Here is a 56506-nt window from a genome sequence, read left to right as displayed (position 1 = left end):
TTTAATATAGTCAGCAAAAAAATTATCGACCTGCCGGAGGGTGGGACTGACACGGACCCGGCTGGCAAATAAGACGTTTGGCAGGATTGTGACTTCATGAGGGTGCTGGACCGCAAACTCGTAAAGGCGGTGGTACTGCATCGCCGCCGGGTAAAAGAGGTCGGTGACGCCCGGCAGTGCCCGCTTGTCGGGGTGGTCCTGGTCCGGATAACCATGGTCAAGCACCAGGGAAACTGTAGTCGAAGCCCCGTTGACGATCATGGCGTTGACCACCTGCTGCTCACCGGGAGTGAACTGGGCAAAGCGGTCGATGAAGAAGTGCATGTGCTTACTTGCCGGCTCCTGCGCCAGGTACTGGGATAGCTGCTGGTACAGTTCATTATTTCCCAGGAAATGACCGACTACCCGCTCTTCATAGGCGTGGTAGATCAGCTCGACGTCGTGCATCTTGGCAAGCCAGGCTCGACTCCCCTGCTGGTCACGTTGGGCCTGCTGGAGAATTATGGTCAGGTCGTCCGCTGAAATGTTGGCATTGGCCAGTTCCGTCAACTGGTCCGTTAGTTTCTGAATGAAGCCGGGCTGCTGGGCCTCACTGGCGTACAGCTGGAGGTCGTTGGCATGCTCCTGGACGACCTTAGCAACGAGCATTGTCAGGCCAATATTGGACAGGCGAGCCCGCTTCAGCGCCGGGCTGTCCCGCAAAAGGAACCAGGCCAACCGGCTAAAGGAAAGAACCTGGACCCGGGAAGAAGCGAACCGGTCCGTGTTCCCCTTCCCTTGCCGGGCCCGCAGGCTGCTCAAAACGTCAATTTCCGTCTGAAACTTAATGTGGTTGGGGACAATGTAGAAAAAAGTGTCCTCCCGTGGTGCAGTTTTCAACTGGTCCGCAATCTGGTCGACTAAGACCTCCTGGTGGTCCTTAGCGGCCGTCCCTAAAACAAATCCAAGTTTACCCACAAGCACTCGTCCCTTCTTTTGAAATGCTAATCATATTTTATCATACTAGCGAACATATATTCTGGCTTTAGATCTAAAAAAGCGGGTGGGAAAAATGGTGATTCTCCCACCTGCTATTAAATTCTCAAATATTACACAAGACACCCATGCTATAAAATCGGTGATAGCAGCCGGGAGAAGCGTTGCTTGAACTTCAGCCAGTGGGACTGGTCAGCGAAACGCTCCGGGGTCATGACCCGACAGTTACGAATGTCATTGACATAAATCTGTTCCAGCTGGTCCGTCAGCTGGGAATCATACATGAAGGCGTTAATTTCAAAGTTGAGCTTGAAACTTCGGAAGTCAAGGTTGGCGGACCCGACCGACGCAATCCGGCCGTCCACCATCATCGTCTTGGCGTGCAAAAAGCCCTTCTGGTAAGTGTAAATCGTAACCCCCTGGTTGGCCAACGTCTGGGCATAGTACTGGGTGGCCCGGTAAACAAAAGGGTGGTCGGGCTTGCACGGAATCATGATTCGGACATCAATTCCGGCATGGGCAGCGACCTGGAGGGCATCCAGGATACTGTCGTCGGGAATCAGGTACGGGGTTTGGATCCAGATATGGTCCGTAGCCACGTTGATCAGGCGCAGGTAGCCCATCTTGATTTTTTCCAGCTCCCCTTCTGGGCCACTTGTCACCGTCTGTAGAGCTGTATTGCCGTTCTTGACTTTGATTGGCGGGAAGTAGGGGTGGTAGTGCTTGATAATTAACGCCTTCTTCTGGACGGAGGCGTTCCAGTCACCGATGAACTGCCGCTCCATCCCGTAGACCCCGCCGCCGACCACACGGAGGTGGGTGTCACGCCAGGGGCCGAACTTCGGCGACCGACCCAGGTACTGGTCCCCGATGTTAAAGCCACCAATGTAGGCCGTCTGCCCGTCGATGACGACGATCTTACGGTGGTCCCGGTAGTTGATCCGGAAGTCAAAGATGTTACTCCGGGCCAACAGAAAGGGCGTGGCGTACCCGCCCAGTTCGCGGAGGTTTGCGTAGAAGCTGGGTTTGACCCCCATGGACCCCCAGGAGTCATAGAGGACCCGGACCTCGACCCCCTCGGCCGCCTTTTGTTCCAGGAGGGTCCGCAAGTGGTTACCAATCTTGTCGTTGTAGATCGTGTAAAATTCAATGTGGATGCTCTTTTTAGCGTCCGCAATCTCATCAAACATCCGGGAGAAGAGCACGTTGCCATCGGTAAAGACGTCGACGTGGTTGTGGCGGCTCAAGAAGGATTCGTCGATACTCTGGAAGAGCATCACCGTCCGCCGGTACACCTGCATGATGGAGTGCTTGGGCTTGGGCATGTTCTTGAACTGCTTCTTCTGCCGCTCCACCGCTTCCTTTAGTTTGAGTCGGGTCTGCGACTTGATCCGGTTCAACTGCCCGTGGGTTGGCTTCCGGCCCAAGAAGGCGTAGATAATGAAGCCGATGACGGGGATAAGGGTCAGCACCAAAAGCCAGGCCCAGGTAGCGGCAATGTCGCGTTTTTCACGAAAGACGGTAAAAATCGCCGCCAGTTCGTTAATGAAGATGATGACCAATAGTATCCACCGAACAATTTCCCAAGTTAAAGCCAATTTGCATCCTCCTTTGCGTGTCACTTATTATTCTAACTCATCCCCGGCTGAACCAACAACCGCGCTTGCATATTAAGGAATGTTCGGTAATAATGATCAGCAAAAGCACAGAAAGGCGGCTAACTTTAATGAGTGCAATTTTTCTCCGGCCCACACATATGCATGACCTCCCCGCAATCAAGGGAGTGATTACCGAAGCCCGGCAGGCGTTGAAGGACTCTGGGAATCCGCAGTGGCAGGACGGGCAACCAACGACGGCCACCATTATCAACGACATCACCCACCACCTTTCCTGGGCCCTCATCGTTGACGGCCAGCTCGCTGGCATGGCTTCACTCCAGCCAGGGCCAGAAGAGAGTTTTGAAAACATCAGTCAGGGAAAGTGGGCCAACTCAACGGACCCCTACCTGGTAATTCACCGGCTGGCCATCGGCGACCAATACCGGGGCCACCAGCTAAGCAGCTTTTTACTGTCTAACTTGGTAACGGTCGGCCAGATGAAAGGTATCAGTAACTTCCGCCTGGGGACCCACCAGAAAAACACCGCAATGCAGACGGCGGCCAAGAAGTTCGGCTTTAAGTACCGGGGACGGGTTAAAGTCCACGATGATTGTGACCCGAACCGCTATGCCTTCGAGCTCAACTTGAAGAACCCCCATAAGTTCCCCATGAAGACCGGGGTCAAAAATGACTTCATGGGTCCCTTGGTTAGGTAGAAGGGAGCACGACAAATGCGGACCTTACGAAACATCATCCTGGTGCTAACGACAACGGTTGTTGGGGCCATCGTCAGCAGCCGGGCCAACGCGGCAACCTTTACCCCACCGAAGAACGAGGCTTACCAGGTCACCTACATCAATCCCGGGGCCTACCAGACAAAGCACCAGTTCGCAATCTTCAACGGTCGTGGGCACGTCATCTATGTCCCCGTTGAAGATTTCGCGGCGGGCGGTAAACCCATCGTGGATGACCAGGCAACGGTAGCGGAGCGGCAGGCGCCCCGCCTGGTCCACCGCTACCTAATCAACCGGCGGGCCCGCAACCAGGCGGCTAGCCAAACTGGTTTCCTCGCCCGGCCTAATCAGCGGGTCCAGATTCAAAGCCAAATTGTTCCCCGGCCGACAACGGGTAAGGTCAAGGCGGGGCCAGGCGGTGGCTTTACCATCACCATGCCGGCGAAGAGCAAGTATCAGACCATCCAGTTCAAACCGGCCCCAAGCAAATACCAAATCAAAAAATAACGTGAGCAACACAGCCATTAAATAGCTGTCACGCTCACGTTTTTTAAGTTATTGGTATTCCTAATTAATGGAGTTCAAACTTAGTCTTAATTTATATTGCCAAATCGTAAAAGAATAAAATTCATTTCATTCTTACCCCAAAAGTGCCAAAAGAATAAAATCTATTTCGTTCTTATTGCAAAATCACCAAAAAGATAAAATCTATTTCATTCTTATCGAAAAAACAACCCAAGATTAGCTCTTAGGTTGTTTTTTGTTAAAACTCAACTGGCGTTGCTGGCTGCTTTCCCATTACCATTGCCAGATTATTGTCAAGGGCCTTGTCAACCATGTTGCGGACCGCATGGGTGGTGTAAAAGGCGGTATGTGGTGTTACCAAGACATTTGGTCGGTGAATCAGGTCGTTCAAGCGGGCGTCGGGGAATTCCGCTCCCGTCCAGTCCTGGTTAAAGACACCCACCTCATCCTCGTAGGTATCCAAGACAAAGCCGTACAGCTTGCCACTATCAAGGGCCCGGATGACCGCATCGGTATCAACCAATGCTCCACGTGAAACATTTACTAAGACCGCATCGTCCTTCATCTTGGCAATGGTCTCATCGTTAATCATGTTGGTGGTTTCCTTGATGGCTGGAACGTGGAGCGAGATGACATCCGCCTGGGCGTAGAGGTCATCGAGGGAGTCCACGTAGTAACCCTGTTCTTCTAAGAACAGTTTCTTGCGGAGGTCGTAGGCAATCACCTTGGCGCCAAAGCCCTCCATGATTTTCATGTAAACCTGGCCGATGTGCCCGGCACCGATGATCCCCACCGTTTGGTCGCGGACTTCCCGACCGATTGTTGGGGCCCAGCGAAGGTCACCCTTAGCCACCTTTTCGTCCATTACCTTGGTCTGGCGGAGGATGCGGGCCGTCTGGATGGCGGCGTGTTCAGCGATTGCATTTGGCGAATAGACCGGAACGTTGGTGATGGTGAAGTCGAGTTTCTTCGCCTTGTCGAGGGCAATGTTGTCGATTCCAACATTCCGCAGAGACATCTTGGTAATTCCCAGGTTTGCTAATGCTTGTAAGACTTCTGGCGTGTAGTCCAACTGCTGGTAAACAACCACCCCATCGGCGCCTGCGGCAAGTTTGGCGGTTGCGGGGGTCAGTAATTGGTCAGTGTAGTCAAGGGTAACTTCCGGGTGCTGACCGGCCCACTTTTTCAAGAATGGTTCTTCATCCTGCCGAATACTATATGCAAAAATCTTACTCATTAACAATTTCTCCTTCTCTGGCTATAAAATAAGCGAGTTTAGCCATTTCATTTTAATAATTTATTATTATCCGGAAATTATGTCTTTAAATCAAGAGCAGGTCTCAATTCTGGCCTGTTGTAACTTAATTATTTAAAGTCTGTTGCTGGTATCGGTCTCTATTGATTGATATAATCGAATATGGAAGCGTTCACATTTATGAGGAGGAATTTTAAATGACAAAGATCAAGATGTTTGGCGCCCGCGCCGAGGAGCAACCAATCGCCCAACAGTGGGCCCGTACCCACCACGTTAGGGTTGATATGACGGACGAAATCATCGATGAACAGACCGTCGACGGAATCAAGGGCTACGACGGGGTCACAACCCTGCAAGTCGCGGACCTACCCGAAGACGCCTACGCAAAGTTAAAGTCATTTGGCATCAAACAAATTGCCCAACGGAGTGCCGGCTTTGATATGTACGACCTAGCAAAGGCCAAGAAGAATGGGATCATCATCACTAACATCCCGAGTTATTCACCCGAATCAATCGCCGAGTACGCGGTGACGACCGCCTTAGACCTGGTCCGGCGGGTACCGCGAATCCAGCAACGAGTCAGGGAACACAACTTCACCTGGCAGCCGCCAATTCAGGGCCGGGTTGTCGGTAACATGACCGTGGCCGTTATCGGAACCGGCCACATTGGGGCTTTGACCGCCAAGCTCTTCCACGGCTTTGGCGCTAAGGTCGTTGGCTACGACCTCTACCCAAACGTCCAACTCCGTTCCTTCATTGACTACCAGGATTCCGTCAACGCCGCGGTTAAGGACGCCGACATTGTCACCATCCACATGCCCGCCACCGCTGAGAACCACCACATGTTCAATTACGACCTATTCAAGCAGTTCAAACCGGGAGCTATCCTGGTTAATATGGCCCGCGGTGCCCTCGTCAATACTGCCGACCTCCTGCGAGCCTTGGATGAGGGGCTGCTTGATTCGGCTGGACTAGACGTCTACGAAAAAGAAGGCCCCTACGTTCCTAATGACATGCGGGGAAAGCAGCTTGACGACGACCTATTCCAAAAGGTCCTCGATAACGACAAGATCATCTACTCACCCCACATCGCCTACTACACCGACGAGGCCGTTAAGAACCTCGTCGAAGGCGGCCTAGACGCTACGATGGAAGTCCTTGAAACTGGTGATAGCAAGTTTCGGGTTGACTAGGGTGAAAGCACTGTTATTTGTGTTAATTAATAGTATGATGAGGGTGTGAGGTGATACTAATGAAACGTGCAATGTTGATTGGCCCCATCGGTTGTGGTAAGACCACATTAATGCAGCGACTCAAGAACCAGCAAATCAAGTATGATAAAACCCAAGCAATGGAGTTCTCGGCTAATTTTATCGATACTCCCGGCGAATACATGGAGCACCACAATATGATGCGCTACCTACGGACAACGTCAACTGATGCCGACATCGTAGTCCTCTTGCAAAGTGCGACGGACCGCCGCCTCATCTATCCAGCCGGCTTCTGTTCCGCCTTTCCTAAGCCAACCCTGGGACTTGTGACCAAGATTGACAAGGCCACGGCTGATGATATTGAGTACTCCCGCAAATTGCTGCTCAGCGCGGGCGTCAAAAAAGTCATCCCCATCTCATCAATGACGGGGCAAAACATCAACCAAGTACGGGAAGCACTAAAAAACGATTAGTGGCTGCCGGAGAAGGTCGCCCATCCTTACACAAATAGAAATAGACCGGGAAGACAGGCTATAATGCCCTAAGTATAAGATGAATTTTCTATTTCATCTGTATATTTAGTACATTATAGCCTTGTTGGCTACTTACTCTTTTCATCCTACCAATCGACGAAGAGCCTAAGAAAAAAGGCACACGTCCGAAGACATGAGCCCATTCGACACCCTACTTGGTATCTAGTCCCTTAATGAAATCATTCAGGGAGTTATCTAATTCTTTCATCACATCGTGGTTAATCAGCTGGTCGTTGGCGTCAAAGTCCTGTTGAACATTGCCAATCGTAATAAACGCGTTCATCACGTCCATCCCCATGTAGCGCAGCATCTGCTGGATATGGGCATTGGCGTTCGCCCCACCACGGCTCCCCGACGAGTCCGTCACCAGCAAGACCGGCTTGTGATAAATGTGGGGACGCGGTGAAGGTACCGAGACAACGTCAATCGCATTCTTTAACCCACCCGGGATTGAGAAATTGTATTCCTGGGTGACGATAAGGAGCGCATCCATCTTATCGATTACCTTCCGGAAAACTTGCCATTCCAGTGGCGGCTTCTTTTCCAGGTCGGGGTTATATAGCGGCAAAATATCATAGTTGACTTGCACAAATTTGACCGCCTGTGACCGCGTCATCAAATAATTAGCAATTTTTTGACTATAAGAATGTTTACTAAGGCTCCCAACCAGGACACCAATATTTACCATCTTATCACTTCCTTACTCACAACAGAGCGACAATGTGCTCCAGCACGCGGCTGTTAAAAATAATATAAAGGCCAGCGCAAAAATATATAATTCTTGTACAATAACTGCCGTACTTTTCCAAAACAAACGTCAATGGTCGCAAGTTTGATATCAACTTTATCAGGTAAATGGCAATGACCGAGCTCACCAAAAATACGGCCGTAATGAGCAGAATTGCTGACATATGCAAAGGCCCCGCCCATGGAATATAGATTGCCAGGTTATCGCCACCGAGGCTCAGGCAAAGGAAAAATATTTTAAAGATACCGTTCTTGGCCTCCTGAACCTCCTGATTGTCCGAACGAAAGGCGAGGTATAAGAGGACAAAGCCCATCAGGCCTGTGATCCAGTCGGGAAAGATGGTCGTGATGGTCTTGCCGAGCACCACCCCGATTATCCACAGAACCATTTCCGCCAAGATAAAGCCAACCATTGGCGTGAGGATGCGGTAACGACGAATGACAAACAGCAAGGCGATGAAGGTATCAATATTAATGCCCACATAGACCATAATAATTGCTAACATGCTCATTAACCGCATCATCCCCTGTCCTAAGAAACATTAATTACTTAAGCAATTACTGCGTAAAGTTTCAACCAGCCCATTGCTTACGTTTAGCTGCTTTTTAGCGTACGAATCAAAGTCACCATACAAGTACTTAATCGCCGCCGTAGCAAAGTCATAATAAAGTGGGCGAACCGTTGAAATGTCGAAAATTGATTTTAGGTATTCGGGAGCAATACTGACCTGGCGGGCCTCACTCATTCGCTGGTTGACCCGCATGGCCGATAATTCATTTGTCAATAAGTAATCCTGGAGAATTGCCTTTGGCGTGACCCCCAGAAGATGAAGGACAATCATTGCCGCAATTCCGGTACGGTCCTTACCCGTGGAGCAGTGAAAGAGGACCCCACCGTTGGGAAGGGCGGTGGCCAGGGCCATGAGGAAGCGATGGTAGGACTGCTGCGCTTTTGGTGATGCCACCAGCCGGAGATAGAGGCGGAGCATGTGCTGAAAGCCGGCCTTGGAATTGTTCACGGGGTCCTTAAAGACCCGCTTCCGCACGACCGCGTCCCCCATTCTTTCCTGGAGGATTGGAACCCAGATGGCCCTCATCGTGGGTAGGAGGCGGTCCGGATACTGGTGAACTTCTGCGGTGGTCCGCAGGTCAATAATCGTCCGTACACCGTAATCATAAAGGGCTCGCTGGTCCTTATAAGTAAGGTCCGACAGGTAACCACTCCGAATAAGTTGATGTTTCTTTACCATTGTCCCGTCGACAGTTGGGTAGCCACCAAGGTCACGAATATTGACGCCGTTAGCAATGTTAAGTTCTTTACTCATAATTATCCCTAATTTCTGTGAAAAATAAGGCTGGAAAATCGTAATTCTCCAGCCCCATTTTAATTTCAATCACTTTTTCGGTAACACATTAAGGCACCCTAAGATTAGTAGGAGGCTTCGCACATGATTGAAACACTATGTCCTTGTTATTTCAGGAATGTCGAATCCCAGTAAGTCATGCAACTTAGTGATGACATTCTTTAGAGCTGATTCGACTTCTGCAACCTCTCCAACGATTACTACTGAGCCGCTGAACCGATCTATAAACCCAAGCGTAACGCTGCTCGACTTCGTAGCAATATCGCCAGCAATGATTGACGCCTCGCTTGGCGTAATGGTCAAAATTCCTAACGCATTCTTTGGCGTTTGAATCCCCAGCTTCTCGTAAATGTCGGGAGTAGGATTGGCGACAATATGTGCCAACGTTACCTGTTTACCAGGAACATATTCCTGGATTGTACGCTCAATATTACGACTCATGAATATCCATCCCCATTACAGTATAGTATTAGCGAATAACAGCTTCATATACTTTCTTCAAATCTTCATCAGTTGGGTCAACTGGGTTTGTTGGGAATGTTGCATCCTTCTTAGCGTTAGCAACAACTGTGTCAGCAGCTGCATAAGCGTCCTTAGGGTCAACACCAAAGTCCTTCAAGGTCATTGGGCAATCCATATGACGAGCCATTTGACGAATCTTACCAATCATCCGTTGAACGGCCAACTTGTCACCGACACTTGGTGCAGCAATTCCTGCCTTCTTAGCAGCAACAGCGACCTTGTGCATTGCTGTCTTCGAATTGGAAGTGTTGTAAGCAACAACATATGGGAGAAGCATCGTGTTAGCCAAGCCATGAGGAACATGGAAGTTAGCACCGATTTGGTGAGCAATTGAGTGGCAAATCCCTAAGCCGGCGTTGTTAAAGGCAGTCCCAGCAATATTTGATGCTTCGTGGACGATCTTCCGTGCCTTGGTGTTGTCACCGTGTTGGTAACATTCTACCAAGCAGTGGGTAATAACATCAATTGCTTCTTCGGCTAAGGCGTCAGAGAACAGCGTTGCGTTAGTGGCAACCAATGCTTCCAGGGCATGGGTCAAAACGTCCATACCAGAGAATGCAGTAACGCTCTTTGGTGCCGTCATGACTAATTCTGGGTCCAGAAGAGCAATATCTGGAGTTAAGTAGTCTTCCAAAATTGGAATCTTCCGCTTTGCCTCAGTATCAGAAACAACGGCTGTGTTAGTAACTTCAGAACCAGTACCACTAGTTGTTGGAACAGCAATAAAGCACTTGATGTCTAACTTACCGATCTTCTCACCAAAGAACCGGATAGCCTTAGCAGTATCGATGGCGGAACCACCACCAATAGCAACCATAATTGTTGGCCGTAACTTCAGGAATTGTTGGATCCCTTCCATGATGTTGGTCAGCGGTGGATCTGGCTTAACGTCAGAGAATTCTTCACACTTGTTAGAAGGATCAATTTCGTCTTCAATCTTCTTTAGTGTTGGTGTACCTGGCAGAAAGGCATCACATACCATCAAAATACTTTCATTTTTAAATTCATTAAGCTTATCTAAGCTATCAGTACCCGAGTAAATCCGGGTTGGCATACTATATTTTTCCATAAGTTGCCTCCAAAATTAATTCAGCGATAAAGAGAATTTACGTTTGCTTTACTGTTACTTAGTTTCCTTAAGGAATGCAGCAACAGCGGCTTCACAAATGGCTTCGTCTTCTTCAACAAGACCACCGCTAACGCCAATTGAACCAATCATCTTGCCATCAATAACCAACGGAATCCCGCCAGCAAATGATGCCAGACGACCATCGAGCATGGTTTCCATTTGATACAGACCTGCACCTGGTTGGATATCGGGGCTAATATCCTTAGTTGGTTCCTTCATTGCTAAGGCCGACCATGCCTTCTTTGGAGCAAGCGTACAACTTACTAAGTTAGCATTTGGCATGTGGTAGCTCATTTGAAGAACTTGATTATTCTTCATGATGGCAATTGTTACACCAACGCCAATTTCATTGGCCTTGTCAACAGCTGCATCAATCACACGTTCCATCTTGTGACGATCAAACATTGCATCAAGTGAGCTTTCCTTAATTGTTCCAGATACGTTTGTTGAAGAACTGCTCTTACTTTGAGTTTCACTCATAATGTTACGAATAACTTTTTTAAGTTGATCTTCATCCATTGTTTAACGCACATCCTTTGAAGCCTGATAAAGTTGATAAATCTTGAGTACTTTATCAGTTAATTTATTTACATAATCCTCATAGTCTTCTTCACGAGCTATGACATAAAGAAAGTCAGATAGGCGGTTAATATAGCGTTCCAATTCTGGACGGAAACTTACTGTCCGTGACAGTTTTACAAAGTCCCGTTCAGCACGACGGCATACCGTCCGACAAATATGAAGCTGTGCCCCAGCAACACTAGCTCCCGGCAAAATGAAGCTGTGTACTTTAGGCAGTTTGGCTAAATACTCATCTATAACATGCTCTAATTGGTGAGTATCATTATCGGTAATCAGCTTGCTGTGTTTGGCAAAGGTCTCAACATTTTCTGTCGCAATCTCACCTTGCAAGAAGAACATCTTATATTCTATGGTTTGCAAAAGTTTCTTATTTTCTGGATTTTGGCAAAACTTATCTGCCAAACTAATATTGGCATTTAGTTCATCAAATGTCCCGTAAGTATCAACACGCAACGAGTCCTTTTCGACCCTTGCACCATCAAACAAGCTTGTCTTACCTTTGTCACCACCTTTTGTGTAAATAGCCATTATGATTCCTCCATTTTCTATTTATCAAAACGATCAATTATTCCGACAATTGCACAATCGGTGACGTCTTCTGGACTCTTATTAGCCCCTTTATCGGCGCGTCGAGCACCAGCACCTCTAACGACTAATACATATTCACCAATTCCGGAATTGACATAGTCAGCAGCCACTTCCTCATGACGAATATTCTTCCTGTCGGAATCAACTGGTTGCACAATCATCAACTTTTTTCCAATTAATGATGGATCTTTTTGTGTGGAAACAACGCTTCCCACTACTTTAGCCATATACAATCTTCTTCAGTCCTAACTTTAACTGTAATATTTTTATACCGACAAATATTCTTTGCTTCATCAGTAAGAAATTGTTTGTAGTACTTAACAAGAATTGAATTGTCTGGAAAAGCCGCAATTTCGCCTCTTGAAATGATTCGGCCACGACTTGCAATCAATGGTGACTTGTCACCAACAACAAATATGATTGGCCAGTCTAGAACCATCATTCTTGGGATAAAGCTAACCATCTGTTTATCAATCTTAATAAAGAAACGCACACCGTATTTAATCCCCTGTAGAATCCAAGCTACCCAAGGATTATCATTTTTCATTGAGTACAAATCAGCGATAAAGCTAATTGAAGTATCCTCAAGAATGACTTTCTCGTGATTAATAAAGGTTTGCTCATCGGGTGGGTTTATCTGCTGGTCAAAAGTGACGGTTGTTTCACTGTTCTGCCGTTCTTTCAACCGTTGTATAACCTCTTCTATTAGGTCATCCATCAACACACCCCCTAGAGTTTCTTTACAAGATTGGGAGTGGGAAGAAGCTATCACATATGATTTCATCTTCCCACCCCCGCATAGTAGGCAAGTATTCCGAATGTTAGCTTACTGGTGTTCAGAACCCTGCCAGCCAATGCACCTGTGATAATTCACTTAGAATTATTCAGCGTCGTCGTTAACCTTTGGCAAAATCTTTTCAACTTCATCGTGTGGACGTGGGATTACGTAAGATGATACAACTTCACCAACGTTTTCAGCTGCTTGAACACCAGCGTCAACGGCAGCCTTAACGGCACCAACATCACCACGGATCATAACAGTTACCAATCCACTACCAATCTTTTCTTGTCCAGTCATTTGAACGTTAGCAGCCTTTACCATTTGATCGGCAGCTTCGATTGATGCAACTAAGCCCCGAGTTTCGATCATTCCTAATGCGTTATTCATAATAAATTCCTCCTATTTTTTTAATTCCTTGTAGTGAATGCACTTCTTGTGTGGCTCGCCAAGTTTTCTTGGACACTTAGGATCACCACAAAGATTACAAGTTGCTTTTTGACTATCCTGATTCTTATCACTGCCATCGTCAGCATCAGCAGAGCTATCAGCTGAGTCCTTAGTTGATGTCTCCGTTGCTGACTCAGAAGGCGTTGAATCTGTTACTGGCTTTCCCGCTTCTTCTACCGGAGTGGTAGGTGAAGCAGGCTTTGCTTCCTTCACAGGTTCTTCCTTAATTGGCGGTTCCTTAGCACTGTCCTTTTTCTTTAGGAACAGGGCAATGTCGGTATTCCCTAACCTGTCAGTTCCCTTTGCTGGACTACCAAGAACCGTTGATGTGACATAGACCTTAGGCATTGTTTCCTTAATCGTTTCAACTGCAACTGACACAGCAGAAATATCACCAGAAACCTTTACGGTAACCCAGTCAATGCCCATGTTCTGGTGGATGCCTTCTAGCTTAACATTCGCTGTCTTGAGCATCCGGTCGGCAGCAACAAGCGCACCAGATAATCCATCACATTCTACAAATCCTAAAGATTGCATCATATAAAATCACCTGTTCATCTTGTTCCTTTGCCTTTATACGTAATTCCCTTAAATGGAATTCCCTTGACGAGACGGGCAGCATTTGAACCCAGATCACGTAACTGTTGACGATCAGTAATCACTTCATCAAACAATGGCTGGTCTTCCTTAAGGTTCTTATAGTGAACGATAAAACGATTGCCATCATTGGCAATTCCTACTGACAGCCGTGAACTCAAGGCCGATTGGTAAGCCCGCTGAACAACATCGGCAACATCAATTTCACGCGTTGCCGATGGAATCTGTTCTTCTTCGATTCCGTTAAAGAGCGGCTTCATATCGGAAGTAACACTGGCACCTGGTTGTAGGCCAAAAATAATTGCCGGACGATCAGTTGCATCAGTTCTCATGCTGCTTCCTTCTTTCCTCTCCATACCGTAGTACTAATCCAGTAGCAACAGCGTTCCGTGGACCTTCGACACCTCGAACGTTTCCTCGACCAGCAACAAGGTTATAGTGAGCAAGCTCATCCGTAACCAGTTGTGGAATTTCAAAGTCAAGGGCGGAACCACCAACGATAACAACATATGGGATATCCCGGATATTACCAGTTGGACTAACAATCCGTAAGGCCCGAATAGCATTTGTTACAAAGACACGTTTCTTAGCGGATTGTCGAATCATCTTAACCTTTTCAATGCTTGGATTTCCTGGAATTGGTTCGTATCCTTCCGGCTTAATAACAACAACTCGGGCAAATAGTCCTGAATCCAGTGGCTTATCAAAGAATTGAACTGAGCCATCCTCATGACGAATCTGGAACAGGTTCTCAACCTTTGCTAGTGGATAACGTTTAATGTCTTCAGCTAGGTATGGATCTTCAAGCCCTAACTCGGAGTTGATAATCATTGTTACCATGTCACCGGCACCAGCCAGGTGAATAGCAACCGTCTTGTTCTCCTTATTAATAATTGAAGCATCGGTCGAACCAGCACCGAGGTCAAGGATAGCAATTGGCTTTGTGGTCCCTGGAGTAGTCAGCGCCCCACGGATGGCAGATTCAACTTCTGCCCCACCAATTTCAACCTTTGTGTGGAATTCCTGTTCGATTAACTTGGCAATCATTTCCATTTGTAGGTGGTCTGACTTAACCATTGCCGCAATCCCAACCGCTGATTCGTTTGAGAATTCACCAGCAAGTCCACCCCGGACCTTAACAGGTACTTGGGTGTCAACCGCCAGCAAATCTTGAATTGCAATATCCTTGTTTTGCTTGCCAGTTAAGTCGGCCATTGTCTGACGGACTTTCTCAAGCATTCCGCCAACATTAGTACCCGACTCACCAGTGATATCCTGAATCGACCGGAAATCGGAAACAGTATCCATAATTTTGTCGGATCCGGCAGCAACATCAACGTCTTCATGCTCACCATTCGTGCCAGTGATGTTAATCTTACCTGCAGGAATTACCCGCGCTTTAACATCCCCAGCTGGGGTCTTAATAACCACTGCGGAACGGTTACCAATCAATGCCCGTGAAATAGGCACGATATTCTTCGTTTCCTCTGGCGTCAAGCTGAACAGCGTTGCAATACCATAAGGGTTAGACAGTTGTGAAATTACTTGTCCAGGCCCGGCAACCTCAACCGCTGCCAGCATGTTAAGAGGAACCTTGTCAATCATGGCAACTTCATCGACAATTGGAATCATCTTATTTAACCGATTATCAATTAAAACACCATCATCGTTTTGCAAGATTGCCGCTGTAATCTTATAACCAGCTGCAACGTAAGCATTAATTAACTTAGCAGCATCTTCAAAGTCGACCTGCTTTGGAACAACCACAATGTATGGCTTGCTCTTATCAGTCTTATTAGCTAGCTCAAGAAGGGGGACGGTGTACCCTGCTCCAGTTCCGCGTCCACCAGGCGTATCAGGATTATGGCCAATCATCGTTGATTCCGTAACGATAGTTTCCGTAATGGTTTCCATCGCCACGTCACCAATAACTGGTGTTGCTTCGTTAATTCGGATTAAATCAATGTCATCGATTGAAAGATTAGACTTTTTCAATACTTGATTAATTGAATTCCGAATGCCGACAAGGTTCTGTTTAGTTCCTTTAATACCAGTAGTGGCCGCTATTCCAGAATTAATAACATTCACGTCACCATTGTCAGCAACATCGGCTAAGGCAACTTCCGTTGAAGAATTTCCAATATCAACACCAATAACTTTTTCCGTTGCCATAACTAAAACTCCCTACTCTATTTCAATACTAGTTGTCGCCCTTAAGCTTCTTCCGGCTTTCGTAGTACTTAGCGGCTTCTTCAAACCAAGCAGCACAGATTGGAGCGTTGTACTTGTTACGGAGTTCATCAGCAATATCAAGAAGATCTTGCTTGCTGGAACGGTATGGCCGTAAAGCATTGTACATTTGCAGTAACCGAGCATCTGGAACCTTAGTTAATTCAGCAGCCCGTTGGAAGTTCTTTTGAATAGCAGGACGACCAGCTGAAGCAGCAATTTCACCTTGCATCTTCAATGCCTCAGGGGTAATCCGCATTTCGTCACCCTTGATTTGGTCATTCTTAATACTATTTAGATTAATGTCGTCAAGGTTCTTGCCTGTTGGTGTTTTTACCAGGTTACGGTGCTTGCCATAAAGTGGGTAATCATTTCTGCCCATGTTATCCGGAACAGAAGTGGTCCCTGTCTTTGAACTAGCAGCACTGGTGGATTGCTCTCCAAGTTGCTGAGTTATCTTTTTAACTAAATCGTCAATTTCGCTCATTGTTCTGCCTCCCGTTAAAATGTTACCTTAATTTCTTCTTCAGGCTTACCAACAACTACTTGGTGGGTTTCCCGAATGTGCATAATGGCAGCAATTGCTTGGTAGTGAGCACGTGCTAAGGCATCGTTAACTGCTGGAACTGGTTCAGGAGTCTCGCCCTTAGCGTACATTGCCGCATTCTTACCAATTGCCCGGAATGTTTCTGGAGTCAAAACTGGAGCTTGTGGGAACAATTCCAAGTTACTCAGTGGGTCTTCATCCTTTTGGTGAATGATTGCCGTACCCTTGGATTGGATACCGACAGCAATTCCTGATCCAGATAGGTGATCACCTTGGACAGCCATGAAACCAACATCTGAAGTCCGGTAGACTTTAACAACCCGTGCCTTAAGCCCTTCTTCTTCAATTCCGGCAATTACCTGACGAAGAACTTCCTTGTGGGGAACACCAGTCATCGTTTTATCAAGAACAGTTGCAAATGCTGGCCCAACAGCAATTACAACTTCATCCTTCGAGTAACCTGGCTTAGCCTCACCTACTGGTTGGAACCAGTCAACTTTCTTTTCAGGGACTGCTTTACTGTTAGCTTGTTGCTTAGTGGCAGTTGCTGTAGAACTATTTTTACCAAAATCAATTGGTGTATCGACATTCTTTGTTTGTGCTAGAACTTCTTGTACTATCTGTCGTACTAAGTTCTCATCAATATCAGCCATAAAAATACCTCCCACTTATTTCATTACAGTTTTAGATGTTCAGGATCAAGAGCCCATGGAAGAGCCTTAATCTTCTTCCATTCATCTTTATCTTCATATAGACGATAACCTGTACCTGGTCCTTGATAAGTGTTTGGATTGTTGACAGCTGAGTTAACGTTCCACTTGCTATCAAAGATTGATGAAGTTTGAAGGTAGTCACCGCAAACCTTTTGCTTTTGAAGGTCAAGGATAGCTTGAGCAACTTCAGGATAACCATTATCAGCTAATGCCTTGATAAGGTCAATCGCGGTAATGCCACGGTCCATCATGTTTTGAGCAGCCTTCATATCTGCAACCATGTCACGCTTTGGCATATCATCATGAGTATTTGCATAGGTAGCAGCTTCAACTTCTTCATCAGTAATCTTAGGAAGGCCAAGGGCATCAAAGACAGCTTGAAGAGCCTTAGCAGCCTTGTTCCGGATCTTAATAACATCTTCTTCACTTACTGGGTGAATACCATAGTTTTGACCAAGGTCACGTTCCATGACGTACATATCATCATAGTCATTGACATCGGTGTTTGATCCGGCAAAGGTGTTATCATAGTTATCTTCGGCAGCGTATCCAGAACAAATGTAGTCAGTACCACCGATGAATTGACCCATAAACCGTTCAGTCCGCCGCATGTCTGATGCTGAGAATGTCTGGTCACAACCAGAAGCACATTCGATATCGCACATCATGCAAAGAAGGTTTTCACCAAGGACTTCACGTAAACCATTAGGAACGGCACCCGGCATCGAAATACAACTTACAGCACCGTTTTGCAGGCCTTGAACACCGGAACCCTTGGTAAGTAAGATACAACGAGCTTCAAGGTAAAGCATTGACTTACCTTCTGGGTAACCCATCAAGACTTCTGAACCGGCACCTGAAGTAAACCGCATCTTCAAACCACGTGATGCATAGCATGATGCCAAGAATCCTTTAGACCATGGAGTATCGTCACCATCGGTAAATACACGGTCAGTACCATAAACAGAAATGGTTTCGGCATAAGCAGTGAACCCACGCATTCCTAGTTGAAGTTCAGTAGCTTCTTCGACTGAACATTGGGTAAGAACACCTGGACGTCCAGTTTGTGAACCAACCAGAATCGAAATGGCGTTGAACGGTGCGTAACGAGCAACCGCAGTAGTAGTTTCTTGCTCTGGGAAGCCACGAAGAGCAGCTTCGGCAGCATCAGCAGCAATTTCTACTGGGTTATCAACAGTGTTGGTAACGTGACACTGGTTTGCTGGCTTGTACCGTGGACGCATCTTCTTAACACCCATAATCATTTCACCGAAGTCAAGCTTACTGATAACTTCTTCGGCTTTAGCTGGGGTTAAAGCAGAAGTGTACTTCAAAACTTCATCCCGTGATACGTTCGGATCAACAAGCATCCGTGCAATCTTGGTTGAATCAGTTGCCATAACCTTTTCAACGTTGTCAATATTGATGGCGTACTTTGCAATGTATAAGTCAATCAAATCAAAGTCTTCACGCTTCTTGCCATCCATTTCAGTGATGACACCATTTTCAACTTTGATACTTGGCTTAGGGTCATTAGGACCCATCATTGCAACAAATCCTTCATCTGGCCATTCATCAACGAATGTATCTTTATGAATCGGCCGCTTTTTCAATGCTTCAAATCGTTTTTGACGTTTCATAAAGTAGTTCCTCCTCTTAGAACTTACTACTTAATATAAGATGGGAAATCATTCTTCGGTTCGCTACCTGCGAGTTCGCCTAATAGCTTCAAACCAATTTCACGACCAGCCATTACCGCTTGACGAACGGCACCCGAGTCACCAGTAATGGTTAAACTACCTTCGTTTGAGAAGCTAGTACCATGACTTGGTGTACTGAATGCAATTGGCTCAACGCCAGCTGTCTTCAAAGCTTTATCAGCCATTACAAGACCAATTCCCGATGGGCATCCACAAATCAAACCAAATGCTTTGCCCTCAACAGCACCTAAACCAACACGGGCACAGTTAGAAGCACGTGCGGTGAACTGCAATTCAAGGTGGCCAGCAGGTGAGTTGTAAACATCGCCCATTGTCCGGTGAATGTTATCAAGCGCAACTTGAACCGCTTGACGAGCATCAGCAGGGTCGTCCCCACCAACAATAATCAAAGAACCATGGCCACCGCCACCCTTAGTATCACGTGGCCATTCAACGTCAATGGTGTCCATATTAGTTGCCTTGACACCTTCATCCATCGCCATGATTTGTGGACCGGCACCTGTCCGGTCACTAATAATTCCAAGTGTCTTGTACTGCTTATTAACGTGCAGCTTGTCTAATAATGCTTGGTCAACACTTGGGATAACTAACCCAATCGTGTCTCCCGCTTTGCTAGCACCGACAAACTCTGGAACAGTACTAGTAGAATTCAGAAAGTCATTCATATAAAATTGCCTCCTGACTATAAACAACTATCTAATATCAGGCCCCAACTCTGGGGTTTTCAACTATTCCTTGTGTGGCAAAATCTTTTCGATGTCTGCTTGTGGACGAGGAATTACATAGCTTGAATGTACTTCACCAATATTTTCAGCAGCTTGTACACCAGCTTCGACGGCAGCTTTAACGGCACCAACATCCCCACGTACCATAACTGTAACTAATCCGCGACCAATCTTTTCTTGACCAACTAAAGTAACATTAGCAGCCTTTACCATTGAATCGGCAGCTTCGATTGAAGCAACTAATCCCTTGGTTTCAATCAGTCCAAGTGCTTCTTGATCCATAAGAAAGCCTCCTAGCATAAAATCTAATAAGCGAAAGCGCTTACCACTTGATACATGTTCATTTTATAACATATTGGTTGTCCTATATTGTTGTCCCTAAACAACTAAATAGTGCAAAATGACAAAATAGAGCTAAAAATTATTCAATTAATCATAATTTTGTAATAAAATAGCGATATAGGATGTTATATTTTTTATCATGATAGGGGTTACAAATAATGCAAGAGGCTACTTTTTTACCAAAGGACACCAATACCATTCAAAAGTTAATCATTACATTTTCAACCTTAACGAACGTTGAATTATTTTTTTATTCAACAAATAAAATGATAATTAGCGGCCACCAAATATTGAACACTTCACAAGACATCTATAATTACCTCACTCATGTCAATTTTAAAAAAGTAACAGCTTTCCCAGTTATTCTGGACAATGCACTGTCCGGTTTCTTCATCCTGAATGTAAGTAGTACTTTAAAGGAACAGGTAATGATGTACCGGAGTTACCTCGACAGTACAAGTGGGCGTCTGGACCAAGGGAATTTCCACCATCTGATGGTGCTCAATGCACTTGATCCGCGTGAACTTCAAAACTACATAGGTGGTCTTAGTTTAATTAGCGATTCAACCACTTCAAAAGATGCGCACCACAAGCTTCATATCATTAACAAGCACGATAAGGGCAAGGTTGTTAATGTTGATAAAAACTTTGTTAACGTGCTTAAGTACATCAACGCTAACATCAGTAAGCCCCTAACTCTTGAGGACATTGCCCAACATGCTTACCTCTCACCTTCATACCTCAGTCGGTTGTTTAAGAACTACTTCAACGTCAACTTCATTGACTACATTAATATCCGAAAAGTTGCCCTTGCCCAGGAGCGCCTGGCCTTATCTGTTGCACCGATTAATGAACTTTCTCACCGTCTCGGCTTTTCACAGGCGAGTTACTTCACTAAAATCTTCAAGCAAAAGTGTGGGATGACGCCTTCCAAATACCGGATGCGAAACAAAAAGATAAAGAAAATTTACACAATTTCCCGAGACCTCTCCTGGCTCAAGGATCCGTCAGTATATACCGTTTCGCAAAAATTCTTCGATGATAAGGGAATTGATTTTAAAACACAGGACCTCAGTGACTCCACATACGTTTACGCAATTGGCGATTTAAGTAGTGATGAGAATAATGGGTGGATTTATACCGTTAACTGTATACAACCCACCACGTCACCAGTAGACGTTTCAGTAGGTGATAAATCAGTTATTCAATGGATTTACACTGGGATAGAGAACTTCTAGCGTTCGTAAAACAATTTAAAAAATCAAAAGGTCAGGAAAACGCAAATTTTCCTGACCTTTTGTACTACTTAGCATGATCACATAAGGCAATTCCTAATGGCGTCACAAATTGCGGGTAAAGTGGTTTATACACTTTCCGCCCTAAAACTTTGGAAAAGGTTGTCGTAAATTCGGTAAAATTCGTTGCCCCACCTACAACTATTACTGGGTCCTCAACCTGGCTACCCAGCTTTTCAACAATAGTTGCCATTTTTTCAACAACCGGGCGAATAACTGTATAAACCTCCTCCTCACGGTCCTTATTCCGTTTCAATTTCTCTGCCTCTTCATTCTTAATTTTATAGCGACCACCGAGAACAAGTGTCATATGGAAACCACCGGTGGGCTCATCAATTACCGTCTGAATTTTTTTATTCTTGAAGATGGTAATTCCGGTTGTACCACCACCAATGTCAACAACCGTGCCATTTTTAATCTTTAAAAAGGTTGCTGCCGCAGTCGGTTCGTCAACAACGTTGGTGCAGGTAAATCCCGCTTCTTCAATAACGTTAGCAACAACCTTACTGCTCTTCTCACCTGTCTTGGGCGGAATTGCACCCGCGGCCGTTGTCAACTCAACTCCAATATTTTCCTCGGCCTTTTTCTTCAGGCGGCGCAAGATATTGACAGAATCCATGTAATTAACCACAATTCCGTCCTGCACAGCGTGATCATACTCAAAATCACCATAGATAATGTGGCTGTTTTTATCTAAAACTGTCAAAACAATTGAAGAGGTCCCGAGGTCGACCCCCACCTTTAGTTTTTGCGTTTTTAGACTCTTCTTTTGTTCATCCGTAAGTACATGGTCCTTATTTACTAGCTTTTCGAAGTGAGCAAGTTGCTTGTTGCTCTGCTCCAATAACTCTCCATTCTTCATTAGGAATAACCTCACTTACTAAAAAGAGACTAGGAACTGGCCAGTCTCTTTATTAACTCTTGAATATTCAAATGAATAGACGCTTTAAACTAACAGCGCTTGAATAGCACAGGCAATGCAGCCACCAATTAGTGGACCAAACATTGGAACCCATGAGTAGCCCCATTCACCTGATGCTTTATTAGGTACTGGCAAAATTGTGTAGGCAAAGCGCGGTCCCCAATCACGAGCGGGGTTCAAGGCGAACCCAGTAGTTGTCCCTAAACCAGTACCAACAATCATGATTACTAAACCAACAATGAATGGCTTTAATCCTTGGGTGAAATTACCAAGGTTTAAGAGCATGAATACAAAGGCAAAGGTGGCAATAACTTCTGAAAGGAAGTTGAAAAATGGGTTGTTAATTGCTGGACGGGTAGCAAAGTCACTAACGTTATTTCCGTCAGCATCCGTCTTTGTCGCCTTGAATTGTGGCCAGAAATGAAAAATAACTAGTGCTGCGCCAATAAATGCGCCCAGGAATTGTCCAAGGAGATAAGGAATAACATTACTCCATGGGAAGAGGCCAAAGATTGCAAATGGAATCGTAACGGCCGGGTTAAGGTGTCCCAAGGACCCCAAACTACCAGCCACGTAAACACCCATCGTAACAGCTAACCCCCATGATGTACAGATAAACAGCCAACCACTGCCCTTTCCATAGCTCTTATTGAGGTTATTACTGCAGCAAGTACCGGCACCAATTAGAATTAAAATCATGGTACCGAAAAATTCACCAATAAAGCCATGCATAAACTAACACCGTCTTTCTAAGTAAGACCCAGTAGCAAATTATAATAACATGTAATCAAGTGAATGCGCTTTCTTATAACTTACGATTTCATGTTAACATACACACAAAGCATTTTATTAATGCTAAATAACTTCCATAAAATTTGACAAATAATAAAATAATGTTATTATTTTTATTCTTTTTTGTATTAATTATCACTAATAATTCAATCATTATATAGATTTCACAAATTTAGAGATCAATACCCAACGATCTACAAACAAGAATGTTAATATTTTAACCAATTAATTTACAAATTGCCTGATTATGACCTTTGATAGCGCTTTACTTAAATCCCACGGTTGATATACAATAGATTTTGTAGGTAGTACTTTATATTACGAAGGGCTTAAAAGTCTTTCACATAAGAAATGAGGTAAGATGTATGGGTGATATTGATGTCAATAAGGATTTAGTAAAAAAGATTGTTCAACAAGTCCTTGCTGAACAATCCGGTTCATCTAATGGCAATGGTGGTAAAAAGATCTTTGCTTTCAGTATTCGGAAGGATGAAGAACCATATGTTAAGGAATGGGCAAGTAAGCATCCTAACATTGAAGTTGGATACACTGATGAATTACTTACTCCCAAGACGGCAAAGTACGCTAAAGGTGCTAATGGTGTAGTTGTTTACCAACAACTTGATTACACTGCTGATACTCTTCAGGCACTTGCTGACGAAGGTGTTACTAAGATGTCCCTTCGAAATGTCGGTGTTGATAACATTGACATGGCCAAGGCTAAGGAGCTTGGTTTTGAAATTACTAACGTTCCTGTTTACTCACCAAACGCCATTGCCGAACATGCGGCAATTCAAACTGCCCGGATTCTTCGGCAAACTAAGGTAATGGACGAAAAGGTTGCTAATGGTGACCTTCGTTGGGCCCCAACAATTGGTCGGGAAGTTCGTGACCAAACCGTTGGTGTAATTGGTACAGGTCACATTGGCCGGGTCTACATGCAAATTATGGAAGGCTTCGGTGCTAAGGTCATTGCCTATGACCCATTCGAAAATCCTGAATTGAAGAAGCAAGGCTACTACGTTGACAGTCTTGATGACCTCTATGCTCAAGCAGACGTTATCTCACTCCACGTTCCAGCTACTAAGGAAAACTTCCACATGATTAACCAGGACACCATTGCCAAGATGAAGGACAACGTGGTACTGGTTAACTGCTCACGTGGGGCCTTAGTCGATACGGATGCCGTTATTGCTGGCCTTGACAGTGGTAAAATCTTTGGCTTTGTTATGGATACTTATGAAGATGAAGTTGGCATCTTTAACGCTGATTGGCGGGGCAAGCAATTCCCTGACAGCCGGCTTGAAGACTTGATTCACCGTTCCAACGTCTTAGTAACTCCACACACTGCCTTCTACACTACCCATGCCGTCCGCAACATGGTTATTAAGGCCTTTGATAACAACTGTGAGTTAATTAATGGTAAACCAGCTGACACACCGGTTAAGGTTGGTTAATCATCAGCAAAGGTAGTGTAGTCAGAAAAAGTTTTTCCGAGACTTCACAAATTCTGGTATTGGTATGAGGTAATATCCCTATGTCAATACCATTTTTTAATTCAAAATAAACAAAACTTAGTAGTGGAAATTAAAAACGACGGTTTTGCTGTTTACTACTGTTTTAATCACTCACTGTTTATACTAATATAAAAAAAGCAATCAACGTGGATTATACGTTGGTTGCCTTTTCTCTTTGCTCTGATTTTATTAGATTATATCGATCATTCTCATCAGTATTTTTACGCCTTTTTTAGTGTACAAGCACTGCCACTAAACGATTTTAGCTTTAATCTTTTATTGCTCTCTCACTGCAATATGCCGTTAGGGGATAAAATTGAAATCCATTTCCTGCAACGTATTCATATTCATTAAAATTGCCTTTATTCCATCTAGCCACGGCAAGAGCATCATTGCACCGCTTCCTTCACCGACACACATATTGATATCAATGTAAGGATCAAGACCGAGCGCTGAGAGTACGATTTGTGAACCCTGCTCCTTGGACTTATGGCTAGGAATCATGTAATCCGTCAGGCCTGGTTGGATAGTGTTTGCTAGCAAAGCAGCTGAATATGATAAGAAGCCGTCAAGGAGCACCGGCCTGTGCATTACTCCAGCGGAAAGCATAGTTCCGGCCATTGCTCCGAGTTCAAGCGCCCCAACCTCACTTAATACCTTAAGTGGATCGGTACTCCTTTTTCCTGCTAGGCCGGCCCGGGCTAAGCTAGCATTTACAACATCGACCTTGTGAGCCAAACGTTCATCGGAAATATTCGATCCCCGTCCAACCACTTCCGCACCACTTTTGCCGAGAAGTGCAGCAATCATCGCTGAAGCCGCGGTAGTATTGCCCATCCCCAACTCACCAGCGATAATAACCTGGTTGCCCTCGTTAAAAGCTGTTATCCCTGCATCAAAGCCGTACTGAAGTGCTTCTTCTGCCTGTGCCACTGTCATTGCTGGTTCTACTAACATATCACCAGTTTCACGCCGAATTTTATGAACCTTGACTAAAGGTGAGTGGAGATCGCTTTTAATTCCCAGGTCATACACCTGCAACGCACAATTATAGGCCTTTGCTAATGCTGCTACCGTTGTGTGACCCTTCATCATGTTAACCGCTTGGATTGCGGTAATTTTCTGTGGACTAGCGGAAACCCCTTCGTGAACAACTCCATTATCCGCCGCAAAGACTAAGCACTTGCGCGGCTGAACATCAAAGTCCGTTGTTTGGTAAATCCCCGCTAGGTGGTCTGCCAATTCTTCCAACCGCCCCAGCCCTTTGATTGGCTTAGCTAAATTATCCATTCGCTTCTGCATTGCTGTCATCTGCCCCTTATCTAAAGACTGGGGCAAGCTCTCATTATATCTCATTTTAATGTTCCCTTTCATAGTGCCATAAGTTGTCTAATACATTTTCGAGAACCTTTTCCTTACAATTAGGAAAAATCACCTTTAACCCTTTTTCCTTCAGGTAGTTACCAGTACTCTTCCCGAGAACATAATAGTTGATTCGGCGATACTCAATACTATCAACCCGTGTCATAACCTTATACATCCGGTCAAAATTAGATGGACTCGTGACGAGGGCGCTTGTAATACGCTGCTTCATAAAAAGCTTGAGAGCCCTGCCTTCGTGAACCTGGTCCCAGCTATTACTGTAAATAACAACTTTTTCACCAATGAAGTCTCGGTAATACTTTTCTGCCTTATTACCAATCAGCCAGCAAACATCTGTAATCCCCCTGTCTTTCAGCATCGCCAAGAGGGCTGCTCGATTCTCACCAATAGCAACTTCAACTGGGTTATTAACCGTCACTAGCATATCCTTAATCTTTTCACTAAGCACATAAATCGGCGCCCTTGAATTTAGTTTTTTTAGGTGGTCGCAGAAAACTTGAGCACCAAAAAGGCTAGTGATCACTAGATTCCGGCTCCCTTTAATTTCCTTTTTTGCAGCTGTACTTAATTTAACCGCTTTCAAAACACGAAAAGGAAAATAAATTACATCATCTTTCTGCTCTAACTTGATTCGCCAATAAACTGGAACTTTATTCTTGGGGTACGTAATTAAAATTGCCATTACTTCTCATCTCCCTATTGGTTAAATTGTACTTGTCGTGTCTTGCCATCCTTTAACTCAATTAAACTGAAACAGGCTGCTTTAAAATCAAGTGAATAGAAATTTACTGATGAATCTACTAGGTCTTGGTAAATTAGCCGCAGTGTGCCAAGGTGAGCAACAATGAAGACCGTATCTTCCTCAGCTAAGTGTTGTAAAAGCCATTGCAAGCCCTGGTGGACCCGTTCTTCAAAATTTACAAAGGGCTCAATAGTCGGTGGGGTATAGGTCAATGGAGCCCGCAGCCACTTATTCCATTCTTCTGGATACTGAGCCTCAATTTCATCAGCATCCAGTCCTTCCCACTTGCCAAACCCCTTTTCCGCAAAGCTCGGCAAAGTAATAATTGGTATCGTTGGGAATTTTGCGCAGACGGGACGGATGGTCTGCTGGGTTCGCCGTAGGTTTGTCTGCACGAGCAAAGTTGGCCGCATGACAGCAATCTTTTCTGCCAACGCCTGGGCCTGCTGTCTTCCATGCTTATCTAAGCTAACATCGGCACTGCCATAAAATTTTCGCTGTCGATTGTAGTCTGTTTCCCCGTGCCGGGCTAATAATAATTTCATTAGCTAAACCTCGTTAAGATTGTCAACGTCATCAGAAAAATTAGCGGGGCCAAAGTAGCAAACGCCCCTAGCGTGTCTCCTGGTGTTCCACCCAACACCTGCATAATTTTCCGCCGATAAAAATAAGCTATCAAGGGAATCATCAGGTAGGCAACCAAACCTTGCCAGGCAAAACACAAAGTAGTCACCACCAGTGAAAAAACTTGGGCAACTGCAATTCGCCAGGGCTGAATCCCTAACCAAATATTCGAAAGCCCTTTTTTATTACCTGGGTATACCATTTTGTAAAAAAGCAATGACACTCCTGTCTTTGTCAACATCGTTAAGCAAACGGTCAAGAGAACAAGGTGGAGTCGGTCAAGGGATGGACTAATGATTATTCCTAAGCTAACTACTAGGGCGTAGTAGTAAATCAGTGCTAGACTTCCCATCGTCCCTAAACGACTATCCTTCATAATTTTAAATATTTTATCTGCTGTCCGTGACGAAAAGAAACCATCTGCCGTATCAGCCAGGGCATCTAGGTGAAAGCCCCCCGTTAAAAGGCCATCAGTGATCCAATAGAGTACCCAGGCAAACCAGATTGGAAAGAGATAACTAAATCCCCAGAAAATAAGGCCTTCAATGCAACCAAGAAGGAACCCAAACAGGGTAATATATTGAATACTGGTTTTAAACTTATTAGTTGCATCATCAATTGGAACTGGAATATTTAACTTAGTAAAAAATTGCGCAAATAAAATTAATGCTTTCCCCATTTTGCCACCTACTTTATCTTTTGTGGAATTCCACTGACTACAAAATAGACATTCTCTGCCTGCTTAGCAATTAGTTGGTTAACTTCACCATACAGATCGCGAAGAACCCGAGTCTGCTTTGTGGCGGGTACAACACCAAGACCAACCTCATCACTAACGATTACCATTGACTGACCTGTCGCTGCCTGAACCTGGAGTATTTTCCCCCACTCATGCAGAATCATATGACGAAGACGGGCAAATTCATCCATGGTGGCCGTCGACAAGTATTCATCAATTTTTTCGGCTGATGTCCTAGTCAAAACATCATCATAAAAGAGATTAGTCACAAGCATAATCGCATCGTCAAGAAGGTAGCCATCAAGCGGGTGCTTAATAATTAAGTCAGCAACTCCTCGGTATTGTTCAGCTGTTGTCCATTTACTTGAACGGCGGGCCTGGTGACGCTTAATTCGTAACTGCATCTCTCCGTCAGGATTTTTGACCACCCCGGTTGCAATATAGCAAACACGTTGGTCACGAGAGTACAAGCTCTCAGCAAACTCAGACTTTCCACTCTTCGCACCGCCAAGGACAAGTGTCAGATTATCATTTTCCATTACTTCACCTTCTAAAAAAGGCCGTGACAAGTTATTGCCCCAGCCTTTGTGAATTCTAATTATTGGTTGCTGCTTTAAATGCTGCATCAAATGCCGCGATTGTTTTTTCAATGTCCTCGTCTGTGTGCTTTGTTGAGATAAAGTTAGTCTCAAATTGCGATGGTGCAACATAAACGCCATTTTCAAGTAACTTCCAGAAGCACTTTTCAAAGAGCTGCTGGTCACATGCCTTAACATCATCAAAATTATTGATTGGGTTATCATTATAGAAGTAGCTCCACATTGTTCCAACGTGGTGGACAGTCATTGGTACCCCGTACTTATCTGCAGCGGCCTTGATACCATCAGTCAAAGCAGTTACTCGCTTATCCATCTTGCTATAGTCTTCAGATGTCAGCTGTTCTAAAGTACTAATACCACCAGTCATTGCTAATGGGTTACCAGAAAGCGTTCCAGCATGGTAAATATTACCGGCAGGGGTGATATTTTCCATAATGTCACGCCGGCCACCAAAGGCCCCAACTGGTAAGCCGCCACCGATAACCTTCCCAAGCGTTGTTAAGTCAGGTGTGATGTTAACCAAACTCTGGACACCATGGTATGCGGCCCGGAAACCAGACATAACTTCATCAAAGATTAGGAGAGCACCATGCCTCTTAGTAACATCACGAAGCGTTTGCAGGAATTCTTGGGTCCCAGGAATTACCCCCATGTTACCAGCAACAGGTTCAACAATGGCACAAGCAATTTCATCCCCATGCTCAGCGAAAAGTTTCTTAACCCCAGCCACGTCATTATAGGCTACCGTCAGTGTATCATAAGCAAGATCATCTGGGACACCTGGTGACGTATTAATACCAAATGTTGCAAGACCAGAGCCCGCATCAACCAATAGTGAATCACTGTGACCGTGGTAGTTACCGATAAACTTAACAATCTTTTCCCGGTGGGTGTAACCTCGGGCGAGCCGAATAGCGCTCATCGTTGCTTCGGTCCCTGAAGAAACCATTCGAATCATTTCAATTGATGGCATAATCTGATTAACAATCTTAGCTAATTTTGTCTCTTGGAGGGTTGGAGCACCATAACTCGTTCCCTTAGCAACGGCTTTATCCAGTTCAGCAACAACATGGTCATCAGCATGTCCAAGAATCAGCGGCCCCCATGATAAAACATAGTCAATGTACTTATTACCATCAATATCATAAATATATTCATTCTTGCCATGGTGAATGAATAATGGATCCCCGCCAACGTTCTTAAACGCCCGCACTGGACTATTAACACCACCTGGCATGTATTGCTGCGCTTCTTTAAACGCCGCCTTTGATTTTGCGTTATTTAAAGTCAAAAGTAAAACCACCTATCAATTAAAGCTTCTTTGCGACATCTTTTGCAAAGTAGGTAATGATCAGGTCAGCACCTGCCCGCTTCATTCCAACAAGGGTTTCATAAACAATCTGCTCTTCATTAATCCACCCATTTGCTGCAGCCGCCTTGATCATCGCATATTCACCAGATACATTATAAGCAACCAACGGTAAAAGCGTATGGTTACGAACTTCCCGCATCACGTCAAGGAAGGCCATCGCTGGCTTAACCATTACAAAGTCAGCACCCTCTTTTTCATCACTAGCAATTTCCCGCAAGGCCTCCAAGCGGTTAGCTGGATCCATTTGGTAGGTCTTCCGATCTTTAGGCCCCTCCTTTGGTGAGCCATCAGCGGCATCCCGGAACGGACCATAGAATGAAGAAGCAAACTTAACAGCATATGACATGATTGGAGTGTTTTTGTATCCCGCTTCGTCTAGACCGTGTCGGATAGCTGCAACATAACCATCCATTGCATTCGATGGTGCAATAATGTCCGCACCTGCCTTTACTTGACTGACCGCAGTCTTAGTAAGGTATTTTAAGGATTCATCATTCAACACAACACCGTCACGAAGAATCCCGCAGTGACCGGTACTTGTGTATTCACACAGACAAGTATCAGCAATTACGATTAAGTCAGGGTAAGTCTTCTTAATCAGGCGGATCGCTTGCTGGACGATTCCGTTGTCCTCCCAAGCACCAGTTCCGTATTTGTCCTTCTTATCAGGAACCCCAAAGATAATAATTGACTTAATTCCTAGGTTAACGATGTCCTTAATCTCATCAAGAATTGAATTAACACTGTAACGGTAAATCCCCGGCATCGAAGGAATTTCTTCCCGATCCTCAATCGTGGCATCGACAAAGACGGGCATAATTAAGTCATCCTTATTTAAATGTGTCTCCCTTACTAAATCACGCATAGCAGCGCTCGTTCTTAAACGACGGTGACGATCAAATTGCAACATATTCCTAATCTCCTTCAATAATTCCAAATTTATCTCTTGCCAATAACTGATCAGCAACCCGCTTGCCAACTCCAGGGTTATTGGCAGGAACTCTTTCCGCTTTAATTACGTGTTCCCCGCTTGGTGAAGCAATTAAACCATTAAAAAATAGCTTGCCCTCTTTGGCATAGGCATAACCACCAATTGGAAAATTACAGCTTCCACCGAGCTCACGCATAAATTCTCGTTCAATATGAATACATTGTTCAGACTGAGGATCATTAATTTGGTCAAGCATTTGGCAAATTTTTTGATCAGCCTTTCGGCATTCGATAGCAAGACATCCTTGACCAACCGCTGGCACAATTACGTCCTTCAAATCCAGAACATAATAACCACTAAGGTCAACTTTTAGCCGACTTAATCCAGCGTTAGCTAAAATTATACCCTCAAGGTTTTCACTGTCTATTTTCTTTAACCTAGTATCTATATTACCCCTAATTGGTATGATTTTTAAGTCGGGACGAATGCTCAGTAATTGTCCCTGCCGGCGCAAACTATTAGTTCCAATCCGGGCACCTTGGGGAAGGTCAGTAAGTTGGCTGAACTTAGCATGGCTAATTAAGCAATCAAATGGTGACTCCCGCTTAGGAAACGCTCCCAAGGTAAGGTCCGCTGGTAAAGTTGGCATAACGTCTTTTAAACTGTGAACTGCAAAATCAATCGTCTGGTTTTCAAGCTCATCTTCAATTTCCTTTACGAAGACACCCTTCCCACCAATTTTGGCAAGGCTAGCCTGACGGTTTCGGTCCCCCTCCGTAACGACATTTCTTATTTCAAAAATGGTAGTCGGAAAAAACTTTTCTAATGCTGCAATAACTAACTTTGTCTGAGCCATCGCAAGTTTACTTTTACGACTACCAACAATTACCTTACTTCTCATCTTTTTGATTCTCCACCTTTAAGTTGTCCATTCCAAAAATCTTACAGAAGAAGTCAATATCATCCGTTGCCCTCGGCGTCACCGAAAGCTCCTTAATCTCCTTAATCGGTCCCTTAATCATTTGGTTTATAATACTCTTCATGTGCTTACTGATAATTTTACGCTCATGAGCGTCCAATTCAGGTAGTTTACGTAACAGGCTATCATAAGCTTCCGCTTCAATCTTCAACGAATGCTCACGTAAGCCTCGGATCACCGGCACAATGTGAAGTTGTTTTTCCCAAATATAAAAATCATGAACTTCGGTGGGAACCTCCGCAGCTATTTTCGTTAGCATTTGTTTTTTCTTTTCGTTATTTGCATCCAGAATTGAATGTAGACTATCAATGTCATAGTATTTAGCTTCACTACCTGCGGAAACCGCCACGTTTCGTGGAACTCCTAAGTCGACAATGATTGCCCGTGTCTTTGCGTTAGCTCGGTACAGGGGGTGCTTCACCGCTGTAGCAAAAACTGCAGCATCAACACTTTCTACAACATCCGCAAGTTGGTTAAAGGGGCGCGACTCAACCACACCTTGTAATTTATCCGCAATCGTTGCGGCCCTTTCATCGGTCCGGTTCAAGAGGAGAACCTTACTAAAGCCCATGTTACTTGCATTATAAGCAGTGTGCTTGCCGATATGCCCCATCCCAATAACGGCTAAGGTTTTACCGTTTAAGGTCCCAAAAGCTGTCTTGATTTGGTGTAGTCCTGCCTGGCCTGACGACTGGGCAAGTTCACTTACGCGGTATTTTGTATGCATTCGTTTGGAAAACGTAATCGCCTGCTGGAACAAGTGATTAAGGATCACTCCCGTTGTTTTTTGATCGGTTGCAACTTGAAAGGCAACCTTCATTTGCCCAAGGATCTGCGGCTCACCCTTAATTAGTGAATCTAGACCGGTAATTACCCGAAAAAGATGTTCAACCGCTACTTCCTTAGTGCTAATTGAGACATACTGACTAAAATCATCAACTGTGTAGTGAAACCATTCCGCCAAAAATCGTTTGATATAGTAGCGGCCTGTATGAATTTGATCAACCACTGCGTATACTTCTGTTCGATTACAAGTTGAGATTAATAGGTTCTCTAGAATGCTTTTTTCACCATTTAAAAGTTTATCCGCCCGGGAAATTTCTGCAGCTGAGAACGAGAATTTTTCCCGTAATTCAATTGGTAGTTGATGATAATTCAAGCTTACACACATCAAGTACATTCCTAGTCAAACTCCTTATTAAACTTTTTGCTGACACATTCTTTAATCTCGTTTTTTACTTTTTTAGCAAAGCGTGGAGACCGCCCCACTGTTGAAACGCTGATAAACATGTCATCTGAACTAAGCGTCGCCAGGTTATAGAAATCGGAATTAGTCTTATCACTTGTATTATTTACTAGTTGAAAGTGAGTTGCTTCTGCCTTCACCTGGTTATTCACTGCTTTATCATTAGTGCAGGCAATAATAATATCCATTTTCTCCACATATTTACGGTGATAGCTATCTTTAACCCAGTCAATCTGTGAAGGGTCAATATCATCAATAATCATCGGACTGATAACGGTTGGTCTTACACCAGCCGCAACTATTTTTTTAATTTTACGACGAGCAACCTTACCGCCACCAATTACCGCTACCCTTTTACGGTCAAGGTTTAAGATAATCGGATATGGTGCCTTCATCATTTTAATCATCCCTTGTTGAATCCTGTAGAATCTGACTAAACTTCTTCATATCAACATTTTCTTCAAATAGTTTCGCAAGTTTTTCATACTGTTGATCTTTATACTCACTGATAGAAACCATGGTATTAACTAATGGTGCTAACCCCTTAGCAACCCGAAGCCGATTTAAGAGGTGGCGTGTCCAATAAGGATTATCAAAGATTCCGTGAAGGTAAGTTCCGATAACTGTTTCGTCAGCGTTAACTGCCCCGTCTTCCCGCTGCTCTGCTTCGCCATTAGTTTCTTGAATAATTGAAAATGGTGTTGTATTCGGACCGAGTTTCGTTGCTCCCATATGGATTTCATAGCCCTTAAGAACATAATTCTTGCGTTTAGCGGTTGCCTGGGTTGTAGTTTTTCGCTCGTTGAAAATGGTTTCTGTATCAAGGAGGCCCAGCCCTGTCTGCTCCTTGATTGGTGATTCAATTCCATTGGGATCACGAAGCGTCCGACCCAGAATTTGGTAACCACCGCAAATGCCGATCACTACACTCCCGTCAGCATGGGCATGTATAATCGCTTTAGCCAAACCGTTTCTTTTCAAAGAGGCGAGATCCTCGTTTGTATTTTTACTACCAGGGAGGATTAATAAGTCTGGGGTACCAAGTTCTTCTGCCTTGAGAACGTAGCGAACAGACACGTCCGGCTGAATTTTTAGACTATGGATATCAGTAAAATTCGAGATTTTGTTAAGGTCAACAACCGCAACATCAAGGGCCTTAGCCGGGTTCTTTTGCCGCGGCTTCCTTACTAGCGAAACACTATCTTCCTCATCAATATCGACGTCACTCATCGGTAACACCCCAATAACAGGAACACCGGTCAGCTTTTCAATCATCTTGTTCCCCGGCTCCAAGAGCGTCTTATCACCACGAAACTTGTTAATAATAATTCCCTTGATTCGTTGCTGGTCTTCCTTTGTCAGTAATTTGATGGTGCCATAAATGGATGCAAAGACACCTCCCTTGTCGATATCGGCAACAAGGATCACCGGCGCAGCAGCCATTCGCGCCATTCCCATATTTACAATATCATTTTCATTTAAGTTAATCTCCGCTGGGCTTCCTGCTCCCTCTAAAATAATGGCATCATTCTCAATGGCAAGTCCTTGGTAAGCTTTCTTTATATCTGGAATTAGTTGAGGCTTAAACTTATAATAACTAGCTGCGTCCATATCGGTTAGTACTTTCCCCATTACTATCACTTGCGAATCTTGATCAGTTGAGGGTTTTAGCAGGATTGGATTCATTCTAACGTCTGGTTTCACCCGGGCTGCCTCCGCCTGGTAAACCTGTGCCCGCCCCATCTCATCACCTTGATCCGTGATAAACGAGTTTAGGGCCATGTTTTGTGATTTAAACGGTGCAACCTTTTTCCCTTGATTTGTCAAAAGTCGGCAAACCGCTGCAGCCATCCAGCTTTTTCCAGAATCCGATGCGGTTCCTTGAAACATTACTGATTGCACTACCATGATTTATTCCTCCCCGGATATATATGTACGGGAGTTCCCACTCCCCCAATCTTCCTAATCAATATGTTTATTTACGGCATTTGCAAATAGTTCCTGCTCACTCCCATATAGGGGTAGGCCCAGCTTTTGATGAATCTTTACAAGCCATGGCTGAGCTAATTTATTTGCCTTTAACAAATGCTCATCGTTAAAGGCCTCTTGCTTCGTCCCCTCCGCTAAGATTTTTCCCTTGCCAAGAAGGTAAAGGTAGTCACAGACTTCATACATAAAATCCATATCGTGACTAGAAAGGATAATCCGTTGCCCGTTAGCGACCAACTTTTGAATAAGATCTTTCATCCGTTGCTGGCCATCCGGATCAAGACCGGAAGTCGGTTCATCAAGCAGAATCCACTCTGAGCCAATCACCATAATTCCAGCAAGGGCAACCCGTTTCTTCTGACCACCACTGAGGTATTGGATCGGCCGGTCTCTGAGTGGGAAAATATCTAATTCCTTTAGAACCCGGGTAACCCGTTCATTAATTTCACTTGTTGGAAGCTTTAAGTTATGGAGGGCAAAGGCGACGTCATCTTTAACTACCGAATAAAAGATCTGCTGATCAGAGTTTTGAAAAACAATTCCGACCTTTCGCCGAAGATTACGCAGACCCCGTTTAGAGTACTTTATAGGCTGACCATCGACTAGAATTTGGCCGGCAGTCGGTCTTAGTTCCCCAACAAGGTTTAAGAAGAGCGTTGACTTACCTGCACCGTTGTGTCCCATGATGCCGATCACTCGTCGGTCGTCACCACCAAGCTTTAATGAAATATCATCGAGGATCTTATGCTTGTCATCATAACTAAAACTAAGGTGTTTTAATTCAATCAACGCACTCCCTCCTAGATATAAAACTCGCCATTATATAGCTTGGCATCCAACGCCTTTGTCATCATTTCATAATTCACAATTACCTGTTCGAACAGCATCTTTGTAAGAATTCCAGATGAATGAATCATGAGGCCAAATGTATCATAACCAAAACGTAATTTCTGCGCCCGATGAATTTGTTCGAAGGCATCAATAAAAATAAATATGAACCGGTACATCAGCATCGTGACTTCAATCATTACCCGTGGCAAGTGGGTAGCTTTTAACACCTGCAAGATCTGAATGAAGGGCGTTGTTAGTGCAAACCAATAGGTACAAACAATCGCCGTCATACACTGTAGAGCCATTCGGCTAGCCTGTGGTATCATCACCCGTGCCATTCCTAAGTACACATTGCCAATTTTAATCGGCCAAATTATTGACCCCCTGTTTCCAGAAATAGTTACAACAATCCCAATAATACTCAACAAAACAAACGGAATAATAGCATAAAACCAACTGATATAACGTTTAAGTGAAACTTTCGTCAAATAAACTGTTGCTGCTGCTACCAGGACAAGGGTAGCTGCTTTTAACCACTGCAAAGGTTGAAAAGCCAGGGCAATCCCAAGTAGCCACAATAACGCTTTTAATTTTGGTGACCAGGTGACGATTCGGTTCTCATACGCGTATTTATCAATACTTAACACTAATTGTCACCTCTCTATTAAACCTATTTTGGTACTTTTTCCGTCTTTTCTTTCTCTTCAAGGGCCTTTTTCTTACCATGCGCAGCGCCAATGAAATAACAAATAATTCCCGTACCAAGTGACCCCTGGACGGTAAAAAGTAGGCTCTCGATTTCACCCGACGGCGGTGTCCAGATAGGCTTTGCCCATACCTTGTAGCTTGGGTCAAACTTTTTAATCTGTTCTGTCCCCTGGTCATCACTACCACCATACTGGCCTTTAACAAAAATAAACGGAATTAGAACAAGGAGGATTACACAAATTAGTAAAGTAATATTAGTCTTCGTCCGTTTCTTCATTGCAATGCTGACTCCTTCCAAAGATCATTACTAATTACTAAGTTATATACAATAACTGTTAGTAGCCCTTCAGCAATGGCTAATGGGATTTGAGTGACTGCATAGATTACTAAAAACTTAATCAGCGCTGCCCCAACGCCACCGTTAGGATCAGGAAAAACAACTGCTAATTGAAAAGCTGTTGTCACATAGGTTGACCAGTCAGCAAACATCGCGCAAAGGAAAAGGGATATCGACCGACTAATCTTCATTACCCGGCACAGTTTCCAAACTACAAAGCCAATAATTGGCCCAACAATTGTCATTGAGAATTCATTTGCTCCTAATGTCGTCAATCCACCATGAGCAAGAAGCAGTGCTTGGAACAAAAGAACAATTACCCCTAATACAGACATTACGCCTGGTCCAAACATAACAGTACCAAGGCCAACACCAGTAGGGTGAGAGCAGGAACCGGTGACTGAAGGGAGCTTTAGTGATGAAAGTACAAACACAAACGCCCCACATAGTGCCAGCATAACTTTGGCATTGGGCACATCAGAATTAACAATCTTGTACAGCCGGTAAAGCCCATAAATAAAAAACGGGGCCGAAACAGCGAACCAGAAGATACACCACTTTGGCGGGAGCATCCCTTCCATAATATGCATTGCGTGGGCAGTCACCGGATAAGCGCTTGCATACCCAAAGCCAATCATCAGGAACATTAAAAACTTACGATATTTTTTTATCCATTCCATTGTTAATTTCCTTTCTTCTTTAATAAAGCTGTTGTAAAGTACGGTAATTTATCGTTAGCTGAATAGTCAGCTAATCGCTTTATATGCTGTTCTGCCATTGACGCATTTTCGACAACGACTGTCTTTTCAAGCAGGCCCCTTTTCTGAAGGATTTGGTAAACAGTCTTAAAATTAGTAGCAATTTTCATAATTACCACGTTATCGTTCAGGTCAATTACCTGGGTAAGTTTTTCTTTCTCAGCAGTTGCCGGAATGACTTCCAATGATTCTTCATCAAGCATTAGGGGGAGAGACAAGCTTGCCGCAATTTGACTAAAAGCGGAGACCCCAGCAATTGTTTGGACGTTAATCTCCTCTTTCAGCATATTAGCAATATAGCTAAATGTGCTATAGACAGAGGGATCACCAAGTGTCAGGAAGCCAACATTTTGGCCGTTTTGAACATCAGCCTTAATTTCATCAGCAATTTTTCGCCAGCACGTTACCTTAGCTGACCAGTCGTTTACCATCGGAAAATGACGGCGCTTAATTACTAAATCAGCTGTTAGGTATGGGGAGGCAATCCTTTCGGCAACACTTTTACTACTCCTATGTGCTTGTGGAGTGTATAAGACATCAAGCTGTTTGATTGTGTCAACCGCTTTGACCGTTAGCAGCTTACTATCACCCGGTCCGACACCAATTCCATAAAAACTAGCCATCAGTTTTCCCCTCCTTTAAATTAATTTACTTAGTTTTTCAATAAATAACTGTTGAATTTCTGGATACTCTCCCAATCCTTTAAGACGTGGCTGAGCATCAATGTTGTTAGCATCAACAATACTCTTCCACGAGTGCGGGTTATCAGAGGCCATATCATTATGGGCATGATTACCAGCGACCATCATCAATGGCTGTAAATAAACTTTTTTTATTTGAGCATGTTTGAGGCGGGTAAGTTCATCGGTAATGTCAGGGTAGCTTTCAACTGCCCCAACATAGCTTTTTGTTCCCGCTAACATATGGTCCAAACAGGCGTACGTAGTAAATGAACTATGCGCTGTCCCGTGTCCCATCCATAAGATTGCTTCCCCCGCTGGCAGAGAAGCACTTTGTTTTTCCATAAAGTGAGTAAGCATTTGGAAATCGTCAAATGTATCTAAAAGCGGTTGACTTAGCTTAAGCTTTTTAAATTTACTCTGGTAGGTATTAACAACCTGTTTTAACTGTCCATACTCAATTCCTGGAATGATATGGAAGGATTGAACAATCACTTCCCCGTATCCCTGGTTGCTAAGCCTGTCCAGTGCCGTTGCCGGGTCATCAAATACCTGCCCCTCATTTTTGGCAACCCGTGCGCGCACAATCCGGGAAGTAAACGCACGGAAAACATCATAAGCAGGAAAGGCCTTTTTTAACGCCCTTTCCGTTGCTCCAATTGTTTTTTCCCGAGTCTTTGGAAAAGTGGTTCCAAAACTGACTGCTAAAATTGCTTTTTTAGTCACGCCCAAATTCCTCCTCTATCCTTTTGACTGTCTCGTCAATACTTGGTTGACACTCAATTACCTTTTGAAAGGTTAGCTGGTTAGCAACTTGGGAAATTTTGGGCCCCATTACGAACGCCTTAATTGTCATCAACTGGTGTTCTTGTTTAGGCGTTAGCAATTGGGCAAAGTCAGCTAAACTATCCATACTTGGAAAAATAACTGCGTTAAACTCCCCCAATTCAAATGGCAGTGAATCACATCGACTAACCTTTTGGTAAAGACTAAGGAAAGTCCCAGCACTTGTCTGTGGTTTTTCGCCACCAACTTCGACATAGTCAGCAGGTAGATTAACGTCAGGCAACGTCCCATCAGCAATTAGCCCTATAGTTCGTAAATGATGGGCAACGACATGGTTTAGGGCAACGATTGTCTTTCCAGCTAAGGTCCGTAAGTCGCTACCATTAGCAGTCAGGATAGTAATTAACCGGTGCGCTGCTGCAACACTATCAATAACAATTAATTTAGCATATTCCACGGCCGAAATATTAACCTCCTGTGGCACTTTAACCGCACGCTGGTAGAAATCAGCAGTTGCCCCGCGATCGACAAGCTGATTAAATAACCTATGCTGCTTACTATACGGGAGCAAAACATGCAATCCTTGTAGCGGACGGTGAATATTCAGCTGTTTGCTTAAAGTAACCACCTCGCCAACAACAATCAAAGCCGGTGAAGAAAGCTGGTGCTCTTTAACTAATTCGTTAATATTCGTTAAATCCCCGATAACCATTTTTTGCCGCCATTGTGTTGCCCACTGAATAATCGCTACTGGAGTTTTCTTATCCTTGCCATGCTTTATCAGCGCCGTACAAATCTTGGGCAGCTGGGCCATCCCCATTAAAAAGACAACAGTTCCTTCTTGTTGGGCAATATTTTCCCAGTCTAGCTGCTTTTGACCGTTTTTTTTATGGTGTCCAGTGATGACATGGAAACTAGAAGCAAAGTCACGGTGGGTGATTGGAATACCAACTGCCGCTAAACCTGCGATCGCACTAGTAATTCCAGGTATCACTTCAAAGTCTACCCCTTCTTGTTCCAAGACTTGAGCTTCTTCACCACCCCGCCCAAAGACATAGGGATCGCCGGCTTTAAGTCGAACAACTTTTTTACCTACTCTGGCATAATTGACTAGCAATTGGTTAATTCGTGTCTGCTTAACCTTATGATGTTGGGGAAGCTTACCGACATCAACCAATTTCACTTGACTATTAGTGAATGCTAATAAGGAGGGGTCGACTAGGCGGTCATACAAAACTACATCTGCTTCAGCTAACCGCCGTTTCCCAATCAAGGTTAATAATTCTGGATCTCCTGGACCTGCACCCAGAAGTGTTACTCTACCATTCATTGTGTTCCTCCAAATATGCTTGCAGCTCATCAATCTTTTCAACTTTCTGCGGATAGTTTAAGTGAGGCCGACGAATAATAACGCAGGGAATTCCTAACTGTTGGCAAGCCGCGATTTTTTCTTGAATGCCACCCTGTCGACCACTTTCTTTAGTTACTACGACTTTTGCTGTTGCGTGCTTGAACAATGCAACGTTTAAATCAGTGGAAAAAGGGCCTTGAATTGCATCGATTTGAGCGGCAACAAAGCCTGCCGACGTCAGTTTTTTCATTACCCGTGTCGTTGGTAAGGCACGGATATGTAACTGCTTAACTCCTAGCCTTGCTGCGTAATCAGGAGCTGTTTTACTACCTGTTGAAAGATAAATTACGCCTTCAAGATGTTTTAAATACCGGCAAGCTTCCTCAAGCGAATCAACCATCTTCAGTGAAGCGTCAGCACGATAAATATTTTGGCGTTCAAAACGTAGATAAGGGATACCCAGTTTGGCGGCTTCGTTAATTGCCAACTGTGAAATAACTCGGGCAAAAGGATGAGTAGCGTCAATGATGAAGTTAACTTGGTGGGCAAGACAGAACTGCGTAAAATTTGCTTCTGTAAAGGTTACTTTAACCACCCGTTTTGCATGCGCACTCGCTAATTCGACCCCGTAGTCGCTAACGACAGAAACGATAAAGGACAACCTATTTTTTGCTAAACAATCTGCAACTGCGAGACTTTCGCTGGTTCCACCTAGCAGTAAAATCATAGCGTGTACCCTCGCGGAGTAATCATCCGGCCGTCTTGAACGTAAGTATTCTTATTACCAACAATTACGATTGATGTCATATTAATTTCTGTTTCATCTAAGTCTTTAATTGTTGTCACCTTATCAATTTCCTTAGGCCGGGCAACATCTTTACCGACTCCGACAACGGTATCGGGTGATTTATACTTTAAGATAATATCCAAGGCTTTCCGCAGGTGATGGGGACGACCTTTACTGCGAGGGTTATACAAACAGATAACAAAGTCAGCCTTGGCGGCAGCATCTATTCGCTTAGTAATCACATCCCACGGGGTCATCAGGTCACTTAAACTGATATGGCAAAAATCATTCATTAATGGTGCACCAAGGTGGGCTGCAGCAGCGATACTTGCCGTTACACCAGGGATTACTTTGACATCAATATGTTGGTCCATCTTACCCGCTAGTTCGAGGATTAAACCTGCCATTCCGTAGATTCCGGCATCCCCACTTGAAATGATGGCAACGTCTTTACCGCTAGCCGCAATTTCAAGAGCCTTTTTACAGCGGTCAATTTCACCACGCATCCCTGTTACAACAAGCTCTTTTCCCTCAAGCATGTCTTCAATTAAGTGAATATATGTAACGTATCCGACAATTGTATGGGTATTTTCGATTACTTGACGTGCTTCTTCTGTCATTAACTCTTTGGATCCTGGTCCAAGTCCAACTATGTATAACATTTGCTTTCCTCCTAGATTTCATGTCGCCGGCTTAATGCCATCGTAATTTCATGATTTGCGTATCGTTCAGTTACTACCCGTTCACCACTGGCAAAATCAGCTGCTGCACACGCAACATTACCTACACCAACAGTTTTCAAAACAAATAGTGAGCTTGGATAGTGCTTACTGGCCGGGAATAGCTGTCTTGCTGTAAAAAATTCAAGGTCCGCACCAATTGTTTGCGCAATATATTGGATTGCACCTTCCGTTCGTTTAATATCAATTGACACCACTTGACTGATTGAAGACCACAACAAGTCATGTTGCCGGGTAAATTCTTCAAACGCCTGTTGCATCATTTCGTTAGTAATATCCTTTCGGCAACCAATGCCAAGAACATTAACCCGGGGAATAATTTGAATTGCCTCTGGAATCTTCGTAAAGTTTCCCCGATCGGAAACAATTACTAAAGGTACCCCCTCCTGATGAGTGGTAATTTCATTAAGGACCGTAAAGCCGCTTAATGAATTAACATACCGTTTTAAATACGGTTCAATATACAATTCAACCGGTTTATTTTCCGCCAACAAACGGTTTAAAGCCTTAGTATTTTCTTTAAAGTTGGGGTACCAACCATTTAGTTGTTTTGCTAAAACGTCTATCGCCTGAACGTGTTCTGTATCAGTTGCCGTCGTAATTACCGGGTCAGCACCGGTTAATTTAGCAATTAGCCCCGCCCATTCGTTCGCTCCGCCGACGTGACCCGATAATAGGCTAATAACATGGTTGGCCTGTTCATCCATTACAATAACTGCTGGATCAACGGTCTTATCAACAATTATTCCGGCTAGAGAACGGACAACAATCCCGGTAGCCATTATGCAAACAACACAATCGTATTCCTTAAATAAGTGACGAATAGCTGCTGTAAAGTCACCTTTACAATAATAATTCTCCGTTCCTCGTGCCAGCCGTTGGGGTAAGTACAGGCTGACTTGGCGTTGGTTACTTTGAAGTTGCGTCAATAGCTGTCGCGCAGTATGAGCACCACTGCTTGTTAACGCAATAATTCCAAATCGCTTCATCCCCTACTTACTCTTCTTTCGAAACATTGTACTAAAGCTGGCATCGTAAAGGTGTGAATAGTTATATTCATCCCCAAGAAACTTTCCAACCATGATTAGGGCGGTCCGCCGAATATCAGCATCGTGGACCTTATTAGCAATATCTGCTAGTGTCCCCCGGACTTCTTTTTCATCCGGCCAGGTTGCCTTGTAGATAACAGCTGCTGGTGTATCAGCTGGGTAGCCACCTTCTTCCAGTTGGGCAACAACTTTCTTAATGCCCTGAACAGAAAGGAAAATCACCATCGAAGTTTGGTGCTGGGCCAGTGATTTTAAAGATTCTTTTTCCGGTACCGGTGTCCGCCCCGCCATCCGAGTAATAATCACACTCTGGGCTACTTCCGGGACTGTGTATTCGACCCCCATACTCGAGGCTGCTCCGAGGAAGGAACTAACTCCAGGAACGCATTGATAATTAATTCCCCGCTTTTTCATCTCTTCAATTTGTTCCCGAATGGAACCATAGATTGAAAAGTCACCAGTTTGTAAACGGACAACTGACTTTCCTGTCTTAACCGCTTCTTCCATTCGATCAACAATATCATCAAGGGTCATCTTGGCGCTATCATATAGTTCGGCCCCATCCTTACAATAGTTAAGTAATTCCTTGTTAATTAATGATCCTGCATAAATAACAACGTCAGCGGCGGCCAATAATTTATACCCCTTTAATGTTATTAGATCCGTCTCACCAGGGCCTGCACCTACAAAACTTACAATTGCCATTTATATCAATCCTTTCTATTTATTTGCACTAACGATGATTGTTGGATTATTGGGTTTAAAGAAATGACCTTTCCCGAGCTGGTGCCAACGAAGAACACCAACCTCAACCATTTCGATATTCTTAAAACCAGCTTTTTCTAGCAGTTTTTCTACTTGCATTGCATTTTCAAATAGGATGAAGTTCAGTACAATCGTTCCCCCTACCGGTAGATGACCACTAGCAAAGTTAATAATCCGGGCCAATTGTGATCCACTACCACCAACAAAAATTGCGTCATATTGTTGATCAGGAATGTCAATTGGAGCAGTTCCTGTGACTAAATTAATATTGGTCAGGTTAAACTTCTTGATATTCTGCTTAATAATGTCAATTCCATCCGGGTTCATTTCAATTGCGGTAACTGCTAATTTCTTAAAATCATGAGCGGCTTGGACACTAACACTTCCTGTACCAGCACCGATATCAAGGAAAGACCTTTTATTTCCTAATCCTAATTTATCAATGCTAATTGCCCGCACCTCTGATTTAGTCATCGGTACCCGGTTCCTTAAAAAGTCTTCATCACGCATTTATAATAATCACCACATTCATTCCATATTCACGACGCTCAACGTTTGATTCATCAAAACGGCTTATCTGTTCATCTGGATAACTCAGGTTTTCACCAACATAGATTATCCGGTGCAGACCACGTTTCTTTATTTCCTGGGAAATTTCATACGGCCCCAATTGTGTATCAGTGACCATGCCCACTTTGTCATGGCGGAGTAAGAAGTCAAAATCAGGTTGACGACCATGACTGCTTGTTAAATAGCAATCGTTCATTGATAAGTGTAGGCAATGGAACATATATTGGATTGAACTAACCCCCGGAATAATTTGAATTTGCTGTTTGGAGAAATTCTTGGTTACCCATGTTCCGATGCCATATAATAGCGGGTCCCCAGATGCTAAGAGTACGATTGACCGCGTCTTATTTTGCACCAAATATTCTTTCAAGGCTGTGAGCCGTGGTAACCTTAATTGCTTTTCTTGAGGGATCCCGGGAAAAAGGGCTAGTTGACGAGGTGATCCAATCACGGTATCCGCCTGCTTAAGGTAAGTTTCTGTCCCCAATAAACATAGCTTACAATCTCCAGGGCCAATTCCTAGAACTGTTATCATTGCCACTCACCTTTAATCTCTTCTATCGGCTTACTAGCAGCCAGAAAGCCACTTTCCCGGGAAAAGATAACTGCATCAACGGTAACATGAGGTTCCCGATGGGCAAGTAGTTTCTCTGCCCGTTGCTTAATCTTATCAACAATTATCTGATATACCCCTTGGTAACCTGCTTCATTAATTAGTTTAATCATGGAGATTGTCGTCAAGCAGCCGTAAATTTGACGGAGAAATTCAGTTGGGACTCCACCCATCAACGCAAGGTTAGCAACCATCACTTCTGCCCGTGCATCCGCATCCTTACTATGAGTAGAGAAAATACCGGCAGAAACTTTAATCATTTTCCCAAGATCCCCAACAATCAATATTTTATTAAACTTAAGACGTTGCACTTCATGGAGAACATAGCCGACAAAGTTACTCATCTGAACAATTTTTGCTTCAGAAATACCAAGTTCATCTTTAGCAAAGTCTTCACCATAATTACCAGGGACAAGGACAAGTGCTTGATCACCGCGTTTACGATGAATGTTCATTTCAATTGAAATCGAATGCTTCCAACTAGATTCGGACATTGGTGTTACAACTCCACTGGTTCCTAAGATTGAAATTCCCCCGACAATTCCTAATTTGGGGTTATAAGTCAACTTAGCGATTCTTTTACCTTCAGGGACTGAAATAATAATATCTGCTCCCCGGTTGGCACCGAGTTCTTTTCTAGCTGCCTCTTTGATTACCCGACGGGGGGTCGGGTTGATTGCTGGCATTCCCGGCCGATTTGCTAAACCAGCTTTTGTTACACGACCAACCCCTTCCCCACCGTCAAGGTGAATTTCATTGTCCGTCCGCAATTCAACCGTTGCAAATATTAGGGCCCCATCCGTTGCATCTTGGTCATCACCGCCGTCTTTCTTAATTGCACAGCTAGCCTTACTTTTATCAAAGTTAGTTTGTTCCACACCAAAAATGGCTACTTTACCATTCGCTGCGTGAACCGTTACGGTGTCTTGTGGTTCTTGATTTAGCAGGGTCCTGATTGCTGCAACTGTTGCTGCAGTAGCAGTAGTTCCGGTCGTAAAGCCCTTGCGCAACTTTCGACCATTGTAGTAAACAAAGTTATCCTCAGCGTCATTATTTGGTGTGACGGCCATATTCATCACCCATTTTCTCAATATCCATGTTATACATCACTGCATTAAGAAGAGCCGCTGCTAAATTACTGCCTCCCTTACGACCAAGAGCAACAATCGCTGGAATATCTGATTCATACAACGCTTGCTTACTTTCAGCCGCTTCAACAAAGCCAACGGGAACACCAATAACTGCTGATACCTTTAGTTTCGCGGCTTTAACCATTTCAATAATCTTACAGAGGGCAGTAGGGGCATTACCAACTACAAAAACTTTCGCCGAGGTGCCTTCACTAGCTGCAACTTCAATTGCTGCCATCGAACGCGTAATTCCTTTTTTCTGAGCCATTGCTATTACCCGGGGGTCGCGGATTAGGCAGTGGTAATGCACACCTAGCTTATCCAGGCGGCGTTTATTAATCCCCGACAAAGCCATTGTTGTGTCAGTATAAATAGTTCCCTTATTTTCTAAAACATTCTTTAACTTATTCAAAACACCGTGCGTAAACTTCAAATTCTTTAAATAATCAAAGTCTGCCGTCGTATGGATTGCCCGTTTTATTACGGCCTCTTGAAGGGGGCCGTCAAATTGATAATTAGGATCAATTCGATTGATTTCTTCTTGAATTATCTGAAAACTACGATCTGTTATCTTGTGGGGAATCGTAATATATCCTGCTTTTTCCATTTTTTCACTCCCAAACTATTACTAGTAGACGAATTAATTCAAACGTTATCAATCCAATTACTGATGACATGTATAGCATCGTGATTGTACGCCTTAAATGCCAATTAGCCGCAATTACTAAGTGATCATTACCAATGTACGGTTTCCTTACTAACTGACCAAAGTAGTAATGCGGTCCGCCCAATTGAAGGTGGAGGGCACCCGCCACCACTGCTTCACTAAAGGCGCTATTAGGACTAAGGTGCTTTTCACAATCACGTTCACCGACTGCAATTGCTTCCTTGGTATCGTCATGAAGCAACCAGCTACTGATAATCAGTAATAACCAAGTTATTCGAGCTGGCAAATAGTTAGCAATATCATCGACCTTTGCAGAAAATTCGCCGAACGCTCGATATTTTTCATTGCGGTATCCAATCATTGAATCTAGGGTATTGATTGCTTTGTACATCATTCCTAAAACTGGTCCCCCAATTACGAGATAAAACAAGGGAGCAATCACCCCATCACTAGTATTTTCTGCGACCGTTTCAATGGCTGCCTTAGTAACTTCTTCTGCACTAAGTGAATCGGTATCACGACCAACAATCATCCCAACCTGGTGACGAGCCATTTGCAGATCATTGTTTTGTAAACTTTTCATAATTTTTTCAGTCTCAATTGCTAGCTGTCGCGCTGACAGACATGTATAACACAAGTAGGTGCCAACAGCCATGTAAAGGTAATCATTGATTGCTGCCAACCACATAATGCCAGCAATAATCAGGCCAGCTCCGCCAACTGTAATTAGCCAGGTAAGAACTCCTAATTGCTTCCGACGGCTCGTAGAAAAGGCCGGCTGATTAAACTTTTTTGTCAACCAAGCAATCAGGTGCCCAATCGCTTTAATTGGGTGTGGCCATGAATGTGGGTCACCAAGGAGAAGGTCCAGTCCGAAAGCAAGGGCTACCATAATTACAATTTTCATTGATACTCAGCTCCCAGTCTCTGCAAGAACTTTATAAATAATCGCTGGTCTTGATAAAAGTGAACATGGAGATAGCTTGCAAAAGTTTGTCGTAGTTGATAACCACCGTTCCATGTATCAACGAGCTGGTGGTCACGAATCTTTTTCATTGTCAGGACCGGTCGACACGTATCATCCAGTGGTGCAAAAGTTGAATGATGGAATTCGTGCCCAACTACTTTGCACCCTTTTTCTGCAATCAAAGTATCTTGCCGCGAGGTTGCAATGCAATAGCCGAACTTACGCAACCGGGAAGTCATCTCACTCTTCCCATTAAAAATACCTACCATCGGGTACTGCTGATTGCCCTCTTGTAAAAACTTTCCCAGGTACATTAAGCCACCGCATTCAGCGTAGATTGGCTTATTTTGCTGTGAGAACCTCTTAATTTCCACCCGTAATGAATCATTAGCGGCAAGCTGAGCGGCAAATTCCTCCGGGTAGCCGCCACCAAAGTAAAGAGCATTAACATCGGGCAGATGCTGATCATTCAGCGGGCTAAACGGGACTAATGTTACTCCTGCTTTTTTCAGCAACTTTAGATTATCTGCATAGTAAAAGTTAAAGGCCTCATCCTGAGCAATGCCAAGGCGTAACTTTACGCGCGGAATATTAAATGGATCTGCCTGTTCGGGACCGGTATCCTTTGCTAGGCTGACCAGCTTAGGAAGGTCAACGTGAGTTTTTACCTCCTTAGCAATTAAAGCAATCTTTTTATCAACCCCTGCTAACTCATCATCAGGAACGAGACCCAGCTGACGAGATGGGAGGGCAAGCTTGGGATTATGTGGCAAATAGCCTAAGACAGGCAGGTGTAAATAACGGTTAATCGCACCAGCAACCAATTGATAATGATTTGCGCTCATAACGTTATTGATAATCACCCCACAGATTGGCACATCTGAATCAAAATCCAGAAAGCCTTGTAAGATAGCCGCCGCGGAAGTCGACGTCGCCCGAGCATTAATGACTAGGATTACCGGAATATCAAGCTGCTTAGCAATACTAGCTGTTGAATATGCATCCTTATCCGTCCCGAGGCCATCATAAAGTCCCATTACCCCTTCTACAATTCCTAAGTCAAGGCCATCAGTGCCAGCTGTAAAAAGGTAGCGAAGGGTCTGAGCATCAGGAACAAGGTAATTATCAAGGTTGCGAGCTGGCCGTCCTGTAATCCGTGTATGAAATTTAGTGTCAATATAGTCAGGGCCAACCTTATATGATTGAATCTGGTATTTTTCGTGTAGTGCTTTTAAAATGCCAAGCACGGTGGTGGTTTTCCCAGAGCCACTGGTTACCCCAGCAATTAAAATTTTCTTCATTATTTATCACTACCCACTACTTCTTTTAGTGCCCAAATAAGGTAGGCATTATCCTCCGCACTCTTAACAGCAACCCGGTAGTAGTCACTACCCAGGCCAACATAGTCATCACACTGCCGAATCATAACTAATTTATGCATCATTTGTTCGCGTAAGTTTGGACAATCAATCTTAAAGAGGAAGAAATTTGTCATACTTGGAAAGACCTTTATCCCCGTTAACTCCTGCAATTTCTTTTTAAGTATCGGTTGTTGCTCGTTTAACCAAGCATGGGTACGGTTAATGTAGTCCCGGGCTTGAAACATTTTCCGACCAAAAGCATCAGCAAGACCATTAACAGACCAGGTATCTTCCTGAGCATGCAAATTTTTCTTTAATTCTGGATTTTTAGTAATACAGTAACCTAGCCGAAGTCCGGGAATTGCAAAAAACTTAGTTGCTGCACGAATGACATATACATGGTCCTCAGGCTGAAGCGCATTAACAAAACTTAACTGCTGATTAACCGTCAAGTCGATAAAGGATTCATCAAGAATTAGTAAGCGGCGATGTCCATTACAAAAGTCCACTAGCTTTCGCATCTCTGACAGTGAGACCAGTTGACCGGTTGGATTATTAGGGTTAGTAAGACAGATCGTTGTAATTTCTGGATGTTCAACCAGAAAGTTAATCATCGAATCAGTCTTGTAAGCAAAGTTATTTTCCTCTTTTAAAAGGTAGTAATGAACTTTAGTCCCCTGCCGTTTAAATAGTCGTTCATATTCACCGAAAGTTGGCGCTAAAATAAGGGCATTACTTGCCTGTCCAGCACATATGGCTTCATCCAACACTTCTGTTGCCCCATTTCCAACAAAAACATCTCCAGGATTAACAGCGAATTGATTAGCAATCGCTTGCTTTAACGCTGCGTACGTCGGGTCAGGATAAACAGTTGCAATCATCGGACCTTGGGAAAAAATCGTTTGTAATTCTTGAGGAAAACCAAGGGGATTAATATTCGCACTAAAGTCCCTAATCTCTTCTACTGAACCCCCTAAAGCTTCCGCAACTTTTTCAATATTCCCGCCATGATGAACCTTATTTCTCATGAAATCACCCGCTCATTTCTATACGAAAACGTTTTCTCCATTTATTTATTAAGTTAATACATTCACGTAATGTCGACAATAGCCTTGTAAACAGAAGTAAATATATTACTAGTAATCATTTAGATTCTGCCAAAAAACGCTAATTTTGGCAAAATTCCCTTCAGCTCATGCGAAGAACACAATATTAAGTAGTGATATACTAGTTTAAGCTTCGCCTTTTTACACTAATTCACCTCAAAAATAATAATATTTTTAACTGATGGTGGCTTTATTAAGGGCTAATTAATGAAATTTAGACTTGTCAGATGTATAAATAATGGATAATCTAATTAAGAAACGGAGGTACCAAAAATGAAAATCTACACAAGAAATGGTGACCGCGGTCAAACGAGAATTATCGGCAAAGAAATCTTATATAAATCTGACCCACGCGTTGAGGCATATGGAAGCGTTGATGAACTCAACTCGTGGGTGGGCTATATACGGTCAATTCTTAATCCGAAGACACAGATGCTAGACTCCGAATTAGAAGAAATTCAACAGTTATTATTTGATTGTGGAACTGACCTCGCAACTCCTAAAAATGAGGAACGAAAACAATTTATTTTCGACAGTACCAAACCGGTAAAATGGTTGGAAGAGAAAATTGATAGTTACAACGATCAAGTTGAGCCAGTGAAAAAATTTATTCTTCCTGGTGGAAGTCAAGTTGCTTCTGCACTACACTACGCTCGAACCGTAACCCGAAGGACAGAACGAAATATTGTTGCTTTAAAATTAAAAAAGCCGATTAACGAAGAAGTCCTAATCTTCGTTAATCGCCTTTCTGATTACTTTTTTATTGCTGCTCGGTATACAAATCAGCTTGAGGATCATCAAGAAACACTTTACCGCAACAGTAAAGATGTCTTCCGGTAATATTTAATAAAGTTACAAAATTTTATATATCATTAAGACAGTACATAATCGACCTACCAAATCTTCAATAACACAACAAGCAGTCTCTCTATTAAGATTGAAGTGTTTGCAGGACGCTCTTTTTCAATACATGAAGTTATTGGGTGCTTACATTTATAAAATCACTTGGTCCTAGTTGCCGATTATGCTGCACCCCATTACCGGTATGGTCAAACACTGAAGGCCTATCTGTACTTGCAGGGGCGTGACAGATTATGTACATAATCTGTCACGCCCCCCTCTTTATTTTCCAATTTTAACTACTTTTCATTCACCATATTTACAAAATCACCTAATACTTTATTTAACATCTTTGCCGTTGTATGGTCAGTCAGGCGGTCATGCTGGTCAAAAATCTGTTGGACATTGCCCACAGTAACGAACGCATTCATTACATCCATGCCAGTGTAACGAAGTAACTGCTGAATATGGGCGTTCGCGTTGGCACCTCCCCGGGCCCCCGACGAGTCCGTAATCACTAAGGCTGGTTTGTGGTAAATATGGGGTTGCGGCGATGGAACAGATAGGATATCAATTGCGTTCTTTAAGCCACCAGGAATTGAAAAGTTATATTCCTGGGTGACAAAGAGCAACGCATCCATCTTATCTACAACTTCCCGAAAGACCTGCCATTCCAGCGGTGGTTCCTTTTCAAGATCTGGATTGTATAGCGGCAAGATATCATAGTTTATTTGGATGAAATTCGCTTTTGAGGACTGCCCTATTAAGTAGTTGGCCAGTTTCTGACTGTACGAATATTTACTCAAGCTCCCCACTAACACACCAATATTAGCCATTACTATCACGTCCTTTTATACTATTATTCATTCTAATTGACGGTTATAATAATATATTCTTGCTAAATTTGCCTCTCCTACACCTATTTTTGTAAGGCTCAGATTATGCGGGACATTAAGGATAATTTGACTACCTTGAGGAAGGCACAAAGATACAAACGTCTTTATAACCCACCCATGAGTAACAACTAAAATACGATCATTAGGATACTTTTTCGAAACCGAACTAATAAAATCAGCTATTCTTAGCCTAGCATGTTTAAAACTCTCGCCTTGACTAATAGCACTAGACGTCGACTTCAAATCATTCGTCGCTTGATCAAAATGCTCGGTATATTTAGTCTTTAAAGTCTTTATTTTTTGCCCATTCCAATTACCATAAGATATTTCAGATAATCGTGAATCAACTGAAAATGGCATATTGTTACTCTGGCAAATTATCTGACTTGTTGCAATAGCTCTCGCTAAGGGACTAGTGAACACCTTATCAATCTCATATTCTTGGAGTAAATTTTTATATTTACTAGCTTCTCTTTGACCACGAATTGTTAATTTGGTGATCTCACTATTTAATGTTCCCTGCATTATGTTTAACTTATTCGCATATGTTTCACCATGACGAATTAAATAAAACACTGACATCCTTAAATCCTACCTAATTCATAAATTTTTTACGAAGCTTTTTAACTATGCTATGAGTAACTTCTAATTGACTATAAATATAGTTAGAAAAGTCCCCAAATTCATTGCCTATGGTTGACGTTATTTTATCATAGTATTGCGCATTTACAGTTGAAAGATTAAAAATTGTTTTGAGCATCTTACCGTTTGCTCCATCACATTTTGCTTCGTTCAAACGATTATTAATGTGTAATGCTGAAAAACGATTAGTCATTAAATAATCATCTTTAATAACCGAATTAGGTATTCCGAGTACCTTTAATAGGAGAATAACCGCAACCCCTGTTCGATCTTTTCCAGTGGCACAATGGATCGAAACCCCTCCATTGCTTTCAGCTAATATGGTGAAAATATCTCGATACGCTTGTTGCGCTTGCTCTTGTGTAACAAGTAGATTGTATACTTCTAACATCTGTTTTATACCATATTCAGATTTCGCGTTTTGGGAAAGGTCTGCTATTTTAGTCATACTATTTGTTAAATTCTCATTTAATACTGGTACTCGTAAGTAATTAGTGCCTCGCAGATACCAATCAGGGTATCTTATTATTTCTGCATCCGACCTTAAATCAATTACTGTTCGAATACCATAATCAAACAACAATTGCTGATCCTGAGCTGACAAATCAGACAAGTAAGCGACCCGTACTAATTTATGCCACTTTATCCTCGCTCCCCGTTTATCCATATAACCGCCAACATCACGGAAATTAAACCCGTTAGAAATATTTAGTTCCCGTTTGTTTTTCATTCACATCACTTCAATTCATTACTGTAGTCAATTATCAAAGCGGTCAATTATTCCAATAATTGAGCAGTCACTTACACTCTTTTTCTCAGGCTGGTTACCAATGTCTGCAATCCGAGCCCCCGCTCCTCTTGCAATTAATACATACTCACCGATTCCAGCACCAACAGTATCAATTGCAACTTCTTCGTGACGAACGTTTTTTTGATCACTGTTAATTGGCTGAACAATCATTAACTTTTTACCAACCAAAGCGTCATCTTTTTGTGTAGATACAATGCTTCCAACTACTTTTGCCATGTACATTTAATTATCACACCCTTCATTTTTAATATATTTTCTTAAGGCATAAATTATATAAATCTTTCACAAAGAATAGAGGTAAAACAAATGACTGAAATGAATATTAACCCAGATTTAGTAAAAGAAATCGTCGGACAAGTACTTTCTGAATCACAGTTTGGTTCAACTAGTAGCAATAAAAAGATCTTTGCGTTCAGTATTCGGAAGGATGAGGAACCCTACGTTAAGGAATGGGCTAGTCAACACCCTGACGTTCAGGTTGAATACACCAGTGAACTGCTAACACCTGAAACAGCTAAGAAGGCGAAGGGGGCTGACGGAGTTGTTGTTTACCAACAATTAGACTACACTGCTGATACTCTCCAAGCCTTAGCTAACGAAGGTATTACCAAGATGTCTCTTCGAAATGTCGGTGTTGATAACATTGACATGGCCAAGGCTAAGGAACTTGGCTTTGAAATTACTAACGTTCCTGTTTACTCACCAAACGCCATTGCTGAACACGCAGCAATTCAAACTGCCCGGATTCTTCGGCAAACCAAAGTAATGGATGAAAAGGTTGCTAATGGTGACCTTCGTTGGGCCCCAACAATTGGTCGGGAAGTTCGTGATCAAACCGTTGGTGTTATCGGAACTGGGCACATTGGCCAGGTCTACATGCAAATTATGGAAGGCTTCGGTGCTAAGGTCATTGCCTATGACCCATTCGAAAATCCTGAATTGAAGAAGCAAGGCTACTACGTTGACAGTCTTGATGACCTCTATGCTCAAGCAGACGTTATCTCACTCCACGTTCCAGCTACTAAGGAAAACTTCCACATGATTAACCAGGACACCATTGCCAAGATGAAGGACAACGTGGTACTGGTTAACTGCTCACGTGGGGTCTTAGTCGATACGGATGCCGTTATTGCTGGTCTTGACAGTGGTAAGATCTTTGGATTTGTTATGGATACTTATGAAGATGAAGTTGGCATCTTTAACGCTGATTGGCGGGGCAAGCAATTCCCTGACAGCCGGCTTGAAGACTTGATCCACCGTTCCAACGTTTTAGTAACTCCACACACTGCTTTCTACACTACCCATGCCGTTCGCAACATGGTTATCAAGGTCTTTGATAACAACTGCAAGTTAATTAATGGCAAGCCAGCTGACACACCGGTTAAGGTTGGTTAATAATTCTTAAGATAAAAACAAAAGGGGAATAAGATAGAATTAGTAAGCTAGTTCGTTTTCAAACCCCCGCAAGTATAAAGAGGGCTCTAGTGTTCGGAAAACCCGAACGCTAGAGCCCTCTCTGTGTACTGTGCTGCAGCATTTTCAAATATGTAGAGGAACTTCCCCTTTTACTATCCATGACTACTTTTCATTCACTATATTTACAAAATTACCTAATGCTTCCGTTGTATGATCATAATGATCAAAGATCTGCTGGACATTGCCCACCGTAACGAACATATTCATTACATTCATACCGGTATAGCGGAGTAACTGCTGAGTACGAGCGTTCGCGTTGGTACCGCCCCGAACTCCTGATGAGTTCGTAATCGTAATCACTAAGGATGAGTTAGTAGTAAACATAAGGTTACGACGATGGAACAGATAGGACATCAATTGCATTCTTCAAATCACCAGAAATTGAAAAGTTATATTCCTGAGTGACAAAGAACAACGTATCTATCCTATTCACAACTTCCCGAAAGACTTACTGTTTCTTTTCAAGATCTAGATTGTATAGCGGCAAGATGTCATAGTTTGTTTAGAAGAAATCTGCTTTTAAGATTGCCCTATTAAGTAGTTAGCCAATTTCTGACTATACGAATGTTTACTCAAACTCCCTACTAATGGACCGATATTAGCATTATCACGTCCCTTTTATTTTTGTTGGACAGTTTTTACTAAATCATGAGCAAATTGATCAAGTTTCTCAATATCTTCTTCATATGGTTCCAAATCAATTTTTACTTTTTCTGCCCCACTGGTAGCACCGGCTTGTTTAAAGGCATCATCAAAATGATCAACAGTAGTATTATAGTATTCACCGTAAAATTTATCACCAGAGCCAGCAACACCATAGATTTTCCCACTCAAATCGGTTTCCTGAAGATCCTCGTAGAAATCTATCCCTTCTTCTGGCAACGCTCCTTCGTCATAGGTATATGCACAGACAACCAGAATATCGGCATCTTTAAAATCGTTAACATCTGTCTGGGAAATTTCCATTTCCTTTACCTGAACACCTTGCTTGCGTAAACTATCGCAAACGATATCTGCAATTTCTTCGTTATTTCCTGTCATAGTTGCATAAACAATATTAGCTGTTAACATTAGTTCCACCTCTCACGATTTTCTGTAACCGCTTTTATTCTACTACAAAATTTGAGCAATTTTTATAATACAAATCTTCCCGTTTATTTGCCAAATGACATTGCTGAACATGCAGTAATTCAGACTGCATGAATTCTTCGTTGGACTCCAACAAATGGGTCGGGCATACAGCCTTGATAGTCTTTACGCTCAAGCAGATGTTATCTCACTCCACGCACCAGCTACTAAGGAAAACTTCCACATAATCAACAAAGATACAATTGCCAAGATGAAGGACAACGTAGTACTTGCTAACTGCTCACGTGGTGCTTTAGTTGAACGCCGTTATTGCTGGGCTCGACAGTGGTAAGATTTTTGGCTTTGTTATGGATACTTACGAAGATGAAGTCGGTATCTTTAACGCTGATTGGCGGGACAAGCAATTCCCTGACGACCGGCTTGAAGATCTGATTCACCGTCCAAATGTCTTAGTAACTCCACACACTGCCTTCTACACTACCCATGCCGTTCGTAACATGGTTATCAAGGCCTTTGATAACAATTGTGAGTTAATCAATGGTAACCCAGCT

General features: G+C 43.5%; 66 protein-coding genes and 1 pseudogene (2 of these 67 only partly in view). 9 read left to right on the top strand and 58 right to left on the bottom strand.

What is annotated here, in order from left to right; all coding sequences use genetic code 11:
• Together KZE55_RS00605 and cls are read right to left on the bottom strand one after the other, a co-directional pair.
• Positions 1-957 carry the 5' portion of a PD-(D/E)XK nuclease family protein gene (locus KZE55_RS00605; RefSeq protein WP_222258446.1) on the bottom strand. It extends 2796 nt beyond the left edge of the window, so the window shows 957 of its 3753 coding nt (coding positions 1-957); the start codon lies at positions 955-957; its stop codon lies off the left edge, out of view.
• Between the two features lie 149 nt (positions 958-1106).
• Positions 1107-2573: a cardiolipin synthase gene (gene cls, locus KZE55_RS00600; RefSeq protein WP_222258444.1), complete on the bottom strand. Its 1467-nt coding sequence runs from the start codon at positions 2571-2573 to the stop codon at positions 1107-1109.
• Positions 2574-2701: 128 nt separating this feature from the next.
• Between cls and KZE55_RS00595 the strand changes: the two genes are divergently transcribed.
• Positions 2702-3289: a GNAT family N-acetyltransferase gene (locus KZE55_RS00595; protein ID WP_222258442.1), complete on the top strand. Its 588-nt coding sequence runs from the start codon at positions 2702-2704 to the stop codon at positions 3287-3289.
• 15 nt (positions 3290-3304) lie between these two features.
• Positions 3305-3814 carry a hypothetical protein gene (locus KZE55_RS00590; protein WP_222258441.1) on the top strand — a complete coding sequence of 170 codons (510 nt, stop codon included), beginning with the start codon at positions 3305-3307 and terminating at the stop codon, positions 3812-3814.
• A 256-nt stretch (positions 3815-4070) separates the two neighbouring features.
• On the opposite strand, the gene KZE55_RS00585 is transcribed toward KZE55_RS00590, so the two are convergent.
• Complete coding sequence (locus KZE55_RS00585) at positions 4071-5069, bottom strand: D-2-hydroxyacid dehydrogenase (RefSeq protein WP_222258439.1); 999 nt, start codon at positions 5067-5069, stop codon at positions 4071-4073.
• 215 nt (positions 5070-5284) lie between these two features.
• On the opposite strand from KZE55_RS00585, the gene KZE55_RS00580 reads away from it, so the two are divergent.
• Positions 5285-6280, top strand: a complete 996-nt coding sequence (locus KZE55_RS00580) for a D-2-hydroxyacid dehydrogenase (RefSeq protein ID WP_222258437.1) — start codon at positions 5285-5287, stop codon at positions 6278-6280.
• A gap of 59 nt (positions 6281-6339) precedes the next feature.
• The gene (locus KZE55_RS00575) at positions 6340-6771 is read left to right on the top strand and encodes a EutP/PduV family microcompartment system protein (RefSeq protein WP_222258435.1); all 432 of its coding nucleotides are present in this window, start codon (positions 6340-6342) and stop codon (positions 6769-6771) included.
• 211 nt (positions 6772-6982) lie between these two features.
• Here the strand turns inward: KZE55_RS00575 and KZE55_RS00570 are convergent, their stop codons facing one another.
• From KZE55_RS00570 to KZE55_RS00485, 18 genes are all read right to left on the bottom strand, one after another.
• Positions 6983-7519 (bottom strand): NADPH-dependent FMN reductase, encoded by a 537-nt coding sequence (locus KZE55_RS00570; protein WP_222258433.1) that lies wholly within the window; start codon positions 7517-7519, stop codon positions 6983-6985.
• A gap of 16 nt (positions 7520-7535) precedes the next feature.
• Positions 7536-8090, bottom strand: coding sequence for a cadmium resistance transporter (locus KZE55_RS00565; protein ID WP_222258430.1), 555 nt, complete (start codon positions 8088-8090; stop codon positions 7536-7538).
• A 30-nt stretch (positions 8091-8120) separates the two neighbouring features.
• Complete coding sequence (locus KZE55_RS00560; RefSeq protein WP_222258428.1) at positions 8121-8903, bottom strand: tyrosine-protein phosphatase; 783 nt, start codon at positions 8901-8903, stop codon at positions 8121-8123.
• A gap of 135 nt (positions 8904-9038) precedes the next feature.
• Positions 9039-9383 carry a BMC domain-containing protein gene (locus KZE55_RS00555; protein WP_047768418.1) on the bottom strand — a complete coding sequence of 115 codons (345 nt, stop codon included), beginning with the start codon at positions 9381-9383 and terminating at the stop codon, positions 9039-9041.
• Between the two features lie 28 nt (positions 9384-9411).
• A complete protein-coding gene (locus KZE55_RS00550; RefSeq protein ID WP_222258426.1) occupies positions 9412-10533 on the bottom strand; it encodes a 1-propanol dehydrogenase PduQ in 1122 nt (373 codons plus the stop codon).
• A gap of 54 nt (positions 10534-10587) precedes the next feature.
• Positions 10588-11112 carry a GlcG/HbpS family heme-binding protein gene (locus KZE55_RS00545; protein WP_222258424.1) on the bottom strand — a complete coding sequence of 175 codons (525 nt, stop codon included), beginning with the start codon at positions 11110-11112 and terminating at the stop codon, positions 10588-10590.
• A 3-nt stretch (positions 11113-11115) separates the two neighbouring features.
• Positions 11116-11703, bottom strand: a complete 588-nt coding sequence (locus KZE55_RS00540) for a cob(I)yrinic acid a,c-diamide adenosyltransferase (protein WP_222258422.1) — start codon at positions 11701-11703, stop codon at positions 11116-11118.
• Positions 11704-11720: 17 nt separating this feature from the next.
• The gene (locus tag KZE55_RS00535) at positions 11721-11990 is read right to left on the bottom strand and encodes a EutN/CcmL family microcompartment protein (protein ID WP_191980298.1); all 270 of its coding nucleotides are present in this window, start codon (positions 11988-11990) and stop codon (positions 11721-11723) included.
• Positions 11978-12481 carry a PduM family microcompartment protein gene (pduM, locus tag KZE55_RS00530; protein WP_222258420.1) on the bottom strand — a complete coding sequence of 168 codons (504 nt, stop codon included), beginning with the start codon at positions 12479-12481 and terminating at the stop codon, positions 11978-11980. Before pduM ends, KZE55_RS00535 begins: the two co-directional genes overlap by 13 nt.
• 162 nt (positions 12482-12643) lie before the next feature.
• Entirely contained in the window at positions 12644-12934 is a 291-nt protein-coding gene (locus tag KZE55_RS00525; RefSeq protein ID WP_272946028.1) for a BMC domain-containing protein, read from the bottom strand.
• 9 nt (positions 12935-12943) lie between these two features.
• On the bottom strand, positions 12944-13531 hold the full coding sequence (locus KZE55_RS00520; protein ID WP_261313261.1) for a BMC domain-containing protein: 588 nt from the start codon (positions 13529-13531) through the stop codon (positions 12944-12946).
• Positions 13532-13545: 14 nt separating this feature from the next.
• Positions 13546-13920, bottom strand: coding sequence for a glycerol dehydratase reactivase beta/small subunit family protein (locus tag KZE55_RS00515; RefSeq protein ID WP_235803746.1), 375 nt, complete (start codon positions 13918-13920; stop codon positions 13546-13548).
• Complete coding sequence (locus KZE55_RS00510) at positions 13910-15760, bottom strand: diol dehydratase reactivase subunit alpha (RefSeq protein WP_047767751.1); 1851 nt, start codon at positions 15758-15760, stop codon at positions 13910-13912. The genes KZE55_RS00515 and KZE55_RS00510 overlap by 11 nt, the downstream gene beginning before the upstream one ends.
• A gap of 28 nt (positions 15761-15788) precedes the next feature.
• On the bottom strand, positions 15789-16304 hold the full coding sequence (locus KZE55_RS00505; protein WP_222258418.1) for a diol dehydratase small subunit: 516 nt from the start codon (positions 16302-16304) through the stop codon (positions 15789-15791).
• A gap of 14 nt (positions 16305-16318) precedes the next feature.
• Positions 16319-17017 (bottom strand): propanediol/glycerol family dehydratase medium subunit, encoded by a 699-nt coding sequence (locus tag KZE55_RS00500; protein ID WP_222258416.1) that lies wholly within the window; start codon positions 17015-17017, stop codon positions 16319-16321.
• A gap of 23 nt (positions 17018-17040) precedes the next feature.
• On the bottom strand, positions 17041-18717 hold the full coding sequence (locus tag KZE55_RS00495) for a propanediol/glycerol family dehydratase large subunit (protein ID WP_222258414.1): 1677 nt from the start codon (positions 18715-18717) through the stop codon (positions 17041-17043).
• Between the two features lie 26 nt (positions 18718-18743).
• A complete protein-coding gene (pduB, locus tag KZE55_RS00490) occupies positions 18744-19463 on the bottom strand; it encodes a propanediol utilization microcompartment protein PduB (protein WP_222258412.1) in 720 nt (239 codons plus the stop codon).
• Between the two features lie 63 nt (positions 19464-19526).
• Positions 19527-19805, bottom strand: coding sequence for a BMC domain-containing protein (locus KZE55_RS00485; protein ID WP_047769530.1), 279 nt, complete (start codon positions 19803-19805; stop codon positions 19527-19529).
• A 350-nt stretch (positions 19806-20155) separates the two neighbouring features.
• On the opposite strand from KZE55_RS00485, the gene KZE55_RS00480 reads away from it, so the two are divergent.
• Positions 20156-21103 carry an AraC family transcriptional regulator gene (locus KZE55_RS00480; RefSeq protein ID WP_222258409.1) on the top strand — a complete coding sequence of 316 codons (948 nt, stop codon included), beginning with the start codon at positions 20156-20158 and terminating at the stop codon, positions 21101-21103.
• Positions 21104-21167: 64 nt separating this feature from the next.
• On the opposite strand, the gene eutJ is transcribed toward KZE55_RS00480, so the two are convergent.
• Together eutJ and KZE55_RS00470 are read right to left on the bottom strand one after the other, a co-directional pair.
• The gene (eutJ, locus tag KZE55_RS00475; RefSeq protein ID WP_047766900.1) at positions 21168-22022 is read right to left on the bottom strand and encodes an ethanolamine utilization protein EutJ; all 855 of its coding nucleotides are present in this window, start codon (positions 22020-22022) and stop codon (positions 21168-21170) included.
• A gap of 84 nt (positions 22023-22106) precedes the next feature.
• Positions 22107-22814: an MIP/aquaporin family protein gene (locus KZE55_RS00470; protein ID WP_047766898.1), complete on the bottom strand. Its 708-nt coding sequence runs from the start codon at positions 22812-22814 to the stop codon at positions 22107-22109.
• A 425-nt stretch (positions 22815-23239) separates the two neighbouring features.
• Between KZE55_RS00470 and KZE55_RS00465 the strand changes: the two genes are divergently transcribed.
• Positions 23240-24331, top strand: coding sequence for a D-2-hydroxyacid dehydrogenase (locus KZE55_RS00465; RefSeq protein ID WP_261313260.1), 1092 nt, complete (start codon positions 23240-23242; stop codon positions 24329-24331).
• 363 nt (positions 24332-24694) lie between these two features.
• On the opposite strand, the gene cobT is transcribed toward KZE55_RS00465, so the two are convergent.
• The 29 genes from cobT to KZE55_RS00320 are packed head-to-tail and all read right to left on the bottom strand — an operon-like array spanning position 24695 to position 50123.
• A complete protein-coding gene (gene cobT, locus KZE55_RS00460) occupies positions 24695-25747 on the bottom strand; it encodes a nicotinate-nucleotide--dimethylbenzimidazole phosphoribosyltransferase (protein WP_222258407.1) in 1053 nt (350 codons plus the stop codon).
• A gap of 1 nt (position 25748) precedes the next feature.
• On the bottom strand, positions 25749-26456 hold the full coding sequence (locus KZE55_RS00455) for a uroporphyrinogen-III synthase (protein ID WP_222258406.1): 708 nt from the start codon (positions 26454-26456) through the stop codon (positions 25749-25751).
• Between the two features lie 14 nt (positions 26457-26470).
• A complete protein-coding gene (locus KZE55_RS00450) occupies positions 26471-27061 on the bottom strand; it encodes a histidine phosphatase family protein (RefSeq protein ID WP_222258404.1) in 591 nt (196 codons plus the stop codon).
• The gene (locus KZE55_RS00445; protein WP_222258402.1) at positions 27061-27819 is read right to left on the bottom strand and encodes an adenosylcobinamide-GDP ribazoletransferase; all 759 of its coding nucleotides are present in this window, start codon (positions 27817-27819) and stop codon (positions 27061-27063) included. Before KZE55_RS00445 ends, KZE55_RS00450 begins: the two co-directional genes overlap by 1 nt.
• Before the next feature lie 8 nt (positions 27820-27827).
• Positions 27828-28418: a bifunctional adenosylcobinamide kinase/adenosylcobinamide-phosphate guanylyltransferase gene (locus KZE55_RS00440; RefSeq protein ID WP_222258400.1), complete on the bottom strand. Its 591-nt coding sequence runs from the start codon at positions 28416-28418 to the stop codon at positions 27828-27830.
• A gap of 55 nt (positions 28419-28473) precedes the next feature.
• Entirely contained in the window at positions 28474-29769 is a 1296-nt protein-coding gene (hemL, locus tag KZE55_RS00435; RefSeq protein WP_222258398.1) for a glutamate-1-semialdehyde 2,1-aminomutase, read from the bottom strand.
• A 19-nt stretch (positions 29770-29788) separates the two neighbouring features.
• Complete coding sequence (gene hemB, locus KZE55_RS00430; RefSeq protein WP_222258396.1) at positions 29789-30760, bottom strand: porphobilinogen synthase; 972 nt, start codon at positions 30758-30760, stop codon at positions 29789-29791.
• Positions 30761-30764: 4 nt separating this feature from the next.
• Positions 30765-31682 carry a hydroxymethylbilane synthase gene (gene hemC, locus KZE55_RS00425; protein ID WP_222258394.1) on the bottom strand — a complete coding sequence of 306 codons (918 nt, stop codon included), beginning with the start codon at positions 31680-31682 and terminating at the stop codon, positions 30765-30767.
• The gene (hemA, locus tag KZE55_RS00420) at positions 31672-32940 is read right to left on the bottom strand and encodes a glutamyl-tRNA reductase (protein ID WP_222258392.1); all 1269 of its coding nucleotides are present in this window, start codon (positions 32938-32940) and stop codon (positions 31672-31674) included. The genes hemC and hemA overlap by 11 nt, the downstream gene beginning before the upstream one ends.
• A gap of 2 nt (positions 32941-32942) precedes the next feature.
• Positions 32943-33404 (bottom strand): precorrin-2 dehydrogenase/sirohydrochlorin ferrochelatase family protein, encoded by a 462-nt coding sequence (locus KZE55_RS00415; protein ID WP_261313259.1) that lies wholly within the window; start codon positions 33402-33404, stop codon positions 32943-32945.
• A gap of 1 nt (position 33405) precedes the next feature.
• Positions 33406-34914, bottom strand: coding sequence for a cobyric acid synthase (locus KZE55_RS00410; RefSeq protein WP_222258390.1), 1509 nt, complete (start codon positions 34912-34914; stop codon positions 33406-33408).
• 54 nt (positions 34915-34968) lie between these two features.
• Positions 34969-35784, bottom strand: a complete 816-nt coding sequence (locus KZE55_RS00405; protein ID WP_222258388.1) for an energy-coupling factor ABC transporter ATP-binding protein — start codon at positions 35782-35784, stop codon at positions 34969-34971.
• Between the two features lie 11 nt (positions 35785-35795).
• Positions 35796-36473 carry a cobalt ECF transporter T component CbiQ gene (gene cbiQ / locus KZE55_RS00400; RefSeq protein WP_222258386.1) on the bottom strand — a complete coding sequence of 226 codons (678 nt, stop codon included), beginning with the start codon at positions 36471-36473 and terminating at the stop codon, positions 35796-35798.
• Between the two features lie 23 nt (positions 36474-36496).
• Positions 36497-36811, bottom strand: a complete 315-nt coding sequence (locus tag KZE55_RS00395; protein WP_222258385.1) for an energy-coupling factor ABC transporter substrate-binding protein — start codon at positions 36809-36811, stop codon at positions 36497-36499.
• Positions 36808-37551: an energy-coupling factor ABC transporter permease gene (locus KZE55_RS00390; RefSeq protein ID WP_222258384.1), complete on the bottom strand. Its 744-nt coding sequence runs from the start codon at positions 37549-37551 to the stop codon at positions 36808-36810. The genes KZE55_RS00395 and KZE55_RS00390 overlap by 4 nt, the downstream gene beginning before the upstream one ends.
• 2 nt (positions 37552-37553) lie before the next feature.
• The gene (locus tag KZE55_RS00385; protein ID WP_222258383.1) at positions 37554-38252 is read right to left on the bottom strand and encodes a cobalt-factor II C(20)-methyltransferase; all 699 of its coding nucleotides are present in this window, start codon (positions 38250-38252) and stop codon (positions 37554-37556) included.
• Positions 38253-38267: 15 nt separating this feature from the next.
• Positions 38268-39035, bottom strand: a complete 768-nt coding sequence (locus KZE55_RS00380) for a sirohydrochlorin cobaltochelatase (RefSeq protein WP_222258382.1) — start codon at positions 39033-39035, stop codon at positions 38268-38270.
• Positions 39028-40425, bottom strand: coding sequence for a uroporphyrinogen-III C-methyltransferase (gene cobA, locus KZE55_RS00375; protein ID WP_222258381.1), 1398 nt, complete (start codon positions 40423-40425; stop codon positions 39028-39030). The genes KZE55_RS00380 and cobA overlap by 8 nt, the downstream gene beginning before the upstream one ends.
• Positions 40415-41173: a precorrin-6A reductase gene (gene cobK, locus KZE55_RS00370; protein WP_222258380.1), complete on the bottom strand. Its 759-nt coding sequence runs from the start codon at positions 41171-41173 to the stop codon at positions 40415-40417. Before cobK ends, cobA begins: the two co-directional genes overlap by 11 nt.
• Positions 41170-41895, bottom strand: coding sequence for a precorrin-3B C(17)-methyltransferase (gene cobJ / locus KZE55_RS00365; protein WP_222258379.1), 726 nt, complete (start codon positions 41893-41895; stop codon positions 41170-41172). The genes cobK and cobJ overlap by 4 nt, the downstream gene beginning before the upstream one ends.
• An 11-nt stretch (positions 41896-41906) precedes the next feature.
• Positions 41907-42962, bottom strand: a complete 1056-nt coding sequence (locus KZE55_RS00360) for a cobalt-precorrin 5A hydrolase (protein WP_222258378.1) — start codon at positions 42960-42962, stop codon at positions 41907-41909.
• 3 nt (positions 42963-42965) lie between these two features.
• Positions 42966-43727 carry a cobalt-precorrin-4 methyltransferase gene (locus tag KZE55_RS00355; protein WP_222258377.1) on the bottom strand — a complete coding sequence of 254 codons (762 nt, stop codon included), beginning with the start codon at positions 43725-43727 and terminating at the stop codon, positions 42966-42968.
• A 15-nt stretch (positions 43728-43742) separates the two neighbouring features.
• Positions 43743-44297 carry a decarboxylating cobalt-precorrin-6B (C(15))-methyltransferase gene (locus tag KZE55_RS00350; protein WP_222258376.1) on the bottom strand — a complete coding sequence of 185 codons (555 nt, stop codon included), beginning with the start codon at positions 44295-44297 and terminating at the stop codon, positions 43743-43745.
• Positions 44290-44892 (bottom strand): cobalt-precorrin-7 (C(5))-methyltransferase, encoded by a 603-nt coding sequence (locus KZE55_RS00345; RefSeq protein WP_222259814.1) that lies wholly within the window; start codon positions 44890-44892, stop codon positions 44290-44292. Before KZE55_RS00345 ends, KZE55_RS00350 begins: the two co-directional genes overlap by 8 nt.
• A complete protein-coding gene (gene cbiD / locus KZE55_RS00340; RefSeq protein ID WP_222258375.1) occupies positions 44889-46040 on the bottom strand; it encodes a cobalt-precorrin-5B (C(1))-methyltransferase CbiD in 1152 nt (383 codons plus the stop codon). Before cbiD ends, KZE55_RS00345 begins: the two co-directional genes overlap by 4 nt.
• Positions 46021-46707: a cobalt-precorrin-8 methylmutase gene (locus KZE55_RS00335; protein ID WP_222258374.1), complete on the bottom strand. Its 687-nt coding sequence runs from the start codon at positions 46705-46707 to the stop codon at positions 46021-46023. Before KZE55_RS00335 ends, cbiD begins: the two co-directional genes overlap by 20 nt.
• A gap of 4 nt (positions 46708-46711) precedes the next feature.
• Positions 46712-47674: an adenosylcobinamide-phosphate synthase CbiB gene (cbiB, locus tag KZE55_RS00330; RefSeq protein ID WP_222258373.1), complete on the bottom strand. Its 963-nt coding sequence runs from the start codon at positions 47672-47674 to the stop codon at positions 46712-46714.
• Positions 47671-49035: a cobyrinate a,c-diamide synthase gene (locus KZE55_RS00325; protein WP_222258372.1), complete on the bottom strand. Its 1365-nt coding sequence runs from the start codon at positions 49033-49035 to the stop codon at positions 47671-47673. The genes cbiB and KZE55_RS00325 overlap by 4 nt, the downstream gene beginning before the upstream one ends.
• Positions 49035-50123 carry a pyridoxal phosphate-dependent aminotransferase gene (locus KZE55_RS00320; RefSeq protein WP_222258371.1) on the bottom strand — a complete coding sequence of 363 codons (1089 nt, stop codon included), beginning with the start codon at positions 50121-50123 and terminating at the stop codon, positions 49035-49037. Before KZE55_RS00320 ends, KZE55_RS00325 begins: the two co-directional genes overlap by 1 nt.
• A 351-nt stretch (positions 50124-50474) precedes the next feature.
• Here KZE55_RS00320 and KZE55_RS00315 point away from each other — a divergent pair, with 351 nt between their 5' ends.
• Positions 50475-51041: a cob(I)yrinic acid a,c-diamide adenosyltransferase gene (locus tag KZE55_RS00315; RefSeq protein ID WP_222258370.1), complete on the top strand. Its 567-nt coding sequence runs from the start codon at positions 50475-50477 to the stop codon at positions 51039-51041.
• A 299-nt stretch (positions 51042-51340) separates the two neighbouring features.
• Here the strand turns inward: KZE55_RS00315 and KZE55_RS00310 are convergent, their stop codons facing one another.
• From KZE55_RS00310 to KZE55_RS00295, 4 genes are read right to left on the bottom strand one after another with little or no spacing between them, the layout of a single operon-like run.
• Complete coding sequence (locus KZE55_RS00310) at positions 51341-51877, bottom strand: NADPH-dependent FMN reductase (RefSeq protein ID WP_261313258.1); 537 nt, start codon at positions 51875-51877, stop codon at positions 51341-51343.
• Positions 51878-51904: 27 nt separating this feature from the next.
• The gene (locus KZE55_RS00305; protein WP_222258368.1) at positions 51905-52519 is read right to left on the bottom strand and encodes a histidine phosphatase family protein; all 615 of its coding nucleotides are present in this window, start codon (positions 52517-52519) and stop codon (positions 51905-51907) included.
• Positions 52520-52532: 13 nt separating this feature from the next.
• Positions 52533-53309 (bottom strand): tyrosine-protein phosphatase, encoded by a 777-nt coding sequence (locus KZE55_RS00300; RefSeq protein WP_222258367.1) that lies wholly within the window; start codon positions 53307-53309, stop codon positions 52533-52535.
• A 27-nt stretch (positions 53310-53336) separates the two neighbouring features.
• Complete coding sequence (locus KZE55_RS00295) at positions 53337-53612, bottom strand: EutN/CcmL family microcompartment protein (RefSeq protein ID WP_261313257.1); 276 nt, start codon at positions 53610-53612, stop codon at positions 53337-53339.
• 84 nt (positions 53613-53696) lie between these two features.
• Between KZE55_RS00295 and KZE55_RS00290 the strand changes: the two genes are divergently transcribed.
• Positions 53697-54785, top strand: a complete 1089-nt coding sequence (locus KZE55_RS00290; protein ID WP_261313255.1) for a D-2-hydroxyacid dehydrogenase — start codon at positions 53697-53699, stop codon at positions 54783-54785.
• 409 nt (positions 54786-55194) lie between these two features.
• Here the strand turns inward: KZE55_RS00290 and KZE55_RS10455 are convergent, their stop codons facing one another.
• Together KZE55_RS10455 and KZE55_RS00280 are read right to left on the bottom strand one after the other, a co-directional pair.
• Positions 55195-55299: an NADPH-dependent FMN reductase gene (locus KZE55_RS10455; RefSeq protein WP_082126007.1), complete on the bottom strand. Its 105-nt coding sequence runs from the start codon at positions 55297-55299 to the stop codon at positions 55195-55197.
• Positions 55300-55484: 185 nt separating this feature from the next.
• Positions 55485-55937 carry a flavodoxin gene (locus KZE55_RS00280; RefSeq protein ID WP_047766896.1) on the bottom strand — a complete coding sequence of 151 codons (453 nt, stop codon included), beginning with the start codon at positions 55935-55937 and terminating at the stop codon, positions 55485-55487.
• Positions 55938-56106: 169 nt separating this feature from the next.
• On the opposite strand from KZE55_RS00280, the pseudogene KZE55_RS00275 reads away from it, so the two are divergent.
• Positions 56107-56506, top strand: a pseudogene (locus KZE55_RS00275) (NAD(P)-dependent oxidoreductase) (its annotated part continues 24 nt past the right edge of the window); the annotation flags it as partial.

Source organism: Limosilactobacillus panis, from assembly GCF_019797825.1.
In the GTDB taxonomy this organism is placed as follows: Bacteria; Bacillota; Bacilli; order Lactobacillales; family Lactobacillaceae; genus Limosilactobacillus; species Limosilactobacillus panis_A.
This window is presented reverse-complemented; position numbering and strand designations above follow the sequence as displayed.

Excerpts from the sequence above, each read along its gene's own strand:
- KZE55_RS00595 (WP_222258442.1), top strand. The coding sequence starts at position 2,702 with ATGAGTGCAATTTTTCTCCGGCCCACACATATGCATGACCTCCCCGCA.
- KZE55_RS00325 (WP_222258372.1), bottom strand. The coding sequence starts at position 49,035 with ATGAAGAAAATTTTAATTGCTGGGGTAACCAGTGGCTCTGGGAAAACC.
- KZE55_RS00310 (WP_261313258.1), bottom strand. The coding sequence starts at position 51,877 with ATGGCTAATATTGGTGTGTTAGTGGGGAGCTTGAGTAAATATTCGTAC.
- hemB (WP_222258396.1), bottom strand. The coding sequence starts at position 30,760 with ATGTTGCAATTTGATCGTCACCGTCGTTTAAGAACGAGCGCTGCTATG.
- cobJ (WP_222258379.1), bottom strand. The coding sequence starts at position 41,895 with ATGTTATACATAGTTGGACTTGGACCAGGATCCAAAGAGTTAATGACA.
- KZE55_RS00390 (WP_222258384.1), bottom strand. The coding sequence starts at position 37,551 with ATGGAATGGATAAAAAAATATCGTAAGTTTTTAATGTTCCTGATGATT.
- KZE55_RS00505 (WP_222258418.1), bottom strand. The coding sequence starts at position 16,304 with ATGAGCGAAATTGACGATTTAGTTAAAAAGATAACTCAGCAACTTGGA.
- KZE55_RS00355 (WP_222258377.1), bottom strand. The coding sequence starts at position 43,727 with ATGGCAATTGTAAGTTTTGTAGGTGCAGGCCCTGGTGAGACGGATCTA.
- KZE55_RS00445 (WP_222258402.1), bottom strand. The coding sequence starts at position 27,819 with ATGGGGAAAGCATTAATTTTATTTGCGCAATTTTTTACTAAGTTAAAT.
- KZE55_RS00300 (WP_222258367.1), bottom strand. The coding sequence starts at position 53,309 with ATGAAAAACAAACGGGAACTAAATATTTCTAACGGGTTTAATTTCCGT.
- KZE55_RS00555 (WP_047768418.1), bottom strand. The coding sequence starts at position 9,383 with ATGAGTCGTAATATTGAGCGTACAATCCAGGAATATGTTCCTGGTAAA.
- cobT (WP_222258407.1), bottom strand. The coding sequence starts at position 25,747 with ATGAGATATAATGAGAGCTTGCCCCAGTCTTTAGATAAGGGGCAGATG.
- cbiD (WP_222258375.1), bottom strand. The coding sequence starts at position 46,040 with ATGGCCGTCACACCAAATAATGACGCTGAGGATAACTTTGTTTACTAC.
- KZE55_RS00350 (WP_222258376.1), bottom strand. The coding sequence starts at position 44,297 with ATGCGTGATGAAGACTTTTTAAGGAACCGGGTACCGATGACTAAATCA.
- KZE55_RS00550 (WP_222258426.1), bottom strand. The coding sequence starts at position 10,533 with ATGGAAAAATATAGTATGCCAACCCGGATTTACTCGGGTACTGATAGC.
- KZE55_RS00580 (WP_222258437.1), top strand. The coding sequence starts at position 5,285 with ATGACAAAGATCAAGATGTTTGGCGCCCGCGCCGAGGAGCAACCAATC.
- KZE55_RS00315 (WP_222258370.1), top strand. The coding sequence starts at position 50,475 with ATGAAAATCTACACAAGAAATGGTGACCGCGGTCAAACGAGAATTATC.
- KZE55_RS00345 (WP_222259814.1), bottom strand. The coding sequence starts at position 44,892 with ATGATAACAGTTCTAGGAATTGGCCCTGGAGATTGTAAGCTATGTTTA.
- KZE55_RS00545 (WP_222258424.1), bottom strand. The coding sequence starts at position 11,112 with ATGGATGAAGATCAACTTAAAAAAGTTATTCGTAACATTATGAGTGAA.
- KZE55_RS00360 (WP_222258378.1), bottom strand. The coding sequence starts at position 42,962 with ATGAAGCGATTTGGAATTATTGCGTTAACAAGCAGTGGTGCTCATACT.
- KZE55_RS00280 (WP_047766896.1), bottom strand. The coding sequence starts at position 55,937 with ATGTTAACAGCTAATATTGTTTATGCAACTATGACAGGAAATAACGAA.
- KZE55_RS00410 (WP_222258390.1), bottom strand. The coding sequence starts at position 34,914 with ATGGTAGTGCAATCAGTAATGTTTCAAGGAACCGCATCGGATTCTGGA.
- KZE55_RS00440 (WP_222258400.1), bottom strand. The coding sequence starts at position 28,418 with ATGGAAAATGATAATCTGACACTTGTCCTTGGCGGTGCGAAGAGTGGA.
- KZE55_RS00320 (WP_222258371.1), bottom strand. The coding sequence starts at position 50,123 with ATGAGAAATAAGGTTCATCATGGCGGGAATATTGAAAAAGTTGCGGAA.
- KZE55_RS00560 (WP_222258428.1), bottom strand. The coding sequence starts at position 8,903 with ATGAGTAAAGAACTTAACATTGCTAACGGCGTCAATATTCGTGACCTT.
- cbiB (WP_222258373.1), bottom strand. The coding sequence starts at position 47,674 with ATGAAAATTGTAATTATGGTAGCCCTTGCTTTCGGACTGGACCTTCTC.
- KZE55_RS00385 (WP_222258383.1), bottom strand. The coding sequence starts at position 38,252 with ATGGCTAGTTTTTATGGAATTGGTGTCGGACCGGGTGATAGTAAGCTG.
- KZE55_RS00305 (WP_222258368.1), bottom strand. The coding sequence starts at position 52,519 with ATGTCAGTGTTTTATTTAATTCGTCATGGTGAAACATATGCGAATAAG.
- KZE55_RS00535 (WP_191980298.1), bottom strand. The coding sequence starts at position 11,990 with ATGGCTAAAGTAGTGGGAAGCGTTGTTTCCACACAAAAAGATCCATCA.
- KZE55_RS00575 (WP_222258435.1), top strand. The coding sequence starts at position 6,340 with ATGAAACGTGCAATGTTGATTGGCCCCATCGGTTGTGGTAAGACCACA.
- KZE55_RS00465 (WP_261313260.1), top strand. The coding sequence starts at position 23,240 with ATGGGTGATATTGATGTCAATAAGGATTTAGTAAAAAAGATTGTTCAA.
- KZE55_RS00485 (WP_047769530.1), bottom strand. The coding sequence starts at position 19,805 with ATGGATCAAGAAGCACTTGGACTGATTGAAACCAAGGGATTAGTTGCT.
- eutJ (WP_047766900.1), bottom strand. The coding sequence starts at position 22,022 with ATGAAGAATGGAGAGTTATTGGAGCAGAGCAACAAGCAACTTGCTCAC.
- KZE55_RS00540 (WP_222258422.1), bottom strand. The coding sequence starts at position 11,703 with ATGGCTATTTACACAAAAGGTGGTGACAAAGGTAAGACAAGCTTGTTT.
- KZE55_RS00500 (WP_222258416.1), bottom strand. The coding sequence starts at position 17,017 with ATGGCTGATATTGATGAGAACTTAGTACGACAGATAGTACAAGAAGTT.
- cobK (WP_222258380.1), bottom strand. The coding sequence starts at position 41,173 with ATGATTTTACTGCTAGGTGGAACCAGCGAAAGTCTCGCAGTTGCAGAT.
- KZE55_RS00515 (WP_235803746.1), bottom strand. The coding sequence starts at position 13,920 with ATGAGAACTGATGCAACTGATCGTCCGGCAATTATTTTTGGCCTACAA.
- pduB (WP_222258412.1), bottom strand. The coding sequence starts at position 19,463 with ATGAATGACTTTCTGAATTCTACTAGTACTGTTCCAGAGTTTGTCGGT.
- pduM (WP_222258420.1), bottom strand. The coding sequence starts at position 12,481 with ATGGATGACCTAATAGAAGAGGTTATACAACGGTTGAAAGAACGGCAG.
- KZE55_RS00570 (WP_222258433.1), bottom strand. The coding sequence starts at position 7,519 with ATGGTAAATATTGGTGTCCTGGTTGGGAGCCTTAGTAAACATTCTTAT.
- KZE55_RS00395 (WP_222258385.1), bottom strand. The coding sequence starts at position 36,811 with ATGAAGAAACGGACGAAGACTAATATTACTTTACTAATTTGTGTAATC.
- KZE55_RS00470 (WP_047766898.1), bottom strand. The coding sequence starts at position 22,814 with ATGCATGGCTTTATTGGTGAATTTTTCGGTACCATGATTTTAATTCTA.
- KZE55_RS00295 (WP_261313257.1), bottom strand. The coding sequence starts at position 53,612 with ATGTACATGGCAAAAGTAGTTGGAAGCATTGTATCTACACAAAAAGAT.
- KZE55_RS00335 (WP_222258374.1), bottom strand. The coding sequence starts at position 46,707 with ATGGAAAAAGCAGGATATATTACGATTCCCCACAAGATAACAGATCGT.
- KZE55_RS00520 (WP_261313261.1), bottom strand. The coding sequence starts at position 13,531 with ATGATGCAATCTTTAGGATTTGTAGAATGTGATGGATTATCTGGTGCG.
- KZE55_RS00585 (WP_222258439.1), bottom strand. The coding sequence starts at position 5,069 with ATGAGTAAGATTTTTGCATATAGTATTCGGCAGGATGAAGAACCATTC.
- KZE55_RS00415 (WP_261313259.1), bottom strand. The coding sequence starts at position 33,404 with ATGATGAAGGCACCATATCCGATTATCTTAAACCTTGACCGTAAAAGG.
- KZE55_RS00495 (WP_222258414.1), bottom strand. The coding sequence starts at position 18,717 with ATGAAACGTCAAAAACGATTTGAAGCATTGAAAAAGCGGCCGATTCAT.
- KZE55_RS00590 (WP_222258441.1), top strand. The coding sequence starts at position 3,305 with ATGCGGACCTTACGAAACATCATCCTGGTGCTAACGACAACGGTTGTT.
- KZE55_RS00290 (WP_261313255.1), top strand. The coding sequence starts at position 53,697 with ATGACTGAAATGAATATTAACCCAGATTTAGTAAAAGAAATCGTCGGA.
- KZE55_RS00450 (WP_222258404.1), bottom strand. The coding sequence starts at position 27,061 with ATGAAATTATTATTAGCCCGGCACGGGGAAACAGACTACAATCGACAG.
- hemA (WP_222258392.1), bottom strand. The coding sequence starts at position 32,940 with ATGTACTTGATGTGTGTAAGCTTGAATTATCATCAACTACCAATTGAA.
- hemC (WP_222258394.1), bottom strand. The coding sequence starts at position 31,682 with ATGAGAAGTAAGGTAATTGTTGGTAGTCGTAAAAGTAAACTTGCGATG.
- KZE55_RS00510 (WP_047767751.1), bottom strand. The coding sequence starts at position 15,760 with ATGGCAACGGAAAAAGTTATTGGTGTTGATATTGGAAATTCTTCAACG.
- KZE55_RS00565 (WP_222258430.1), bottom strand. The coding sequence starts at position 8,090 with ATGAGCATGTTAGCAATTATTATGGTCTATGTGGGCATTAATATTGAT.
- KZE55_RS00455 (WP_222258406.1), bottom strand. The coding sequence starts at position 26,456 with ATGGCAATTTTAATTACGTACCCCAAGAATAAAGTTCCAGTTTATTGG.
- cobA (WP_222258381.1), bottom strand. The coding sequence starts at position 40,425 with ATGAATGGTAGAGTAACACTTCTGGGTGCAGGTCCAGGAGATCCAGAA.